Source organism: Rhodococcus sp. GXMU-t2271, assembly GCF_041414735.1.
Classification (GTDB): domain Bacteria; phylum Actinomycetota; class Actinomycetes; order Mycobacteriales; family Mycobacteriaceae; genus Rhodococcus; species Rhodococcus indonesiensis.
The window spans coordinates 1-56782 of record NZ_JAUIZP010000055.1 but is presented as its reverse complement, the minus strand read 5'-3'; the positions used below and the strand labels follow the sequence as shown (position 1 = coordinate 56782).

Sequence of the window (56782 nt, the reverse complement as noted above, 5' to 3'; positions counted from 1 at the left end):
GCGAGAAGTACCGGGCCGCCGGGTAGGTGCCGTGCAGTTCGATGCTGTCGCCCGGGGCCAGCGCGTACGGCAGCACCCAGTAGGTCGCATTGCCGTCGGGGAACGCGACGTCCAGCACGGTCGAATCGGACCGGAACTGCCACGCGCACGACCCGACGGGTTGCTGCGCCGTGGCCGTCGCGGGCGTCGCCAGGGCGTGCGCTGCCGCGAGCAGGCCGACGAGCACGGTGGTCACGCGACGGCCGCGTCCGGCCGTCGAAGGAGCGCGTACGGCCATGGGAACTCCTCAGTCGAGGGAGAATCCTGTCGCATCATCTGTACCCGACACGGGCCGGCTGCACCGGCGGTTCGGGCGGATTCGCGGTGGACGGTGCGGCTCGTCGACGGAGCCGGCGACGTGGTGCCGGGTCTGGTCGTCGAGTCGTCTGTGCGGCGCCGCGGGTAGAGGCGATTGGGGTGTCGAGCGGCACAGGGCTTACAGTTGCGTTGTGCAACACAAACGGGAGGTTGCGGCGCAGTCCGCAGCGACCGGTGTATCCGAGGTCTACGACGAGTTCGTGTACCTGGTTCGCCATCTCACAGCGGGGGAGCGCGCCCATGACGACGTGCTGTCCCTCGCGCAGCATTCGATGCTCGGATTCATCGACCGCAACCCGGGCTGCCGAGCCACCGACATCTCGGATGCGTTCAGCGTGAATCGGTCGACCGTCTCCCGTCAGCTGCGCAGCTGCATCGACGCCGGCTGGGTCCAGGCCGAGGCCGGACCCACCCGGCTCGGCCATCCCCTCCGGCTCACCGACCGGGGCCGCGAGATCCTCGCCCGCACCGTCGCCGGACGCCACGACGAGATCCGCGCGGCGCTGACCGGCTGGGACCCGGACGACATCGATCGGTTCGTCGACATGCTGCGCCGATTCCGCCAGGGAGTGGAACACCGGTCCACTGCCCGCCCCGACCACAACGAGGGAGACGCTCGTGCGTGAGTACACCACCCCCGCCCAGTTCACCGTCGGCGACCACGAATCGGTCGTCCGCACGGTCTTCACGCACGCGGAGAAGACGCCGCACCGCGTGATGTACTCCCGCCCCGAGGGCGAGGACTGGGTCGCCGTGACCGCACGGCAGTTCGCCGAGCAGGTCTCAGGGGTCGCCAAGGGTCTCATCGCGGCGGGCGTGCAGCCCGGCGACCGGGTCGCCCTGCTCTCGGCCACCCGCTACGAGTGGGCGTTGTTCGACTACGCCATCTGGGCCGCCGGTGCCGCCACCGTGCCGATCTACGACTCCTCGTCCACCGAGCAGATCCGCTGGATCCTGCAGGATTCCGAGGCCGGCATCGCCGTCGTCGAGACCGCGCGCCACGAAGCGCTGTTCGTCGACATGCCGGACACGCTGCGTCGCACCCTGCGGATCGACGGGGGTGCGGTGGACACGCTGATCGCCGAGGGCGCCGCCGTCGACGACGCGACCCTGCAGGCCCGCCTCGACGGCATCCGCGCCGACGACCTCGCCTCGCTCGTGTACACCTCGGGTACCACCGGCCGGCCCAAGGGCTGCATGCTCACCCATCGCAACTTCTACAGCGAGGTCCGCGGCATCCTCACCGCCTCGATCGGTGAGGTCGCCAAGCCGGGCAGCCGGGTCCTGACCTTCCTGCCGCTCGCGCATGTGCTGGCCCGGGCCGTGTCGCTGGCCGTCTTCGAAGGCGGTGCCGCGCAGGCACACTGGTCGGACTTCGGCACCATCTCCGCCCAGTTCGAGCGGTACGCCCCCAACACGATCCTCGGCGTGCCGCGCGTCTTCGAGAAGGTGCGCGACGCCGCGGCCCGCAAGGCCGCAGCCGGCGGCCGATTCAACGCGGCGATCTTTGCGTTCGCGGAGGAGACCGCCATCGCCTACAGCGAGTCGCTCGACCACGGCGGTCCGTCGTTCGCCCTCAAGGCCAAGCGCAACATGGCCGACAAGCTCGTCTACGCCAAGCTGCGGCAGGCGATGGGCGGCGAGTGCTGGTTCGCGATCTCCGGTGGCGGTGCCCTGAGCCCCCGCCTCGGCCACTTCTTCCGCGGCGTCGGCGTCCCGATCTACGAGGGCTACGGCCTGACCGAGAGCACCGCCGCGCACAGCGTGAACGTTCCCGGTGCCCAGAAGATCGGCACCGTCGGACAACCGATGGGCGGCAACAGCACCCGCATCGCCGACGACGGCGAGATCGAGCTGCGCGGCGGGGTCGTGTTCCGGGGCTACTGGCGCAACGAGAAGGCCACCGCCGAGGCCTTCCACGACGGCTGGTTCCGCACCGGCGATCTCGGCGAGATCGACGACGACGGCTATGTGCGTATCACCGGCCGCAAGAAGGACCTCATCATCACCGCCGGCGGCAAGAACGTCTCCCCGGGTCCGCTCGAGGACCGGATGCGCTCGCACACCCTCGTCTCGCAGGCCGTGGTCGTCGGCGACGGACGCAGCTACATCACCGCGTTGCTCACCGTCGACCCCGAGGTGCTCGACAACTGGAAGGCCGAGAACGGCAAGCCCCCCACGGCCACCATCGCCGACCTGCGCCGCGACCCGGCCCTGCACGACGCGCTGCAGTCCATCGTCGACGACGCCAACTCGATGGTCTCGCACGCCGAGGCCATCAAGAAGTTCGTCGTCCTCGACCGGGACCTCACCGAGGAGACCGGTGAGCTGACGCCGACGCTGAAGATCAAGCGCAACGTCGTGACCGAGCGTTTCGCCGCCGACATCGAGAGCATGTACGCGAAGTGACGCGCGGCCGGCTGCCGGGTCCCCGGCAGCCGGCCCGAGGCGTTCAGGCCTTGTCGGCGGACGGCTCCGGGGCCGCCGCGTCGAGCAGGGCCGCGAACCGCTCGTTGCCGGGCAGGTCCTCGAGCAGCACGGTCCGGCCGTTCTCGTCGGCCAGCGGGATCCGCCAGTTCGGGTACTCGTCGGACGTGCCCGGCTGATTCTGGCTGCGTCGCTCCCCGACGGCGTCGGCCAGCGACACGCCGATCAGCGCCGACGGGCTCGCGGCGACGAACCGGTGCAGTGCCTCGACGGTGCGCTGCTCGTCGGCATCCGCGTCGAGCAGCCCGCGCTCGCGCAGCACCGCCAGCACGGCGTCGCGCTCGGCGGCCGCGTCGGCGGCCTCGGTCTCCAGGTCCCGCTCCAGCAGACCCAGCTCGGAGCGCAGCGTGATGTGTTCTCCGGCAAGGAAACCCGCCGTCGGCGGCAGGTCGTGCGTGGTGACCGACGTCAGGCACAGCCGGCGGTAGCTCTCCGGTGGCCGCGGATCGTCGCCGTCGCGCTCGAACCACAGGATCGACGTCCCGGCGATGCCGCGGCGCGACAGGTACTCCTGCACCCAGCTCTCGAACACGCCGAGGTCCTCACCGATCAGCACGGCGCCCGCCCGGTGCGCCTCGAGCGCCAGGATCCCGATGAAGGCGTCGTGGTCGTACTTGACGTACGTGCCCTGATCGGGCGTGCAGCCCTCGGGAATCCACCAGGTGCGGAACAGGCCCAGGATGTGGTCCACGCGCAGACCCCCCGCGTGGCGCAGCGCGGTGCGCACCACGTCGCGGTAGGGGCGGTAGCCGAGCTCGGCGAGCCGGACCGGATGCCAGGGCGGCTGGGTCCAGTCCTGGCCCTGCCGGTTGAAGTCGTCCGGCGGCGCCCCGACGGTCATGTCGCGGATCAGCGCGTCGCCGAGCGTCCAGGCATCCGCACCGTCGGGCCGGACACCCACCGCCAGGTCGTGCACGATCCCGATGTCCATGCCGGCCGCGCGCGCCGTCGCCTGCGCCTCGGCGAGCTGCTCGTCGCACAGCCACTGCAACCAGCAGTGGAACTCGATGCGCTCGGCCAGCTTGGTCCGCTGCCGCGTGACGTACGGCTCGTCCGGGGTGGCCGCCGACGTCTGCCAGCGGCTGCTGCGCGCACCGAACTTCTCGCTGAGGGCGCACCACAACGCGAAGTCGGCCAGCGCGTCGCCACCGGCGGCACGGAACGCGTCGAACTGCGCCTGCCGCGCCGGGCTGCGCGGCACCCGGAACACCTGCCCGAGCACCTCCAGCTTGGCCCGGTACGCGGTGTCGCGGTCGATGCGCTTGTCCTTGCGGTTCGACTTGGCGAACTTCCCGGTGTACGCCTCGAGCGTCTTGCGGTGCTTGCGCGGCAGGAACGCCGCCTCCCGGATGTTCTCGACGCGCAGGTAGATCGGATGCACGAACCGCCGTGAACTCGGCAGGTACGGCGACGGCTCGAGCGGCGGCTCCGGTTCGCCCGCGTGGACGGGATTGACGAGCACGAAGTCGCCCCCGTGCACGGAGGCGGTGATCGCCGCCAGGTCCGCGAGGTCCGCGAAGTCGCCGACGCCCCACGACCGCTTCGACCGCACCGAGTACAACTGCGTGGCCAGGCCCCGGCGGCGTCGCTCGAGGAGCCGGTCGGCGGTGGCGAGCCGGGCGGGCGTCACCACCAGGGTGGCTTCGGCCTCGGTGTCGTTGCTGCGGGCGTGCAGGGTGTGCCACCCGAGCGGAAGGTCCGGGACGGCGAACGTCGCGCGGCCGACGAGCCGGCCGTCGACCTCCCGGGGATCGACCCACACGTCCCGCTGCGCGACCTCGACGACGTCGCCGTCCTCGGTGCGCACCTGCACCTGCACGGGATCACCGTGGGCCACGTGCACGGGGAAGGTGTGCTCCTCGCCCCGCACGACCACCAGCACGGGCGGCAGCATCCGCCGCCACGGCCGATTCGGCACATCCAGGAGGGCGGCGTCGATCTCCGCCTCGGTGCCGGCGGGCACCCCCAGGGAGACCAGGACCCGGCGCAGCGTGTCGTCGCTCGCGTAGTGGTCCTGCTGATCCCACCCCACGTACGTGGTGGCGATCCCGAATTGCTCGGCCAGTTCCCGCAGCTTCACCGTCGATGTCACGACACCCGATCATGCCAGGTCGCGGACGGTCCGGCAGACCTGCCGGGATCAGCTGCGGACTGTGGGGCCGAGGTAGGCGAGCACGGCCCGGACACGCTGGTGGTCGTCGGGTTCGGGTGGCAGGCCGAGCTTGTCGAAGACGGCGCGCACGAGCACGTCGACGGAGCGTTCCCCGAGGGACAGGGCGGCTCCGATCATCCGGTTCGAACAGCCTTCGACCATGAGGGTCAGGACCTCCCGCTCCCGGGAGGACAGGTCGTCGAGGGCCACCCGGTCGCGGTGCGGCCGCGAGATCAACCGGCCGGCCACGTCGGGATCGAGTGCCGTTCCGCCCGCCGCGACGCGGTGCAGCGAGCCGAGGAACCCGTCGATGTCGGTGAGGCGGTCCTTGAGCAGATATCCCAGACCGGCGGTCCCGCCGGCGAAGACGTTCATGACGTTCTCGGTTTCCACGTACTGGGACAGCAGCAGCACGGCGGTACCCGGGAAACACCGCCGAACGGTGAGGGCGGCGTCGATCCCTTCCGTGGTGTGGGTGGGCGGCATCCGGATGTCGACGACGGCGAGGTCCGGGTGGTGCTCTCCGACCAGTTGCAGCAGACCCTGCCCGTCCGCGGCCTGGCCGACCACCTCGATCCCCTCGTCGCGCAGCAGGCCGGCGATGCCCTCGCGGAGCACCGCGGAGTCGTCGGCGAGCACCACCCGCAGGTTCATGACGGCTCCCCGGGTTCCCCGGCGGTGAGGGGAAGGGACAGCGTCAGGGTTGTGCCGCCCCCCGTGGGACTGTGCACATCGAGCACCCCACCGAGAGCCGCGGCCCGGTCGCTCAGCCCGCTCAAGCCGCCGCCGGCGGTCAACGTCGCACCGCCGCACCCGTCGTCGGTGACGACCATCCGCAGCATGTCGCCGTCCCGGCGGAGGTCGATCCCGATGTGGGTGGCGCCGGAGTGCTTGGTGGCGTTGGCAACCGCTTCCGCGGCGATGAAGTAGGCGGCGAGTTCGACCGAGGCGGGAGCCCGCCCGGTCAGGGTGTCGACGATCTCCACCGGCAGCGGAGCGCGCTCGGCCAGAGCGGTCAGCGCGGCGGCGAGACCGTGTTCCTGCAGCACCGGCGGATAGACGCCCCGGGCCAGTTCCCGCAGCTCCACCAGCGCCGAGTCCAGTTCGGCCGTGCCCTCGGTGAGCAACTCCTGCTTGCGCTCCGGCTGGGACGTCCGCTGCGCACGCCGCAACAGGATCGTCGCAGCGACCAGGCGTTGCTGCGCACCGTCGTGCAGGTTGCGTTCGAGCCGCCGCCGCTGCGCGTCCCCGGCGGCGACGATCCGCTCCCGGGACCTGCGGACCTCGGCGAGCTGAGCCTGCAACTCGGACTGGAGCCGCTGGTTGTCCAGCGCGAGGGTCGCCGCGCTGCGCACCGCCGCGAGCAGTTGCGGCTGATGCCGCAGCGACCGGTCGTACACGAGCGCCCCGACCGGGACGCCGTCGCGTTCCAGGACGGTCGCCGCCCGGGGGGCGTCGCCGTCCGGCAGGCGCTGCGGGTCCCCGTGCGCGTCGAGGTACCGGTTCGACTGCGGCGACCACGACCACAGGACCAGACCGGGGTCGCGCAGTGCCTTGCGCAGCGCGTGGACGAACTCCTCCCCGAGCGGGGCCGCACCGACCTCGATCATCACGTCGCTGACCGCCCCGCGGGCGACCCGGTAGCGCCACAACCCCACCAGCACCGCGATCGGAAACAGCGCCGTCGCCAGGTAGCCCACGTAGGCCGTCCCCACGTTCCCCATACCCGACGACTGCGCGGTGATCAGTCCTGTTCCGATGACCGTGGCGAACCCGAGAATCCCGGCGACCCACAAGGGCGCGAACGCAGCCCGATAGGCCGGAGATCCCGCCCGCCACCGGGCCAGCAGCACACCGATCACGACCACACTGACGCCGGCGGCCACCGCACCGAACACCAGCTGCAGGACCCGGAAGATCGCCGGGTCGTCCCGGACCAGCAGGAGGTTGGGCGCGGTGAACCATTCGGTGCCGATCATCACGGACGGGTTGTAGAACATCAGGTCGAGCAGCACCGAGACCAGGAAGAACACATAGCAGCCACCCACGAACCACCGTTCCCACCGCCGGGTCAGTCGCCCCGTCGGAAAGCCCAGCAGTATGTGGATCAACACCGGCAGGTACATCACCGTCAGCGCCGCCCCGAGGGTGAAGACCACCGGATTGCGGGCCGCGGCGCCGCCCTTCACCAGCCACAACACCCCGGCCAGCACCATCAGCCGTCCCGTGTTGTCGTCCGGTCGGCTCTGCCACGCGACGATGCCCGCCGCGACGAAGGCGACACCGACCGCGAGGAATGCCACCAGCTCCACCGGTCCCGCGGGCGGACCTCCCGGCCAATCGACCGACACCAGCACCACCCCGACAACCAGCAGGGTGGTCACGGCGACGACCGCCGGCAATGTTCGACGACTCACGACGAGGCCTCCGATCCTCGCTCTCAGCATCCCGCTCCGGGCCCCGGCCGACCACCGTGCTGGCACTGTTCGACCATCCGTGATTCGGCCTCGGTTCCGCCGACGATCCCCGAGGGGTTGAATAGAGGAGACGGACCGCTTCGGGAGGTGGTGGCGGTGAGCGGAAACGGGGCTCCCGGGCCGGGTTCGGTGTTCGCCGGGTACACCATCGAGCGGCTGCTCGGCGCGGGCGGCATGGGGTCGATCTACCTGGCGCAGCACCCGCACCTGCCGCGCAAGGTGGCCCTCAAACTGCTCCATCCGGTCCTGACCGCCGACGACAGTGTCAGGGCCCGCTTCGAACTCGAGGCCGACCACGCCGCGCGGCTCGAGCACGCCAACATCGTCCAGGTCTACGACCGCGGCTGCGAGGACGGCCGGCTCTGGATCGCGATGCAGTACGTCCCCGGCACCAACGCCGCCGCGCTGCTCCGGCAGGGCCCCGTCCCGCCCGAGCGGGCAGTGCACATCGTCTGCGAGATCGGCAAGGCCCTCGACTACGCCCACCAGGCCGGGGTGCTGCACCGGGATGTGAAGCCGACGAACATTCTGCTGGCCGAGCCTGCCGGTCCGGGCGAGCCCGAACGGGTCCTGCTCACCGACTTCGGCATCGCCAAAGCCCTCGACGAGGCGAGCGGGCTCACCCGCACGGGGACGTTCGTCGGCAGTCTGCAGAACGCCGCACCCGAGCAGTTCGACACCACCGTCGCGCTCGACCGCCGCACCGACATCTACTCGCTCGGCTGCACGCTCTACCACCTGCTCACCGGCCGGCCCCCGTACTCCGGCGACACCCTGCCCAAGCTGTGGCACGGACACGTCCGCAGCCCGATACCCCGGCCGAGCGAGGCCCGGCCCGACCTGCCGAAAGCGTTCGACGCCGTCGTCGCGCGCGCCCTCGCCAAGGACCGCAACGACCGCTACGGGACCTGCCGGGAACTCACCGCCGCCGCCCGCGCTGCCCTCACCGGAGAGACCACGACCACCGCCCCCGCCCCGGTTCCCGCCGCGGCGGGTGACGACACCCTGGCCCGCACGGTGGCGGTGGACGCCGCCGCGGAACCGACCCGGGTCGCCGCACCGCGGCGCGCCGCACGGCGCGGCGACAGTGCGGCACCGCTGCGGGTGGTGCTCGCCGACGACTCCGTGCTCCTGCGCGAGGGCATCTCCCGGCTACTGAGCGACGAGGGAATCGACGTCGTAGGCGAGGCCGGTGACGCTGCCGCCCTGCTCGCTCTCGTCGCCGACGAACGTCCCGACATCGCCGTCGTCGACATCCGGATGCCCCCGACCCATACGACCGAGGGAATTGTCGCCGCCGCGACCATCCGTGCCGACCACCCCGACACCGCGGTGGTCCTGCTGTCGCAGTACGTGGAAACCGACCACGTCATGAACCTGATCGCCGACGGGGCCGCCGGCCTGGGCTATTTGCTCAAGGATCGGGTCGCCGACATCGACGAGTTCGTCGACACCCTGCACCGGGTCGCCGAGGGCGGTTCGGCCATCGACCCCAGCGTGGTGAGCCGACTGGTGACCCGGCCGCACCGCGACAGCCGTCCCATCGACACGCTGTCCACCCGCGAACGCGAGGTCCTCGCTCTCATGGCCGAGGGCCGCTCGAACCGGGCGATCGGGGCGGCCCTGTTCCTCGGGGAACGCACCGTCGAGGCGCACGTCAGGGCGATCTTCCTCAAGCTGGGGCTGCACCCCGAACCCGAGGACCACCGGCGTGTCCTGGCCGTGCTGAAGCACCTCGAGGCGACCACGCCCTGAGCCGTCGGCGGAGACGGCCCGGCGGCGCAGGTGCTCAGTCGGAGAGTTCGTCGAACAGCGTGGGCTCGTCCGGGTTCTCGAACAGCTCGGTCTGCTCGGGAGGGGACGACCGGCGCCGGCGCCGGCGCTTCCCGGTGCTGCCGGCCGGGGGCACGAGCAGTCGCATCGCTGCGGTGAGCGAGCGGCAGGTCGATTCCCATTCCCGCGCTTTCGCCTCGGCCCGCGCGGTACCGGCGTCGTCCCCGGCCGCGGCGCGGCCCATCGCCTCGGCCTGCCAGCACACCTGCGCGTCCACGCTCAGCCGCAGGAAACGCAGCAACTGGTCCGGTTCGTCGTCGGCCATGCGGGCCACCGTGCGGGGCTCGACCGACACCTCTCCGTCGAGATGGAGGTCGCGCAGTGCCAGCAGCGTCAACGGAAGATCCGCCTCGGACTCGGTCGTCCACGGCGGCAGCTCGTCCGCGGGCGGCGGCACACAGTCGTGGTCGGTCTCGTGCAGCAGCTCGCCTCCGAGGCTGGTGCCGAACCCCTCGTCCAGCCCCTCGAGGAACTGCGCGACCAGGTCGAGTGTGGCCAGCAGGTGGGCCGGCACGAACGGCGACGCGGGCAGGTGTGCCGCCACCGCGACCCGGTCCTCGACCAGCACGAATTTCAGGTGCGGCCACCGGCGGTTGAGGTCGGCGACGACCTCGGCGGCGCGGGTACGTCCGGCGATGTGGTGGACGATCGGGGCGAACACGTCGACGGTGCGCTCGTGCGGCCCGACGCCGACGAACACGAGCATGCCCGCGACCCGCACCGCCAGGTCGCCGTCCTCGTCCCACAGCGGGACGTCGCCGATCCGCTCGCGCAGCGTCGACTCGATCAGCTCGCGGACGTGGTCCTCGCCCGCCGTCTCGACGGCGAGGGGGAGCGCAGCCTGCGGCGGGATCTCCTCGGCCGGCGGGGGCAGTTCGAAGTCGGCCCGTCCGGTGCCGAACGTCTCGGTGCGCAGGAACAGCGGATGCGGCACCCCCCACACCCGGCGCAGCGCCGTCACCGCGACGGCTGCGAGCTGGTCGGCCCACGCCGCGGGCCGGTCCATCCAGTAGGCGGGCGACCCGCCGTCCTCCGGGTCTTCGGGTCCCCGGGACGGTTCGCGCCAGCCCAGCTCGGCGAGCAGCGCCTCGTCGCCCGGCCGGAGACGGCGATCGGGGTCGAGGTGGGCATTGGACGGCACCTCGCACCGGACCTGGCCCTCACCCCACGCGTAGAACTGCACGCACGGTCCGGCAGGGCCGGTGTCCTCCTCGACGAGCGGCTCGAGGACCAGCCCGTCGCCGTCGCGCATCGATGCCACATGGTCGGCGAGACGTGCCCGGAATTCGCTCCAGGACCGGTCGACGTCGCGGTCGAATCGACTCTCGGTGTCGGTCACGGTCCACCCCCTTTCCGCGGTCGCGGGACCGTGTGAAGACACTAGCCGGGGGGACCGACAGGCGCCGGGCGGGCAGTATCGCGCGGGGCCCGCGGCACCCGGCCACTCGGGTCGTAGTCGGCGCCGCGCTCCGGCCGACCCGTCAGCCCAGGCTGCGGACGAACACCCCGATCGAAGCGACGGCCCGTCCCGCCTCGGGCACGATGCCCGCCGCGGCCTGGAACACGTGCACCTGCCGCTCCCACACCTGCAGTTCGCAGTGCACGCCCGCGCTCGCGAGCCGCTCGGCCATCAGCTCGGCGTCGACGTACGTCATCTCCTCCGAACCGGTCTGGATGAGGGTGGGCGGCATCGCGGTCAGGTCGGCGTCGACCGGCGACACCGCACGCGGGCCGGACCCACCGGCGGCGGCGTCGATGCGGGCGATCACGTCGGCCAGGGCCGGAACGGCGCGGCGCGGGAACAGGGCGCACCGATACGAATTGGGATGCGCGAGCTTGCCCCGGGTGTCGAGGTCGGTCAGTGGCGAGAGTGCCACGTTGCCGGCCGGACGGCCGAGACCGAGCCGCAGCGCCGCGAGCGTCACCTGGAAGGTGAGGAATCCGCCCGCCGAGTCGCCGGCCACCACGATGCGCTCCGCCGGGTAGCCGTGCGCCATCAACCACCGCAGCCCCTCGATGCCGTCCTCGACCGCGCTCTCGATCGGGTGCCCCGGCAGCATGCGGTAGGCGACGCTGAGCACGGGAGCCCCGGCCGCCGACGAGATGCGGGAGACCATCTGCCGGTGGGTGGCCAGCCCGCACACCAGGAACGCCCCGCCGTGCAGGTACAGGATCGCGGTGGCGCCGTCGGCACCCGGGGCGGCGAGGAACTCGGCGCGGCAGGACGGCAGCCGCACCGGATGCCGGTGCGTGCCGGGGACCGGCTTGAGGGGGAACGCGAGCCGGTCGACCACGCCCGTCGGCCAGGGCAGGTGCGGGGCACGCGCCCACGCGTCGATGACCGGCTTGACGGTGCTGCGCACCGAGAACGTCAGGGCCTGCGACGGCATGCTCACCCCGGCGATCTCACGCCGCAGCACCGGCCGCGGCACGGGCGGATACGACAACGAAGGATGGTTCGACGCGGTGCTCGTCACCGGGACCTCCTCGTCCTCGTCCGCTCGGGCGGAGCTGCTCTCGTCGTCGGCTCCGGCTCGTCCTCCGCGGCCCTTCCGCCGTGGCTTTCGCAACGTTCGTCCGGGTCGGTTGATCGACAGTACGACGACGATCCGCCGGGGCGAAGCACCGTGACTCGATGGAGACCGGGCATCGAGGTTTTCGCAGGTCGCGGGCCTTTCTGTTACCGATTCGGTACGGCATGCGCGGGGCCGACGTACGATCCATCCCAGCATGCGACGGCGGACGAAAGGGGGCAGTCCCCGTGGGGTACATGCCGGTGACGGACTCGATGTTCTTGCTCGCCGAGTCGCGGGAGCGCCCGATGCACTTCGGTTCGCTGGAACTGTTCACCCCGCCGCCCGACGCCGGTCCGGGGTACGTCACCGACCTCTACAACCGGCTCGTCGCCGACGCGCACGTCGACGAGCTGTTCCGCAAGCGACCGGCCGATCCGGTGTCGAGTCTCGGCTACACCTGGTGGACCGTCGACGAGGAGATCGATCTCGAGTACCACGTCCGGCACTCGGCGTTGCCGGCACCGGGGCGGATCCGCGAGCTGTTCACCCTCGTCTCCCGCCTGCACAGTGGGCTGCTCGACCGGCACCGGCCCCTGTGGGAGGCGCACCTGATCGAAGGGCTCGCCGACGGCCGGTTCGCCGTCTACACGAAGATGCACCACGCGCTGCTCGACGGGGTCTCGGGGCTGCGGCTGCTGCAGCGCACCTACACCGTCGACCCGAGTGTGCGCGACTTCCCGGCGCCGTGGCACCTGCCGCCCCGCCCCCGATCCGGGAACGGATCCGGGACGCCAGAGCGGACGTCGACCGTCGGTACGGTGCGCTCCGTGGCCGGTGACGTGATCAGTGCGGCACCCGTCGCGCTGCGGATCGCGCGGACCGTGCTCGGCGGGCGCCGCGTCGCACTGCCGTACGAGGCCCCGCGGTCGATGTTCAACGTCCCGATCGACGGCACGCGACGTTTCGCGGCGCAGTCCTGGAGCCGCGCACGCATCACCCGGGTGCGGCGCGCGGCCGGTGTGTCGAGCAACGACGTCGTCGTCGCCATGTGCGCCGGGGCCATCCGCGCGTACCTCCTCGAACGGCAGGCGCTGCCCGAGACCCCGCTGATCGCGATGGTCCCGGTGTCGCTACGCGCGAAGGACACCCCCGAATCGGCCTCGGGCGGCAACAGCGTCGGGGTCACGCTGTGCAACCTCGGCACCCATCTCGAGGATCCACTCGCCCGGCTGTCGACGGTCAGCGACTCGATGGCGGAGGGCAAAACCCTGTTCGGTGGCATGACACCGCTGCAGGCGACGGTGTGGTCGGCGCTCAACATCGCCGGACTCGCGCTGGCACCGATCTCGGGCGCGGTCGCCCTGGCGCCGCCACCGTTCAACCTCATCATCTCCAACGTGCCGGGACCTCGGGAACCGGTGTACCGCGGCGGATCCCGGCTCGACGGGATCTACCCGGTATCGGTCGTGCTCAGCGGCCAGGCACTCAACATCACGCTGACCAACACCGCGGACACCGTCGACTTCGGCGTCGTCGGGTGCCGCCGCACCGTCCCCGCGCTGCAGCGACTGCTCGGGCATCTCGAGGACGCCCTCACGGAACTCGAACTCGCACTCGATATTTCGTGAGAGGGTCAGTCCCGCAGCGACGAGCTGCGCGGATCCTGCGGTGTCGAGCCGCACGAGTCCTGCGGTGTCGAGCCGCGCGAGTCCTGCGGTGTCGAGCCGCGCGCCCCCGTGCTGTGCAGGACGTCGACGAGTTCCCTCTCGAGCGCCACGAACTCCGGTGACGTCAGCGTGTCCAGGCCCCGGGGGCGCGGCAGCGGCACCGCCACCTCGTGGCACACCCGCGCCGGGCGGGGCGTGAGCACCAGCACCCGATCCGACAGCAGCAGCGCCTCCCGCACGTCGTGGGTGATCATCAGCACCGTCCAGCGGTCCCGCTGCCACACCTGCTGCAACCACAACTGCATCTCGGTGCGGGTCAGCGAATCCAGCGCGCCGAACGGTTCGTCCAGCAGCAGCACATCGCGGCCCTGCAGCACCGTCCTTGCCAGCGCCGCGCGCTGCCGCATCCCACCCGAGAGCTGCCGCGGGGCGGCATCCTCGAAACCGGCGAGACCGAAGGCGGGGAACAACTTCCGTGCCCGCTCCCGCGCCTCGCCGCGGGGCGTGCCCTGGACCTCGAGGCCGAGCGCGCAGTTGTCGAGCACACTGCGCCACGGAAACAGCAGATCCTTCTGCGGCATCAGCGCGGCCCGTCCCGGTGCGGCCGGCCGCCCGGCGACCGTGACGGCGCCGGTGTCGGGCACGTCGAGGCCGGCGATCAACCCGAACAGGGTGGACTTGCCGCAGCCGCTCGGACCGATGAGCGAGACGAACTCGCCCTCGGCCACCGCGAACTCGGCGCCGTCGAGCACGGTTCGCCCACCGAACGCCTTGTGCACGCCGGTGACGGCGACGGCGTTCACCGGGGGCTCCTCGTCGCCAGCGCCCACGGCGCCACCACCCGCTCCGCGGCGTAGGTGAGCAGATACAGCGCGAGCGAGAGCACCGCGGTGACAAGCACCGCCGCCAGCACCAGATCGGTCCGGAACGAGTTCTTCTGGGTGCTCATGTAGATCCCGAGTCCCGACGTGGCGCCGACGTACTCGGCGAAGACCGCACCGACCACGGCGTAGGTGATCCCGATGCGCAGCGCCGTGAAGAACCGGGGCAGTGCCGACGGGAGCCGCACGTACCAGAACTCCTGCCGGCGCGAGGCACCCATGCTGCGCAGCAACGCCCCCGCCTCCCGGTCCGCGGCCGCGAAGCCCTCGATCAGGCCGATCGCCATGGGGAAGAACGTGGCGAGCGCGATCACCAGGATCTTCGGCAGCAGCCCGAATCCGAACCAGATGATCATCAGCGGCGCGATCGCGATGATCGGCAGGGTCTGCGACACCACGAACAACGGCACCAGGGCGCGGCGCAGCCACGGCGAGAAGTCCACGACGATCGCCAGAGCCCACGCGACCGCCAGGGATACCGCGAAGCCGACGAGCGTGACCTGCAGGGTCGACCAGGCGTGACCGGCGATGTCGGCGCGGTGCGCCCACCCCTGCTCGAGGACCCGGGCGGGGGAGGGCAGCACCTGCGGGCGGATGCCGCTGACCGCCACGTACAGCTGCCAGCAGAGGGCCAGCGCGACGACGGTCACCGCGGCCGGTGCGACGCGCCGCAGCCAGGGGTTCCGGGTCGGGTCAGGGCGTGAGGTAGTCATCGGTGAAGTAGGTCGACCAGTCCGGCTCGGTGGTCAACGGTGCGCCGTCGGGACCGGCGAGCAGGCCCTTCTCGAACAGGAACCGGGAGTACCCGGTCCATCGCTCGAGGGTGAGGGTGCCGACACGGCCGTTCTCGTCGCGCATGTACTCGGCCGACAGCATCCGCTGACTCTCGTAGACGAGTTCCTCGTCGGAGAACGCCCCCGGGTTGGCCTCGATCAGGGCGCGCGCGCCGCGGTCGGGATCCTGCGCGGCGATCTCGTAGCCGCGCTGGACGGCCTGCACGAACGCCCGGGCCTGGTCCGGGTGTTCGGCCAGCCAGTCCTCGTTGCCGTCGATCACGATTGCGTAGGCGTCGGGGAACCCGTAGTCGGTGTAGCGGAAGTACCGCATCGGCAGCCCGCGGTGCTCGGCCTCGATGCCCTCCCACGCCAGGTAGGAGACAGTGAAGTCGGCGGTGCCGGAGTACACGGCCTCGTAGGCGGAGGTGCCGAGGGTGACGGAGGTGAAGTCGCCGCGCCCGCCGTCGTTGCGGATCACCTGGGCGAGCGTCTCCTCGTCGCCCGGGTCGCCGAAGCCGGCGTAGGTGCGGGAATCGAGGTCCGCGGGCCGGGACAGGTCGGCGCGGTCGGCCTTGACGGCGATGCCGGTCGCCCAGTGCTGCAGCGGCGCGAGCACCGAGACGGTGCGCGAGCCGGCCGCCCGGGAGAACGTCGCCTGCGCCTGCGTGGAGATGCCGAACTCGGCGTTGCCGGCGTCGACGAGGGTGTCCGGGGTGGTGTTGTTGTAGGGCAGGAACTCGACGTCGAGACCGGCGTCGGCGAACAGACCCTCCTGCTGGGCGACGTACAGGCCGGTGTGGTTGGTGTTCGGCGTCCAGTCCAGGGCGAATCGGATGGTCTCACCGGAATCGTCGCTGTTCCCGGCGCAGGATGCGGTGAGCAGCAGCGCGGCGGTGACGGCGGCCAGGACGGTGAACCGGCGGCGCAGCCGGGGGAGCGTGGTCATGAGGCCGGCCACTCCTGGGTGTTGAGCGCGGTGTCCCAGAACAGCAGCTCGTAGCGCGTGGCGATGGTGAACGCCTCGGTCATGGCGTCGCGCTCGGCGTCGGTGGCAGCCGCCGCCGCGGCGTCGACGAGGTCGCGGGCGCCGGCGACCGCGGCGTGGAACTCGGGCGCGTCGTAGGTGGTGACCCACTGGGCGTAGGGGTGGGCGGGATCCGTGGCGAGCACTTCGGCGGCACGGACGGCGAGATCGCGGCCGACCTCGGCGTAGATCCAGAAACAGGGGAGTACCGCGGCGGCACCGACCGGATACGGGTCGGTGGCGACGGTGGCGGTGAGATAGGAGACGTAACCGAGGCAGGCGGGCGAGTGCGCGGGGGTGTCCTCGGCCGGCGGCAGGACCCCGCCAGTGAGCAGCCCCCGGTGCAGGGCGGATTCCTCGGTGGCGGCCGTGGCGGCGCTGTTCGCCCAGAACGCGGCGGTGCCCGGGTCCGGGGCCTTCGCCGCGAGGAGGGCGAGTGCCTTGGCGTACCCGGCGAGGTACAGGGCGTCCTGCTCGATGTAGAAGCGGAACGCGTCGAGCGGCAGCGTCCCGTCGCCGAGGCGGCGCAGGAACTCGAGGTCGTCGATGGCCTCGCGCAGGACCTTGGTCCGGTCCCACAGCAGATCGGTGAAGCGGTCGGTCCCTGCCGGGACCGACGCGCGGGCAGGCATAGTCATGCCAGGACATCCCTTCGTCAGCATTACCTGATCAGGTTCGACGGGTGTGATCTCAGCCCCGCGCACATGCGGAGCACCCCGTGTCTACGGAGCCGACGATAGCACTCGGCGTAGACCGCCCCCGTCGCCCGGGTCGGCGGGGTCCGCATGCAACCTGTCTGTTGTTGGTACCTTGGCCCCAGACCGTTCGTTCGGGAGGGACCGTGGACGCCGAGACGCTCATCGTCGGCTGCAAGTACGGCGACGTACGCGGCTACCGCGACGGCTCCGTCTACACGTGGAAGGGCGTCCCGTACGCCGCGCCGACGTCCGGTGACCTCCGGTTCCGCGCCCCCGAACCGCCGGAGCCGTGGACCGACGTGCTCGACGCGCGGCGCTTCGGGCCCATCGCGCCGCAGGGACGCAACAACCCGATCCCCATCGATCCGGGGCTGACGATCGGTGAGGACTGCCTCTCGCTGAACATCTGGGCGCCGGAGCCGGACGGGGAGCCGCGGCCGGTGATGGTGTGGATCCACGGCGGTGCCTACGTCCTCGGCTACTCGGGGCAGCGGATCTACGACGGACGGTTGCTCGCCGAGCGCGGCGACGTCGTCGTGGTGACGGTCAACTACCGGCTCGGTGCGCTCGGCTTCCTCGACTTCTCGTCGTTCTCCACCGCCGGGACCACCTTCGAATCCAATGTGGGACTGCGGGATCAGATCGCCGCCCTCGAGTGGGTACGCGACTGCATCTCCGCGTTCGGGGGCGACCCCGACCGGGTCACCGTGTTCGGCGAGTCGTCGGGCGGTGGGTCGCTGACCACCCTGATGACCGTGCCCCGCGCGGAGGGGTTGTTCCACCGGGCCATCGCGCAGAGTCCGCCGGCGACGTCGGCGTACGGGTCCGAGCGGGCCGCCCGGGTCGCCGAGCGGTTCCTCGAGATCCTCGACCTCACCCCGGCGCGGGTGTGGGCGCTGCGGGACATGCCGCACGAGACGCTGACCGACGCGGGTGACGTGCTCGTCGGGGAGATTCCCACGAAGTTCCCCGGCACGCTCGCGATGGCGCCCGTGGTCGACCGCGACCTGGTGCCGAAGTACCCGGTGGCGGCGTTCCAGAAGGGGCTCGCGCACCGGATCCCCCTGATCATCGGCTCCAACAAGGACGAGCCGTCGATCTTCCGCTTCATGAAGTCCCCGTTGATGCCGGTGAGCGACGCCTCCGTGCAGGCGATGCTCGACGCGCTCGCCGAGGATCACCCGGAACTGCCGCCGGACCGCATCGCGGAGATCATCTCCGCGTATCCGGACGTCACGAAAACGTCGGGGGCGATGGCTCTTTCGCGCGACGCCGGGTTCCGGATGCCGGTGGTGTGGATCGCCGACGCGCACAGCGCCCACTCGCCGACGTGGGTGTACCGGTTCGACCATGCGACCCCGATGCTCAAGGCGGCACGGATCGGTGCCGGTCACGCCACCGAACTGCCGTACGTCTTCGGCAATTTCGGGACGCTCGATCGTGACCCCACGTTCTGGCTCGGTGGCCGCAAGGCTGCGACGACGATCTCGGGCCGGATCCAGCGTCGCTGGCTCGCCTTCGCGCACCACGGGGTGCCGGCCGCCCTGGACGGATCCCGGCACTGGGCGCCGTACGACACCGACAAGCGCATGACCCTGCTGATCGACAACACCGACACCCTCGTCCCGGACCCCGACAAGGTGCTGCGTGAGGTGTGGGGCGACCAGGTGATGGGCTTCAGTTGACCGCTCCGGGTGGCCGAATGTGACATCGCGTCGGTCCGGCCGACGGAATGTGACATTCGGCCGCAAAGGGAACTGGTCTTACCACTTGACCTCTGTCCGTACGGTGGCCTACGGTCGGGTCGTGATGTTCGAGCCGATCACCCGCAAGTCCGCCTCCGGTGAGGTGTACGACCAGATCGCCGCCCGCGTGCTCGGCGGCGATCTCGCCGCCGGGGCGTCGCTGCCGAGTGAACGCCACCTCGCCGAGGTCTTCGGAGTGTCGAGACCCGCTGTCCGCGAAGCTATTTCCCGACTCGCGCACGCCGGTCTGGTGGAGGTGCGTCAAGGGGAGGCGACCTCGGTGCGCGACTTCCGCACCCAGGCCGGGCCGGAACTGCTCCCGCGACTGCTCGTGCGCGACGGGCGACCCGACTGGGACGTCGTCCGCAGCGTCCTCGAAGCCCGGCAGCTCATCGGCCGTCAGGTCGCCCGGCTCGCGGCCACCCGCGCGACGGACGAGACGGAACTCCGGTTACGCGAGTCCGTGGCACGCCTCGCCGCGGGGGACGACCCCGTCGCATTGCAGGTCGCCGCCCTCGGATTCTGGGAACACGTCGTCGACGCCGCCGACTCCCTCGCGTTCCGGCTGATCTTCAACAGCCTGCGCAGCGCGTACGAGCCGGCCATGACCGCGATGGCCGGGGTGCTGATCGCCGAGGTCGGACGTGCCGACCTCTACGAACGGCTCGCCGGCGCCATCGTCGCGCGCGACGAGGACGGCGCCGAACGCACTGCCGGCGAACTGCTCGATCTGGGCACGTCGGCCCTGACCACCGCCATCGACCACGCCGAACACGGAGATGCGAGGAACCGGACATGAGCACGAATCGGACCGAAGGACGAGGCCGTCGCGCCTCGATCGGCCTGCGGGACGCCGCCGCCGAGTTCGTGCGCCACCCGTCGCCGTGGATGATCGGCGCGATGCTCGCCGCCGCGGTCGTCGCACGAATACTCGTCGGCGACTGGCAGGTCACCGACGCGTTGGTCCCACTGGTCGCCCTGCTGGTGTTCCCGCTGGTGGAGTGGGTCATCCACGTCGGCATCCTGCACTGGCGGCCGCGCCGGATCGGTGGGCTGACGCTCGATTCGCTGCTGGCCCGCAAGCACCGCGAACACCACAGTGACCCGCGTGACGTGCCGCTGGTCTTCATCCCCTGGCAGACCCTGGCGTGGCTGTTGCCGGTACTCGTCCTCGTCGCGTGGCTCGTCTTCCCCAGGCCCGGGCTGGGACTGACGTTCCTCGTGATCCTCGGCGTCCTGGGCTCGATCTACGAGTGGATGCACTACCTCATTCACACGGACTACCGCCCCAGCTCACGGCCCTACCGCGCAGTGTGGCGTCATCACCGGCACCACCATTTCAAGAACGAGCACTACTGGTTCACCGTCACCACCGCCGGCACCGCCGACCGGATTCTCGGCACCGAACCGGACCCGGCGACGGTCGAGACCTCGCCGACCGCCCGGAACCTGCACGCGACCCGGTGATCCGGTGCGCGCACCGCGCTCGCGGGGGGAGGTTGCCGGCGAGAAACGGTGACCTTGCGATGCCGTCGCCGAAACCGTGCACCGGGTAGCATCCCCAGAACCAGCATCCAGACCAGGGAGGGGCTGTGGCGGCTGACTTCTCCGTCGGTGACCATGTCCGGTGGAACTCCGAAGCCGGATACGTCGAGGGCGTGATCATCGAGAAGCACACCGAGGACGTGGAGTTCAAGGGACGTACTCGGCGTTGCTCCGAAAGCCACCCTCAGTACGAGATCAAGAGCGACAAGACCGACCACATCGCGATGCACAAGGGCGATGCGCTGACCAAGCTGTAGGGTGCCGCAATCCGGTCGCTCGGCTCGAGATGAAACGACATCATCGACGCCGTCCGAGAGGCGCGCGGGCCAGCCGTCGCCCTCGGGTGTCCGACCGACGTTCTCGGCCTCGGGTGCACCATGTGGCCGGGCCGGCGCGAGGATCCGCCTCGGGTCGCGACTGCTCTGTCGGGTCGGGTCGAAGGACCTGCGTCGGTTCAGGCCCGGGTAGGCGAGGTGCCGACCGACGGTGCGCGCCGAGATCGGGAACCCGTCGGTGTCCAGGTCGAGGGCGATGCGCCGCGCCGGCCACTTCCTCTTGCTGCGAGTGCACCATCGGCACCGATTCCGCGCGAGGGCATCGCGGGTCTCAGTGGGCGAGGTAGCGCAGCATCACCACGGTCTCGAAGTGCCTGGTTTCCACCAGCCGGAGCGGCAGGCGTTGGTCCAGTGGCGGGAAGAGTGGGGTGCCGCCGCCGAGCACTACCGGGGAGAGGAACAGTTGGTACTCGTCGATGAGCCCGTGAGGGATCAGTGAGGCCGCCAGGCCCGCGCCGCCGACCTCCATGACGCCGTCGCCTGCGGCCTTGAGTCTGCGCACCACGGCGACTGCGTTCTCTCGGATCAGCGTGCTGTTCCAGTGGACCTCGGGGAGTGTCCGGGAGAAGACGACCTTGGGTTTGTGGGTCCAGAGCTGAGCGAATTCGCGTTCGACGCGCGGCGCGTCAGCGGGCACGTGCGGCCAGTACTCGGCCATCAGCTCGTAGAGTCGGCGGCCGTGCAGCGAGATCTCGATCCGGCGGTATCGGTCGTTGTGGAACTGGTGTAGTTCCTCGTCGGGGTCGGTCCAGTCGATGTTGCCGTCGCGGTAGTTGATGTAGCCGTCCAGGGACACCCCGAACCCGTAGATCAGTTTCCTCATGACGGGGTAGACCTCCGGTGCGCTGTGAATTCATCGGTTCGCCGGTGTTGTTCGGCGTGCCGTGTGCGATACCTGGCCAGGGGCGGCCCTACAGGGCCGACGGTATGCGGGTGCTGGGGTGTTGGTCACCGACGCCGGCGCCGCCCTGCCCGGTGGCGAGCAGATGACGGCCGAACTCGAACGCCGGGACTCACACCTTCGGCGGCCCACCTGGAGACGGTCTCGGCGGAGCCGATGGTGGGTGCGAGCCGCCACAGTCCGGCGGCGGCGAGCAGGTGCCACAGTGCGTGGCCCTGGAGCACACTGCTCGGACGGCAGAGCGATGTCCGGTCGCCGAGAGCGCCGAGCAGGGCACCGGACGCGAGGAGCAGTGCCGCGACGATCGTCGCGCGCCGCAGGTGCGGGCGGATGCGGGCGCGGTCGAGGGTCAGTCCGACGGCGGCGACGGCCAGCAGTGCCTGCACGACGGTGGAGACCGACGGCCCGGCGGCCACGACGGGGACCATCAGGAACGGAACGACGCGCCACCACCACGGCGACAGCCGAGTGCCGAACCGGTCCGAGGCGGCGTCTACGGCGACGTAGGCGAGCAGTGTCGCAAGAGGTAGGTCGTGTGCGTACGCCTGCCACGGCGGGTTCGGTCCGTGCGCTACCAGCGACCCGGCGCCGACCGCGACGACGAGCAGACCGTAGGTGACGCTCGCCGTGCCCCGGCGCGCGAGGACCGCGACGCCGGCGACTACGAAGGCCAGGCTGCTGACGGTGGCCGCGGGCTGGCCGACGAGGCCTGTGCCCCGATACAGCTCGCAGGCGTTCGCCAGCATCATGGCTCGAGGTTAGCCGCTGCCGGCCGGTCGCAGCTGTGCGCAGCGGAACGGGGGGATGGGATGCCGCCACCGGTCCGGGAAGCGACGCGGTGCCCGTTTCGAGAGGGCTGCGCGGATCGGGTTATGCCCGCCCGACGGACGGTCGCTCGGACATACAGCCCGCATGCAGCCGGGGGGCGAGAGGGACCGGGTCTCGGATGGGTAAACGGCATGTCCGCCAGCGCGAGTCGGAGTTGAATGGATACCCCAGGGGTAGTGGAACTCGACAACAACCAATCCCAAGTCATGGTTCACCGTCGCCCGTCCCGGTTGCGACCTGTGCGGGCGGCGCAGCGGTTCGGGGTGCACGATGAGCGAAGCAGTGACAGAGCTCCACGGGAGAAGGCGCGAGCCTGTCGAGCCCCCATGGGAACCCTCCCTACTCGACGACGAGACTCGTGGCGACGGGGTAGCACTCCGGCGTCTGCTCGCGGTGGCCACGCTGACCCGAGCGCAAGCCGCACTGCTCGTCGACGATCTGATCTTCCGGCTCGAACGCCGTCAGCACCGCTGTCCGAGCCGGCTGCGGGACGACACCGTGACGGTGTCCGAGACCGGACGGCTCACGATCGCATGGAACGGGAGCGCGACGGACGGGCACGCAGCGGACGAATCGGTGGCAAGCCTGCTCCGCAGCATCGTGACGGCCTGCCGCTGTCCGGAATGGGCCGAGCAGGTGAACGAATCGATCGGCGAAGCAACAGATCTCGCGAACCTGGTGCACCGGGTCCGGCACACGATCGCAGCGGACCGGGACCCGGCCGAGGAGTCCCGGGTGCGGAGCCAGTTGGCCGCACTCGTCGCGGTGGTGACGGGACGTCCCTTTCCGGACGGCCCGGCGGTGGCGCGGGCGGACGCGCCGCGGGGGCCGGACAGCGGGGCCGGGACGTCTCTCGCACCGGCCGGCTGGTATCCGCCGGTGCGCAGTGGGTGGCATCGCCGGCGGAGACGACCGTCGCGACGGCAGGGGGTTCTCGGCCTCGTCGCGATCCTGATTCTCGTCGGGACGCTGTGGGTGGCGCCGCGGGTGTGGGCGGAGTTGCGCCGCGGCTGGGACGCCGTCCTGAACCCGGTGGATACGGCGGAGCCCAACCGGATCGAGCCGGTCTCGCCTCCGCCGCCCGAACCCGCGGGCGGTCAGGACGGGCCGGCAGTGGGCGCGGACACGCCGCCGCCCGGGCCGGTCCAGGTCGGTGCCCCGGCAAGCGCGGGACCGATCAGGCTGGTCACCGCCACTCTCGCCAACGGTGAATGCGCGCCCGGACGCATGTGCGCCGTCCGGGTGGACGTACACCTCGACCCCACGGCAAGTGTCGGCGCAGTGACCTGGGCGCTGAATGTCTACGACAGATGTTCCGGCGCGGTCGGCACGAGCGCCGAGGTCTCGCTGGCCGCCCAGCCGGGCGAGGAGGAGGTGTACGGAATCAGCTGGGCGGATCTGCCACCCGGTAGGGCGCTGGCTGTCGCCGCGGTGACCAGCGCCCCGGCGGCAGCCGCCTCGGAGCCACTGTCGGTGCCCGCCGAGAACGCGACCTGCTGAGACGGCGAGGAGGGGACATGGCCGAGCGCCGGCGGGAATCCGATCCCTGGATCGTCACCGCGGCCGTGGTACTCGTGGTGCTCGGTCTGCTGAATCTCACCGCGATCGGGATGACGTCGAATGCCGTTCGGCACGCATTGTTCGCGGCAGTCGGTCTCGTCCTGATGCGCGTCGTTTCCCGCCTGCGGGCGACTGATCTGCGGGCATTCGGATGGGCGGTGCTCGCTGCGGCGACCGTGCTGCTGGCCGCCGTGCCGCTCGCCGGCGTCGCGACCAAAGGCGCTCAACGCTGGCTGGACTTCGGCGTGTTCACCGTCCAGCCCGCCGAACTCGCCAAACTCGCTGTCGTGCTGGTCCCGGCCGGCATTTTGGCCGGTGGCTTCACCCTCGGCCGGTTCGCGGCAGCCCTGACGGCCACCGGGGTACCGATTGCGCTCGTCGCGCTGCAACCGGACCTGTCGACTGCCCTGGTGCTCGTCGCGACGGTCATGGTCATGCTCATCCTGGCCAGGGTGCCGCTGCTGCCCCTGCTTCCGTTGTTCGCGGTGGGAGTCGCGTCGCTGCCGCTCGCCGTTCTCGTCCTCCGCCCCTATCAACTCGAACGCGTGCACGTGTTCCTGTCGAGCAACGTCGACCCGAGTGGGGCGGGTTGGGCCGCGTTGCAGGCGGATATCGCCATCGGCAGCGGCGGATGGTGGGGTCTGGCGCGAGACCCCCTCTACGAGGTGAGAGCCGACTATCTCCCCGAATCGGAACACGATCTCGCCTTCGCGAGCGTCGTGTACGGATGGGGACTGTTCGCCGGCCTGGCAGTCGTGGTCGCCACCACGGTGATCGTGTGGCGGGCGGTGCTCGCCGCCCGCACCGCCCGGACCCGCGAGGCGGCGCTGGTCGCGGCGGGAATCGGCGCGACGTTCGGGATCCACGCCCTGGTATCGATCGGTGCGAGTCTGTCCCTGATCCCGCACACCGGCATGCCGATTCCGCTGTTCAGCTACGGGGGAACGGCCGCCCTCGTCGCATTCGTTGCTGTCGGACTGGTACTCGCGGTGCGCAGAGACGGCGTCGCGCGGCCGCTCTGGCGTCCGGAACCGAGACGGCGCCGCCGCCTACGAGGGGTGTCGGCAGGGGCGGTCGGGCTGACAGCCGCGCTCGTCGCGATGTCGATGGTCACCTGGCAGCTGCAACACGTCCGCGGTGCGGAGCTCCGCACCGCGGGTGAGGCGCAGATGATGCGCTGTATCCGGCTGCCCGCCGAGCGCGGTCTCATCGTCGACCGCAACGGCGTGCCGCTCGCGCTGAACGCCGCCGAGTACGCCGTTGCCGTCCTGCCCCAGGTGTTCGGCGAGAACGATCCGGGCTCGCGCAGCCGACTCGCGGCGCTGATCGGCCTCTCCTCGGACGAACTGGCCGAGGTGATGAGTGGACGTTCCGAAGGGGAACCGCAGGTCCTCGTCGGCAGGGTCGCACCCGAACAGGCTCGGCAGGTCGTGAACGAACGTTTTCCCGGGGTCCTCGTCGCTCCGTCCGGCCGCAGGACCTACCCGTACGGGGCGATGCTCGCGTCGGTACTCGGCCATGTCGGGGTCGCCGATCAGCAGGACATGGAGCGCTGGCCGCATCTGGCGCTCGGATCACGGGTCGGCAAGGCCGGAATCGAGAAGCAGTACGACGCGTTGCTGCGCGGCACCGACGGCAGGCAGTGCATGTACGTCGATCCGACCGGACGTCCGGTCGCCCCCGGCACGCGGGTGGATCCGATACGGGGACACGACCTGCGGTTGCACCTCGACATCGGCCTGCAGGACCTGGCGACCACTGCGTTGACCGAAGCCGTCCGCACCAGCGGCGGCGACCTGGGGGCCGCGATCGTGATGGACGCCCGCACCGGAGCGGTACGGGCCATGGCCAGCGTGCCCGGATTCGACAACAACGCCTACGGCCCGCCGGCCGACCTCGTCGCCCTCGCGGCGCAGGCCCAGTCGTCCGGGCCGGGGGCGATGGTCAACCACGTCGCCCAGACCGCCGCACCGCCCGGGTCGACGTTCAAGATCGTCACCGCCGCCGCGAACGCCGAGAACCCGGTTCTGGCACCGGAGACCGTGATCGCCACGGGCGCGGCCTACACCTACGGTGGGCACACCTTCCGGAACTGGCAGCCCATGGGGCCGCACGACCTGCTGCAGGCCATCCAGTGGTCCGACAACGTCTACTTCTACCGCCTGGCCGAACTCCTCGGGCCCGAGCGGATCGCCGCGGTCGCCGAGCAACTCGGCGTGGGGCAGCGATCGGGAATCGACCTGCCGGGCGAGGCCGAAGGGTTCCTCGGCACGCCGGAGTCGGTGGCACGTATCGGCGCCACCTGGTATCCGGGCTCGACGCTGCTGATGGGCATCGGCCAGGGCACCGTCAGCGCGACCCCGCTGCAGGTGGCGTGCTGGACGACGGGCATCGCCACCGGTGCGATGGTCACCCCTCGGCTCGCAGCGGCGTACGGGTCGGAGGACGACATTCCGATTCCCACGGCGGAGCCGCGCCGGCTGCCCTTCGCCGACCACCTCGACCCTGTACGGGCGGGGATGCGGGCGTCGGCGTCGGCCGGTACGGCCGGGCAGCTGGCCGATCTGCCGGTGCAGGCGGGCGCCAAGACCGGCACGGCGGAGGACCCGTCCGCGCCCGGGAACGGTCTGAACGCCTGGTTCTCCGCGGTCGCACCCATGGACGCACCCGAGATCGTGGTGTCGGTGCTGGTCCGCGGCGGCGGGTTCGGGTCGGCGACCGCCGGGCCCGTGGTCGAGAAACTCCTCCGGTGGTACTTTCCGTCACCGCCGGCCCCGGAGCCGAACCGGTGATCAACTGCTGTACGCCGCCACCACCTCGGGGTGCTCCAAGCAGGCCTTGGCGCCTTCCGCGACACAGGTGAGGGGACGCTCCGCGGTCTTCACCGGGAATCCGAAGGACTCCTCGAGCAGCTGCGACAGACCGTGCAGCATCGCCCCGCCACCGATGGCGAGCAGCCCCTCCGACATCACGTCGCCGATCGCCTGGGCCGGGAGGTCCTCGAGGCAATCGGTCAGGGTCTGCACGATCCCCGTCGTCGTCGGCCGCAACGCCTCCACGATCTCCTCGATCCCGAGCGTGACCAGCCGGGCGCGGCCGGTGACGGCATCGCGTCCCTCCACGACGAGGGCCTGCCCGTCGGGCGTTCCGGGCGTGCCCACCTTCGCCCGCTCGGCGGTGAGCTCGCCGACGACGATCTTGTGCTCAGCGCGGAGGTACTGGTACAGCGCGGTGGTCAGTTCGTCCCCGGCGAGTCGGCAACTGCGATGGGAGAGAATGCCGCCGAAACAGATCGCGGTGACTTCCGAAGTGCCGCCGCCGATGTCCACGACGAGGTGGGCACGTGCTTCGAGCGGGTTGATCCCGCAGCCCAGGGCGCCGGCGACCGGCTCCGGTACCAGGCCGACCTTGCGAAGACCGGCCTCGTGCCCGACCTCGAGCACCGCGCGCCGCTCGAGGGGCGTGGCCCCTGCGGGAACCGAGATCACGCCGTTCGGTCGTAGACCGTAGGACCTGTGCGGGGCGACCCGCTTGATGACGGCCGTGACGAAGGTGCGGGCCGACTCCAGATCCACGATCACGCCGTCGCGTATCGGGCGAACCGGGGTGATGCCGACCGGGGTGCGGCCGACCAGCTCACGCGCATCCTGACCGATCGCAAGCGCGCGATGCGGGTCCTTCTCGCGCACCAGCAGGAACGACGGCTCGTTGAAGACGACGCCGTCTTCGGGGGTGGCGACGACTGTGTTGGCAGTTCCGAGATCGATTCCGAGTCCACCCATGTCGGCCTCCGAAAGGGTTCGAACCGAGACCGTTTCGATGTTACGCAGCACCGGCTCCGCAGGGGCGGATATGACGAGTCGCCGACGAGGCCGTTCGTTCGCCGCCGACCGTGTCCGAGCCCGACACCGCCGACGTCCGGAACACGCGTCCCGGGATCTGCTGCGGATCAGTTGCGGTATTCGGGGTTCGCGTCGAGGAACTTCGCGACGTACCAGCACGAGGCCGCGATCTTGCGGCCCTCCGAGCGCGTCTCGTCGAGGGCGTGGCGGACCACCTCGGCGGCGAATCCGTGGCCGCGGAACTGAGGCTGGGTGACGGTGTGGTCGAAGTCGCGCACCCCGTCCGAGTCGGTGTAGTCGGCGAACGCGGCGAGCGTGTCGCCGGTGTACAACGCGAACCTGGACTGGTCGGGGTGATGTTCGATGCGGTGCTCGTCGTTGGTCACACCATCGACCCTACCGGCCTGCGCGGGGGCCGTGGGATCTGCCCGAGTCGGTAATGGGGCCGGCGTGGGATGCGATGTCCTCGTTGTGGACCTGTGTCGAGGGCGGGCCGGTGTGAGCGGTGACGTGGTGGTGACGCGATGCAGGCGACGGTGGAGACGGGGTCAGGCGGTGACCTGGCCGGCCGGGGGGTGCGCCGCGCGGACGGCGTCGACGAACGCGGTCTTGCGCGCCAGGTAGCGGTCGCGGAACTCGTCGAGATCGTCGGTCCCGTCGCTCGAGACGGCGGTGAGGTACCCGAAGAGGGCGACTGCGGCGGTGAGCACCGGCTCGGGGGCGGACAGCCGCATCTCGTTGACGATCGCGTCGAGGTCGACGATGCCGCGGGCGACGGAACGCAGATGCAGATCGTCGGACTGCAGGGCTTCGGCGAGGTCGGCCTCGGCGAGAGCCGAGTGGTCCGCCTCGAACAGGTGGTTGTAGACGGTGTCGGCGGCATGCAGGAAGCGGACCTGCAACGCGCGATCGGCCGCCCGCAGGGGAGCGGCTGCTGCGACGGCCCGCCGCGACGGTCGCGCGCCGATCCGGGTGGCGAAGACGCCGAGCAGGACGCCGGCCGCGAGTCCCACCGGTACGGCCCACCAGGGCGCCGCACCGCTCGTGAGCAGGTCGGTCAGGGTCTCCACCGTAGGAATGCTAACAGCGGAAGTCACATCAGTCGCACCAGTCACTCTGTTACCGAATCGTTCCGCCGGTGCGATCGGGTGGTTGTGGCAGGTCACTAACGTCAACGGTCGTTCGAAGGAGGTGCCGTATGACCGCATCCGTGCTGTCTGACGCACGACTCGTGCGCGCCCTGTCCGACGAATTCCTTTCGCGGCGGGTCGATTACAAGGCTCTGGAGAGCCTTCACCGCGGGAACGTGGCGGACTGGGCCGCGGCGGCGAGCCGGTTCGCGGCGCTGTCGGACGAGGAGGAACGGCAACTCGCCCTGCGCTGGGAGGGCAATCCCCGCGAACTGCTCGACATCCTGCTCGCACGCGCCGACGAGGTCACCGCCCGCCGATGCCGCACGGCCTGGGTCTCCCTCGACCGGTTCGCGCCGTTCGTCCGCGCGAGCAGCGGCCCGTGAGCGGCGGCGCGCAGTCTCACGCCTCGTCCACGACGATCACCTGGTCGTCGTCGAGTGCCCGGAACGGCAGCCGCTGCTGCGTGAGATATTCCAGCGTGCGCGCGACGCCCGCGTCGGCCAGGGCCGAGTCCCCGGCATGCGGGACGATCGCGTAGTCCACCCACCCCAGACCGTCCCAGCGGGCCGGAACCCCGCAGACGACGTCCACCTCGCCGGGATCGTCGGAGAATTCGAGGCCGCGCAGGGACGGCGTCACCAGGCAGGCCCCCGCGCTGTACCCCGCGTAGGCCAGCCGACCGGACCGGACCAGGTCCGTGAGGATCTCGTCGCCACCGCACAGCGCGAGCCGCATCCGCAGCACGAACGTGTTGCCGCCGCGCACCCACAGTGCCCCGAACCGCGACAGCACCGCCCGCAGCGACTCGGGCGAGCCGGCGTGGTCCCGCAGGTCCACCTCGACGGGTTCGTATCCCAGTGCGCGCAGCGGCGCGAGCTCGCTCGCCACCGCCGAGTCCCGGGCCCGGGACGGCCACGCGTCGGCCGCGTTGGCGATCACCGCGATCGGGCACGGGCCTCGGGTGACCCCGAGCAGCAACCCGGGATCCGCGCCGAACCGGTAGGACGACAGGAACAGCCGCACGGAGTCGCCGATCAGATGACGAAGGCGAGGTTGTCCACGATCCGCCGGCCGACCGTCGTGTCGCCGCCGAGGGTGATCTCGTCGAGGCGGTCGAACGCGTGCACGCGGCCGCCGGCGAGCCGCACGAACAGCCGCGAATCCATCGCCACGGTGCTCGTCGCCGGACCGGACAGGGCCGGCACGACCGAGGCCCGGCCGTCCACCTCGACGTGAACGGTGCGGGCGAGGGGTCCGCTCAGCTCGAGCGTGATCCGTGCCCCGGCGGGAGCCTTACCGAGCTTGCCGACAACGAACGCGAGGGCCCCGAAGATCTCCGCGGACGCGAGTTCGGCTCGCGCGCCGCCCTCGTCGCCCGGGACGCCGAGCGCGTCGCGGAGGTCGAGCTCGTGCATCCAGCAGTCGAAGATGCGGATCCGCATGAACCGGCCGTAGGTCGCCTGGCCCGCCGGCGTCATCGCCGGTGCCTCGAAGTCCTCCTGGGTCATGGCCGCAAGCTGCTCCCGGCGACGGGCGACGATCTCCCGGTAGCGGGCCAGCACCTCGTCACCCGGTGTGCCACGCAGGAACTCGATCCAGCGTTCGTTGAATGCGCCGATCTCGTTGCGGACATGGCCGAGGGCGTGCACGTCGATCGCGACGTGCGGCGTCTCGATACCGGCGAGCATCGACTCGGTCCCGATCAGGTGCGCCGTGATGTCCTTGACCGTCCATCCGGGCAGGGTCGTGGGCGTGTACCAGGTGTCCCCGTGGACGTCGGCGAGCAGCCCGTCGATGGCGGCGAACTGCTCGAGGAGCAGCGTGCGGATCGGTTCGACCGGAAACTCCGGCGCTCCGTCGGGGTCCGGCGTGGTGCTGCCGGGTGCCGAGCTGTTTCCGTGGGTCACAGTGCGTCCTCCGCTTCGAGACGGGCCAGGCCGGCGCGGATCGCCGCGCCGGTGGCCTCCTGGTCGTGGGGTCGGCGCCGCAGCAGTCCTGCCGCAAGGCGCAGCTTGTCGCCGCGCCGTCGCGGCAGCACGTGCAGATGCGCGTGGAAGACGGTCTGGAACGCGGACCGACCGTCGTTGAACACCAGGTTGGCACCGTCGGCGGCGAGATCCGAGCGTTGCACGCCCCGGGCGATGCGCTGCCCGGCGCGGAACAACGCGGCGCCGTGCCCGGGATCGAGATCGTCGAGCCGGGGTGCGTGAACCCGCGGCACCACCAGGGTGTGGCCCCGGGCGATGGGCCGGATGTCGAGAAAGGCCAGCACGTCGTCGTCCTCGTACACCCGCACGGCCGGGGCGTCGCCCCGGACTATGGCGCAGAACACGCAGGAGTTCACCCGCTCACTGTAGGCGGGGCGTCCGTTCCGCGGCGACCGCTGCGACGAGTTGCGGCAGGCCCACCGCCGCGGTGGTGCGCCACACCTCGTCCACCTGATCGGACAGGCCGGTCTGGTCGGGGTTGACCTCTACGACGGGGATGCCGTGCTGCCGAGCCAGCGAGGGCAGGCCGGCCGCGGGGTACACGATCCCCGACGTGCCCACCACGAACACCAGGTCGGCGGTGAGCACGGCTGCGATGGCGGCCTCCCACGGCCCGGTCGGCAGGGGCTCGCCGAACCACACCACGCCGGGCCGCACGTCGCCGCCGCACGCGCCGCAGTCCGGCGGATCGAGGCGGGCGACCGGCTCGGCGGGGGCCTCCGGAAGGTCGGCGGGGGTGCCGCAGTCGGCGCACCGCGGCGAGAACAGGCTGCCGTGCAGGTGTGAGAGCACGGGACTGCCGGCGCGCTCGTGCAGGTCGTCGACGTTCTGGGTGACTATCGACAGTTCCACGGTCCGTCCCCAGTCGGCCAGCGCACGATGGCCGGCGTTCGGCCGCACTCGCCGGACCAGGGCCACGCGCCACTGGTACCAGGCCCACACGGACGCACGGTCGCGGTCCCAGGCCTCCGGGGTCGCCAGGTCGGCCGGGTCGAAGTGTTCCCACAGGCCGGTCTGTGCGTCACGGAACGTGGGCACGCCGCTCTCGGCGGACATCCCGGCGCCCGTGAGCACGGCGATCCGTCGTGCGCGCCGAGCCAGACGGAGGATCCGAGGAGGGGGAGTGGTCATCGGGTCAGGGTAGGGGGCCGGGTCCGGACTCGTCCGTGCCCTCGGCATCGTGGCGGAACACGGCGCCACAGCGCGGGCACGGCGCCTCCGGTTCCTCGAGGAAGAAGCCGCAGTCGGGACAGACCCGGTGCATCCAGCACACCGGGTCGCCGCCGAGGTCGGGCACGTCGTTCACCGCGCACCCCGCATCCGTTCCGCGAGGACGGCGGCGCCGCTGTGCTCGACGTCGCGGGTCGCGGTGAGCAGGACGATCGACCGGCCGTCGGCCAGAGTGTCGACGCGCGCGAGCGCGGCCCGCGCGTCCGGGCCGTCCAGTTCGGCGAGGTACCGGTCCCGGAACTCGGTGAACTGCGACGCGTCGTGCGAGTACCACTTGCGCAGCCCGGTCGACGGCGCCAGGTCCTTGGCCCAGTCGTCGTGATGGAACGCGTCCTTGCGCAGGCCCCGCGGCCACAGCCGGTCGACGAACACCCGGAACGCCTGCTCGTCGCCCGGATGGTCGTACACGCGCTCGACGACGACGCTGCGACGTGCCATGGACTCGTGCCTCCTTCCTCACGGCCGATACGGCAGAATTGTGAAGTGAACTACCTCACATTCTGGCATCGACTCACTGTTCGGACTCGATTCAGACGAAACCGAACGGTTGCGCCCCTGATCGGGGCGCGGTACGTCTGACTGGGCTCATCGCCCATAGTGCACGGCCCGAGTCGGCCGCTCGTCGCACATGACCCGCCGCTCATCGCGGTGAGGTGCCGATTCAACGCAGGAGTCGAAAACTTTGGAAACCGGGGATAGGGATACGGGACGTGCGGTGACAGCGCGCCCCACCGTCGGCGTCGTTCGGGAAACGGGCGACGGCGAGCGGCGGGTCGCGCTGGTGCCGATGATCGTGCCGTCGTTGATCAAGAAGGGCCTCGACGTGGTCGTCGAGGCCGGGGCCGGGCTCGGTGCCCTGATCCCGGACGAGGCCTATGTCGAGGCCGGGGCGCGGATCGGGGACGGGTGGTCGGCGGACGTGGTGCTCAAGGTGGCGCCGCCGTCGGACGCGGAGGTCGCGCGGATGCGGTCGGGGCAGACCCTGATCGGGTTCCTCGCCCCCCGCAATGCGGAGAACCAGATCGGTGCGCTCGCCGCGGCCGGGGTGCAGGCGTTCGCCGTCGAGTCGATCCCGCGGATCTCCCGCGCGCAGGTGATGGACGCGCTGTCGTCGCAGGCGAACGTCGCCGGGTACAAGGCGGTGCTGGTCGCCGCGTCGGAGTCCACCCGGTTCTTCCCGATGCTCACCACCGCCGCGGGCACGGTCAAGCCCGCCACGGTGCTGGTGCTCGGGGTGGGGGTGGCCGGGCTGCAGGCGCTGGCCACGGCCAAGCGCCTCGGTGGGCGCACCACCGGGTACGACGTGCGGCCGGAGGTCGCCGATCAGGTCCGTTCGGTCGGGGCGCAGTGGCTCGATCTCGGGATCGACGCGGCCGGGGAGGGCGGGTACGCCCGCGAACTCACCGAGGACGAACGCGCGCAGCAGCAGGCGGCGCTCGAGGAGGCCATCAAGGGCTTCGACGTGGTGATCACCACCGCGCTGGTGCCGGGCCGGCCCGCGCCGCGGCTGGTGACCGCCGCCGCCGTGGAGGGCATGAAGCCGGGCTCGGTGGTGGTGGATCTGGCCGGGGAGACCGGCGGCAACTGCGAGCTGACCGAGCCGGGACAGACGGTGGTCAAGCACGCGGTGACGATCGCCAGCCCGCTGAACCTGCCGGCGACCATGCCCGAGCACGCCTCGCAGCTGTATTCGAAGAACGTCGTGGCCCTGCTCGAGCTGATGCTCGACGAGGACGGCGCGCTCGCGCCGGACTTCTCGGACGAGATCCTCGCCGGCGCGTGCGTCACCCGCTCGAAGGAGAACGTCTAGATGTATACGGAACTGTTGGCGAACATCGCGATCCTGGTGCTGGCCGGGTTCGTGGGCTTCGCCGTGATCTCCAAGGTGCCCAACACGCTGCACACCCCGTTGATGTCGGGCACCAACGCCATCCACGGCATCGTGGTGCTCGGTGCGCTGGTGGTGTTCGGGCATCTGCCCGCCGACGCCCCGTGGAGCATCAAGGTCATCCTGTTCGTGGCGCTGGTGTTCGGCACGCTCAACGTCGTCGGCGGATTCGTCGTCACCGACCGCATGCTGGGCATGTTCAAACCGAAGAAGACGGTGACGCCGCAGGCCGCGCCGGTGGTGGAGAAGGGAGCCGACGCGAAATGAGCTACCTCGTCTCCGTCCTGTACATCGTCGCGTTCGCGATGTTCATCTACGGTCTGATGGGCCTGACCGGCCCGAAGACCGCGGTGCGCGGCAACTACATCGCCGCCGCCGGCATGGCCGTCGCGGTGATCGCGGTGCTGATCGACATCCGCGACACCGACAACTGGATCTGGATCGTCGCCGGCCTGGCCGTCGGTGTGGTGCTCGGGGTGCCGCCGGCGCTGCGCACGAAGATGACCGCGATGCCGCAGCTGGTGGCGTTGTTCAACGGTGTCGGCGGCGGCACCGTCGCGCTGATCGCCTGGGCCGAGTTCCTCGACTCGGACGGGTTCACCACCCTCGACGAGCAACCGACGGTGCACGTCGTGGTCGGCTCGCTGTTCGCCGCGATCGTCGGCTCGGTCTCGTTCTGGGGCTCGCTGGTGGCGTTCGCCAAGCTGCAGGAACTGCTGAACAAGAACCTCGAACGCCGCCTGGTCGGCGCGGCCAAGGCCTTCCAGGTCGCGAACATCGTGCTCGCGCTGGCCTCGATCGCGATCGCCGTGTACATCGGCCTGGGCGCCGACCCCGGAGGCGAGCCCACCTCGGCGATCTGGATCGTGGCGCTGCTGCTCGTGGCCGGGCTGATGGGTCTGTTCGTGGTGCTGCCGATCGGCGGCGCGGACATGCCCGTGGTGATCTCGCTGCTCAACGCCCTGACCGGTCTGTCGGCGGCGGCCGCGGGTCTGGCGCTGAACAACCAGGCGATGATCGTCGCCGGCATGATCGTCGGCGCCTCGGGTTCGATCCTGACCAACCTGATGGCCAAGGCGATGAACCGGTCCATCCCGGCGATCGTGTTCGGCTCGTTCGGCGGCGACGGCGGCGCCGGCGCGGGTCCGGCCGGGGCGGGCGGCACCGTCAAGGCCACCTCCGCCTCGGATGCGGCGATCCAGATGGCCTACGCCAACCAGGTCATCGTGGTGCCCGGGTACGGGCTGGCCGTGGCGCAGGCGCAGCACGCGGTCAAGGAGATGGCGGCGCTGCTCGAGGACAAGGGGGTCGAGGTCAAGTACGCCATCCACCCGGTCGCCGGCCGGATGCCCGGGCACATGAACGTCCTGCTCGCCGAGGCCGAGGTGCCCTACGAGGCCCTCAAGGAGATGGACGACATCAACGGGGAGTTCTCCCGCACCGACGTCACCATCGTCATCGGCGCCAACGACGTCACCAACCCCGCCGCCCGGCAGGATTCGTCCTCCCCGATCTACGGCATGCCCATCCTCAACGTCGACCAGTCCAAGTCGGTCATCGTGCTCAAGCGCTCGATGTCCTCCGGCTACGCCGGCATCGACAACCCGCTGTTCACCGCCGACCAGACCTCCATGCTGTTCGGCGACGCGAAGAAGATGGTCTCCGAGGTCACCGAGGAACTCAAGGCGCTGTAAAACTCGAGGCGCTGTAAAAACTCGAGGCGCTGTAAGCAGATCGGCGCGCCCGGGGCGTCCGCACGGAAACACCGTGCGGACGCCCCGCTCGTGTGCGACCGTCGCAAGTGGCAGGCGGGCCGTGCCCGGCCCGTCGCACCGACGGAAAGGACGCGTCCTGTGACCGAGCACCCCGTGACCGAGCCTTCGGGGACCGAACCCCCCCGGACCGGCACCGACAGGACCTACAAGGTCGGCTACTTCGTCGGGAGCCTGTCGTCCACCTCGATCAACCGGATCCTGGCGAAGGCACTGATCCGGCTCGCGCCGTCCGACCTGGACTTCGTCGAGATCCCTATCCGGGACCTGCCGCTCTACAGCCCCGACTACGACGCGAACTACCCGCCGGAGGGGGCGGCGCTCAAGGACGCGATCGGCGCCGTGGATGCCGTGCTGTTCGTCTCACCCGAGTACAACCGGTCGATTCCCGGGGCGTTGAAGAACGCCATCGACTGGGCATCGCGGCCGTGGGGGCAGAACTCGTTCGATCACATCCCGGCGGCCGTGATCGGCGCGTCCATCGGCGCGATCGGCACCGCCGTCGGGCAGCAGAGCCTGCGCGCCGTGCTGAGCTTCTGCAACGCGCGGCAGATGACGTCGCCCGAGGCGTACATCCACTACACGCCCGAGGTCTTCGGCGACGACGGAACCGTGCACAACGCCGGCACCGAGGACTTCCTCCGCAATTACATGCGGGAGTTCCGCGACCACGTCGTGAGGGTGCTGACCGTGCTGCCGCGTTAGCCGACCGATTCGTCCACCCGCTCGAGCGTGCGCCGGCTCCGCTCACCGACGGAGCCGGCGAGGGCGGCGGCAGCGAGCACGCACGCCAGCGGCACCGTCATCGCGACGGTCAGCGACGTCGCCTCCGACAGCCACCCGATGGTGGCGGGTCCGGCCAGGAAACCGATGTACCCCATGCCGACGACGCGGGACATGTTGCGGCCCGGGGCGCCGGCGTCGATGTTCCCGGCGGCGCTGAAGATCTGCGGCACGGCGCCGGACAGGCCCAGCCCGAACAGCGCCCACCCGGCGAGCGTCACCGGCAGCCACGGGGAGGCGATGACGGTGCCCATCCCGAGCGCCGCCAGCAGCGTGCCGTACCGGACGACGGCGACGGCGCCGATGCGGGCGCTGACCCGGTCCGCGACGAAGCGCCCGAGCGTCATCGTCGCGGAGAACGCGCCGAAGGCCAGCGCCGCGACCGCGTCCGGACTGCCCAGGTGGTCCTTGACCTGCAGGGCGCTCCAGTCGTTGGCGACGCCTTCGCTGAGCATGAGCACGAACGCGAGCCCGCCGAGCAGCAGCACCCGGCGGGAGTATCCCCCGCGCGGGCCGGACCCGCGCGGGTGCTCGACCCGGGGTACGCGCACGAGGTGCGGCGCCGCGACCGCGACGACGAGCATGCCGACGAGGCCGGCGCCGCCGAGGGCCACGGCCGGGGCGAGCCCGGCGGCCAGCGTGCCCGCCCCCACCAGGGACCCGACCACCCCGCCCACCGAGAACAATCCGTGGAACGCGGCCATGATCGGCCGCCGGTAGCGTTGCTCGACCGCCACGGCCTGCGAGTTCATCGACACGTCCAGGGCGCCGTTGGCGAATCCGAACACCGCGAGCGCGGCGCCCAGCTGCCAGGCCGCGCCGGCCAGGCCGGGGCCGACGGTCGCCGCCGCCAGCAGGACGGCCGCGGCGACGGTGGTGCGGTCGCTGCCGAACCGATCCGCGAGCGGGCCGGTGGCCTGCATCCCTGCGATCGCGCCCGCCGCGAGAACCAGCAGCAGGGAACCCAGCGTGGCATGGTCGATGCCGACGCGCTGCTCGATCGCGGGGATGTGCACCACCCACATCGCGAGCAGGAACCCGTTGACACCGAAGGTCGCGAACACGGCCGCACGGGCACGGCGAAGATCCGGAGCGTTCACGTGTCCCGACGCTACCGCCGGTCAGATGCCGGCGAGCAGTTCCGGCACCGGGTCGGTGAGGATCGCCCCGATCCCGGCAAGCGCCCGCGCCGCCTGCTCACCGTCGACGAGACGGTGGTCGAAGGACAGCGACAGCGTCGTGACCTGCCGGACGGCGAGCTCGCCGTCCACCACCCACGGACGCGGGCCGATCGCACCGAGCGCGAGGATGGCGGTCTCACCGGGGTTGAGGATGGGGGTGCCGGTGTCGACCCCGAACACGCCCACGTTGGTGATCGACACCGTGCCGCCGGTGAGCTTCGCCGGGGTGGCGCGGCCGGAGCGGGCGGTCTCCGCCGCCCGGGCGATGGCGTCGGCGAGCTCCGGCAGCGACAGGCGGTCGGCGTCGCGGATCACCGGCACCATCAGTCCCGCATCGGTGGCGGTGGCGATGCCCAGGTTGACGTAGCGACGGGTGACGATCTCCTGGTGCTCCTCGTCCCACGCCGCGTTGAGGATCGGTTGGTGTGCGAGCACCCGGAGCAGCGCCTTGGCCACCACGGTGAGCGGCGTCGGGTGCCGCCCTTCGAAGGCGGGCGCGCCGCGGAGCCGGGCGACGAGCTCGACCGTCGCGGTGACGTCGCAGGTGAGGAACACGGTGACGTGCGGGGCGGTGAAGGCGCTGCGTGCCACCGCGGCGGCGGTGCGCTTGCGGATCCCGTGGATCGGGGTGCGGGTCTCGCGCGCCGGCTCGGCCGACGTCGGCTGTGCGTCGCGAACGTCTGCAGCCCGGCGCACATCGGGCACGGTGACGACGCCGCCCGCACCGGTGCCGGTCACCTCGGTGAGATCTACGCCGAGCGCCCGCGCCTCGCGGCGGGCCGACGGCTTGGCGTCCGGCCGGTGCCGCTCCCAGGTCGGCGGCTGCGGGGGCTGCGCCGCCGCGGCGCGTGCCGCGCGCCTGCTCGCCGGGGCGGCGCCCGGACCGTAGCCGACGAGCACCTGCACAGGCTCGCCGCCGTCGCTCGCGCCGGGGACGGTGAACCGGATCAGGGGGTTTCCGACGGGCACGCTGTCGCCGGGCTCGGCGAGCAGTTCGGCGACCGTCCCGGCGTACGGGGACGGCAGTTCCACGGTCGCCTTGGCGGTCTCGACCTCGGCGATCACCTGGTTGAGCGCGACCCGGTCACCGACGGCCACCGTCCACGACACCAGTTCCGCCTCGGTCAGGCCCTCCCCGAGGTCCGGCAGCCGGAACACCTCGCTGCGTCCGGTCGCCACGTCGCCGCGTTCACTCACGCTCTGTTCCATGTCCCGGTCCTCACGCCGCGAGACTGCGGTCGACGGCGTCGAGGATGCGGTCCGGGTCGGGCAGGTGGTGCGCCTCGAGTTTCGCCGGGGGATAAGGGATGTCGAATCCACCGACCCGCAGCACCGGTGCCTCGAGCTGGTAGAAGCAGCGTTCCGAGAGCCGGGCGGCGATCTCGGCGCCGATGCCGCAGAACTCCGGTGCCTCCTGCACGACGACCAGGCGTCCGGTGCGCCGCACCGACGCCTCGACGGTGTCGAAGTCGACGGGCGCGACGGATCGCAGGTCGATCACCTCCACCGAATGTCCCTCGGTCTCGGCGATCTGCGCGGCCTGCAGGGCGGTCGCGACCATCGACCCGAAGGTCACGACGGTGACGTCCGTGCCCGCGCGGGTGACGCGGGCCCGGTCCAGCGGCAGGTCCGGCTCGGCGTCGAGATCGACCTCGGCGCGGTCCCAGTACCGACGCTTGGGCTCGAGGAAGATCACCGGATCGTCGAGGGCGACGGCCTGCTGGATCATCGTGTAGGCGTCGGCCGGGTTGCTCGGGCTGACGACCCGCAGTCCGGCGGTGTGCGCGAAATACGCCTCGGGTGACTCGGAATGGTGTTCGACCGCCCCGATCCCGCCGCCGTAGGGGATGCGGATGGTCAGGGGAGCGGTGACCTTCCCGGCGGTGCGGTAGTGGATCTTGGCGACCTGCGAGACGATCTGGTCGAACGCGGGGTAGACGAAGCCGTCGAACTGGATCTCGCACACCGGCCGGTAGCCGCGCAGCGCCATACCGAAAGCCGTTCCCACGATTCCGGATTCGGCGAGGGGGGTGTCGATGACGCGATTGTCGCCGAAGTCCTTCTGCAGGGTGTCGGTGACCCGGAAGACCCCGCCGAGCCGGCCGACGTCCTCGCCCATGATCACCACCTTGCGGTCGTGTTCGAGGGCCCGGCGCAGGCCGGCCCCGAGGGCGGCGCCGAAGGCCAGGGTGGTGGTGGTCATGACAGCGCCTCCTCGTGGGTCGCGTTCTCGAAACCGGCGAGGTAGTCGCGGTAGCGGCTGCGTTCCTCGGCGATCGTCGGGTGGTCGGTGGCGTAGACGTGGTCGAACATGCTCAGCGGCTTCGGATCCGGGGCGCCGAGGGTGCCGGCGCGCAGCCGGGCCGCGGCCTCGTCCGCGGTTGCGCCGACCTCGTCGAAGAATCCGTCGTCGGCGTGGCCCTCGCGCTCGAGCAGCCGGTGGAACCGGTCGACCGGATCCCGCATCCGCCACAGTTCCGCCTCGGCAGGGGTGCGGTAACGGGTGGGGTCGTCGGAGGTGGTGTGCGGGCCCATCCGGTAGGTGACGGCCTCGACGAACGACGGGCCGCTGCCCTCCCGTGCGTGCCGGGTGGCCTGACGGGTGACGGCGAGCACCGCCAGCGCGTCGTTGCCGTCGACCTGCACCGCCGGCATCCCGTAGCCGGCGGCTCGCTGCGCGATCGGGACGGGACTGTGCGAGTGGACGGGGTTGCTGATCGCCCAGTGGTTGTTCTGGCAGAAGAAGACCACGCCCACCCCCCATGCGACGGCGAAGCCGAGCGCCTCGGCGATGTCGCCCTGACTCGTCGCCCCGTCGCCGAAGTAGACGACGGTGGCGATCTCGGCGCCGTCGAAGTGGGCGCCCATCGCGTAACCGGTGGCGTGCAGCCCCTGGGAGCCGACGACGATCGCGGGGTTGGTCATGTTCACAGTGGCCGGGTCCCAGCCGGAGTGGGCGCACCCCCGCCACAACCGGGTCATGTCGGCGGGGTCGACGCCACGGCACCAGGCCACGCCGTGCTCGCGGTAGCTGGTGAACACGTAGTCGTCGCGGTGCAGGGCGTGCGCGGAGCCGACCTGAGCGGCCTCCTGGCCGAGCAGTGGTGCCCACAGTCCGAGTTCGCCCTGCCGTTGCAGCGCGGTGGCCTCGGCATCGAGGCGCCGGACGACGACCATGTCGCGGTAGAGGGCTCGAAGTTCGTCGGGCCCGACGTCGGCGACGAGCGCGGAGTACTCGGGATTGTGGACCCGTCGGCCGTCGGGCTGGATCAGCTGGACCGGGTAGGCAATCTTGTCGACCACCGTGCACCACCTCGCTATGGCGGGACCGGTCGCCCTCATGAGGCGATCCGGACAAACCTGTGTTGTACATCACATGATCCACGCGGGGTGTAGGTGCGCAATCGATCGCAGCGTGATTGTGCAACAAGCACGGTTTCGGGGGGCCGCGCGCTGTCATACTGCGAAATATGACCAGTCTCGATGCCACCGACGCCCGGATGCTGCTCGAGCTCGCGCGGACTCCGCGGGCGACCGGAGTGGAGTTGTCCCAGCGTCTGGGGCTGTCCCGCAACACGGTGCAGGCGCGGCTCGCGCGGTGGGATGCGGAGGGGGTTCTCGGCTCGTTCGAGCGCCGGGTGGATCCGCGGGCGCTCGGATACCCGCTGGCCGCGTTCGTCGCGACCCGGGTCGATCAGCACCGGCTCGACTCCGTCGTCGCGGCGCTCGGGCAGATCCCGGAGGTCACGGAGGTGTACGGCATGACAGGGCAGACGGACCTGTCGGTGAAGGTGGTCGCGCGGGACGCCGACGATCTCTACCGGCTGGCCGGGCAGATCCTCGAGATCCCCGGTGTCGAGCGCACCAACATGGCGCTGGTGATGCGCGAACTGGTGGGTCCGCGCACGGCGCCGCTGCTCGAGCGGCTCGCACAGCGCTGAAGCGCCCTCTGCACAGCGCTGAAGCGTCTCGCGCACAGCGCTGAGGCGCCTTCCGGGACCGGACCCGGAAGGCGCCTCGTCGTGGGGGCTAGAGGATCTCGTAGATCGTGGCGTTGGCGGTGCCCCCGCCCTCGCACATGGTCTGCAGACCGTAGCGGCCGCCGGTGTGGCGCAGGTGATGGATGAGCGTCGCGGCGAGACGGCCGCCCGAGGCGCCGAGGGGGTGGCCGAGGGCGATTGCGCCGCCCAGGGGGTTCAGCTTCTCGCTCGGTGCGCCGGTCTCGCGCTGCCACGCGAGCGGCACGGAGGCGAAGGCCTCGTTGACCTCGAACGCGTCGATGTCGTCGAGCGAGAGTCCCGACCGCTTCAGCGCCAGGGCGGTGGCCGGGATGGGGCCGGTGAGCATCTTGACCGGATCGTCGCCGGTGACGACGGCGGTGTGCACGCGCGCGAGCGGCGTCAGCCCCAGTGCCTTCGCCTTCTCCGACGTGGTGATCAGCAGCCCGGAGGCGCCGTCGGAGATCTGCGACGCGTTGCCGGCGGTGACCACGCCGTTCTCCCGGAAGGGTGCCTTCAGGCCGGCGAGCTTGTCGACGGTGGAGCCGCGCCGGATGCCCTCGTCGGAGTCGATCACGGTGCCGTCCGCCAGGGTGTAGGGCGCGATCTCGTCCGCGAACCGCCCCTCGTCCTGGGCCCGGGCGGCACGCTCGTGCGAGCGGACGGAGTATTCGTCGAGTTCGGTGCGCGAGATGCCCCACTGCTCGGCGATCATCTCGGCCCCGACACCCTGGTTGAAGCGGCCGTTGAAGCCGGGCGCGGTGAGCTCGTCGGCGTACCGTTCGCGCGCCGGGCCGCCCATCTGCCCGGTGCCTTCGGGCGCGGAGGAGCCGAGCGGGACCGCCGACATGATCTCCACGCCGCCGGCGACGACGAGGTCGGCCTGGCCGGAGATCACCGCCGCGGCCGCCGTCGAGACGGCCTGCTGGGACGATCCGCACTGCCGGTCGATGGTGAAGCCGGGCACCGACTCCGGCCAGCCCGCGCCGAGCACCGCCATGCGGCCGACGTTCCCGGACTGCATGCCCACGGACTGCACGGTGCCCCAGTGCACGTCGTCGACGAGGCTGGGGTCGATACCGGTGCGCTCGGCGAGGGCGCGCAGGACGTGGGCGGACAGCTCGACGGCATGAACGCCGGACAGGCCACCGCCCCGCTTGCCGATGGGGGTGCGGACGGCTTCGACGATGACTGCATCGCGCATCTTCGGATCACTCTCTGTCGGGGACGTGCGGATGCCCCGGAGTCTAATCCGGTAGATGAATATGATGCCAAGCGGATGCTTGGTGGGTGGGAGCTACTCCGCCGGCGGCGTCACCAGCTGCGCGACCGCCTTCTTGATCTCCTTGGGGATCGCCACGGGACGTCGCGTGCGGGCGTCGACGTACACGTGCACGAACCTGCCGGTCGCAGCCGCCTGCAGACCGCCCTCGCCGTCCTCCCGGAAGATCGCCAGCGAATAGGTCACGCTGCTGGTTCCCAGCCGCTCCACCGCCAGGCCCACGCGCAGCCGGTCCGGGAACGACAGCTCCGCCAGGTACCGGCACGACGTCTCCGCGACCACACCGATCGCGTCGAGCTCCCGGATGTCGACCCCGGTCGTGGCCATCAGCCACCCGTTGACGGCGGAGTCGAAGTACGAGTAATAGGTGACGTTGTTGACGTGGCCGTAGTGGTCGTTGTCCGCCCACCGGGTCTGCATCGGCCACAGGACCGGAAACCGGGCGGGAACGGGTGGGTCGGCGGCGGGCGTCGTCGGCTGGCGGTTCGTCACCGTCCTGACGATAGTCCCACGCGGACGGCAAGTCCGACCATCAACGCCCAGAATGCCGATCCGATACCGAACAGGCTCCAACCGGACGCCGCGACCAGGAACGTCACGACCGCCGCTTCGCGTTCCGGCGCGTCGCGCAGAGCCGAGGCGAGCGCCCCGCCGAGCGTCGCGAGCAGGGCCAACCCGGCCACCGCCTCGACCACACCGTCCGGCGCCGTCGCCACGACCGTCGCGAGCCCGGTCGAGCACAGCGCCAGTGCGAGGTAGGACCAGCCCGCGCACCACGCGACCCGCCATCGGCGCGCCGGGTCGGGCTCGGCCTCGGGTGCCGCCGCCAGCGCGGCGCTGATCGCGGCGAGATTGACGGCGTGCCCACCGGCCGGCGCGCCCACGACGGTGCCGAGCCCCGTGACCGTCATCGCCGCCCGCCACGGCGTGGCGTAACCGAACGAGTCGAGCACGGCCGTGCCCGGAATGTTCTGCGACGCCATCGTCACGATGTAGAGGGGAAGAGCGATGCCGAGCAACGCCTGCCAGGTCCACGTCGGGGCCGTGAGCTCGATCGCCGGCAGCAGCTCCCGCGCCGCCGGCGCGGATCCCGAGCGCAGCAGATGGATCGCGATCACCACGGCCGCGGTCCCGAATGCTCCCGGCACCGCCCAGCGTGGCCGCAGCCGCTGCAGCACCAGCCACGTCGCCACCACCGGCAGGATCGCGGCCGGGGAGTCGATCACGCCTTCGACCGGGGCGAGGCAGAGAGGCACGAGTATCCCGGCGAGCATGGCCTGCGCCAGCGATGCCGGGATCGCCGCGATCAGAGCGCCGAGGCGCGGCCACAGCCCCGTCAGGACGATCGCGGCCCCCACGACGACGAACGCGCCCACCGCCGCAGGCCATCCGCCCGCCACCACGCCGGTGCCCGCGAGCAGCGCGGCGCCCGGCGTGGACCACGCGAGCGTGATCGGCGTGCGGAACCGTCGTGCGAGCCACAGGATGCCCAGGCCCTGCGTCAGGCAGAGCGCCAGCAGCCCCGACGCCGCCTGCGACGGCGACGCCCCCACCGCGTGCAACCCCGTCAGCACCACCGCGAACGAACTGGTGAACCCGACGAGAGCGGTGACGACGCCCGCCCCGAGCGGCCGGATGAGCGAGTCGGGACGGCTGGGTGCGGGAGCATCGGACACGGGCGGCAATTCTGCCGCAGCGGGACGGCCCCGCCCGCCCCACCCGGCACCGCCCGCGCCGGCATGCCAGGATCGGGGCATGGTTGCCGATCCCGTGCTGATGACCGTGGACGAGCTGGCCGACCTCGTCGAGGCGGGCACGCCTCCGGTGCTGCTCGACGTCCGATGGTCGCTCGACGACCCGGACGGCGAGGACCGCTACCGGGAAGGCCACATTCCCGGGGCGGTGTACGTCGACCTCGCCACCGAACTCGCCGATCCGGGATCGCCCGACCGCGGCCGGCACCCGTTGCCCGACGTCGCCCGGCTGCAGGACCATGCCCGCCGGTGGGGGATCGACAACGGCGACACCGTCGTCGTCTACGACGACACCGGGGGCCTCGCCGCCGCCCGCGCCTGGTGGCTGCTGCGCTGGGCGGGTCTGAAGGACGTGCGCCTGCTCGACGGCGGCCTGCCGCTGTGGACGGCGACTGGCCGTGGTCTGGCGGCGGGCCCCGGCGAATTCGTCGAGGCCGGCTCGGTGACCCTGCGCGGCGGCTACCTGCCCACCGTCGACATCGACGAGGCCGGGCAATTCCCGTCGCGGGGAACACTGCTCGACGCCCGTGCCGCCACGCGCTACCGCGGTGACGAGGAGCCGGTCGATCCGCGCGCCGGGCACATCCCCGGCGCGGTCAGCGCCCCCGCCACGGACAACCTCCGGGCGGACGGCACGTTCCGATCCGCCGAGGAACTCGCCGCACGATTCACCGCACTGTGCGGGGACCGTCCCGTCGCCGTGTACTGCGGCTCCGGGGTCACCGCGACCCACGACATCGCGGCCCTGGCCGTGGCGGGTATCGAGGCCGCCCTGTTCCCGGGGTCGTGGTCGCAGTGGTGTCAGGACCCGGCCCGGGAGGTCGCCACCGGGGCGTGACGACCGAGGGTCACCCCTCCGCGCGGGAGAACTCCGAGGCGCGGCGCACCTGCTCGGGCGTCGGAGTCACCCCGGTGTACAGCGCGAACTGCTGGGCCGCCTGCAGAGCGATGACCTCGGCGCCGGTGATCACCGGCAGTCCGTGCGCGCGGGCCGTACGGATCAGTGGTGTCTCCGGGGGCATCGCCACGACGTCGAACACCGTCGACGCGGCGGCCACCGCGGCCTCGGGAAACGGCAGTTGCTCCGATTCGCGACCACCGGTCATGCCGACCGGGGTGGCATTGACGAGCAACCCCGGCGTGCGTCCGTCGAGTTCGGCGCGCCAGTCGAACCCGTACTGCCGCGCCAGGGCGGCTCCCGTCTCCTCGTTGCGGGCGATCACCGACACGTCGCGGGACCCGCTGTCGCGCAGAGCCGCCACGACGGCCTTGGCCATCCCGCCGCTGCCCGCCACGGCCGCCGGCATCGCCGGGTCGACCTCGTGCTCGCGCAGCAGGTCCACCACCGCCTGGTAGTCGGTGTTGTAGGCGTGCAGCACGCCGTCCTCGTTCACGATCGTGTTCACCGACTCGATGGCGCGCGCCGAGTCGTGGAGCTCGTCGATCAGCGGAATCACGGCCTCCTTGAACGGCATCGACACCCCGCACCCCCGGATGCCGAGACCGCGGATCCCCGCCACGGCCGACGGCAGGTCGGTGGTGGTGAACGCCTTGTACACGTAGTCGAGACCGAGCTCGTCGTAGAGGTAGTTGTGGAAGCGGGTGCCGATGTTGCTCGGCCGTCCCGACAGCGAGATGCACAGGCGGGTGTCCTTGGTGATGCGCGAGACCATGCGTGCCACGCTAGTTCCCGTCGCGAGAAGGCGGGGCACGGCGCCCTCAGCACGTGGCGATCGTCGACGCCAGCGCCTCCCGGTCGGCCGCCGTGATCGGCAGCCCGTACCGCACCGCCACCGACAGGTACTTGCCCGCGAACCAGCACCGGTACGCCGCCGCCGGCGGCAGCCACTCGGACGGGGTGTGATCGCGCTTGTCCTGATTCGCCGGCCCGTCCACGGCGATCAGGTTGAAGGCGACGTCGTTGGCGAACTGCCGGCGCAACTCGGCCGGCCACGCCGCCGCGCCGAGGTCCCACGCCGCCGCCAGGGGATAGATGTGGTCGATCTGGACGGCCCGGCCATCGGAGCGACTGAACTCGAGCCGCGCACCGGTGTACGGGTCGGACAGCGTGCCCGACAGCACGATGCAGTCGCCGGTGCCGGGCCGGAACGCCACGTCGCGCAGGTCCCGGGCGAGCACGTTGTTGCGGGTGTCGCACCCGTCGCGCCCGCCCGGGCCCGGATGATCGTCGGACCACGCCTGCCCGAACACGCAGCCCTCGCCCGGACCGCACCCCCGCTCGTACCCGGGCACCTGCGGCCGGTGCGGCACCACCGCCGCGCGCGCCAGCAGCTGCTCGAGCGCGCCGCGTCCGGGGCTGCCCGGCGCCGGCGGCGCGTGCGATTCGATCCGGTCCCACCCCCACGACACGGCGATCGCGACCGCCACCACCAGCCCCCAGAAGACCGCGCCCCCTCGCACGCGGACATTCTCACCGATCGCCCCGACAGTAGAGGCGCCGGTGCCCGCTCAGCCGTCGGTCGTCAACGGAAACCGGGTCGCGCGGATGGACTCGATGGTGCGGCCATCGTGCCCGACGATCCACGACCCGCCGTGCTGCTTGCACTCGGCGACCCGGTCGAACACGGTCAGCAGGAAGAACACCGCCTGCTCCGCGGTCGTGGTGGCGGCGAGCCGATGGGACTCACCGTGTTTCGTTCCGTCGAGCCACACGCCGCACTGTCCGTCGAGCCGCATCGCGGTGACGTGCTGGGAATCGACGAACGCGTACTTGACCTGCTCCCAAGGGGTGTGGGCGCTGTAGGTCTGCTCGAGGACCTGGATCATGATCGACATCGCAGTCTCCTGGTGGGTGCACCTGCAGCCCAGTCTCCTCCGGGGGCCCGGTCCGATCCAGAGCCGATCGTCCCCGCGCACGCCCGCTACCCGGCCTGCGCCGGCCGTGTCGGGCGCGACTGGCACCATGGTGGGCATGCTGCACGGGTTGTGGTCACCGGGGGCGGGCCTGATGGTGTGGCGCGACGACGACGACCCGGCCGACGACGCACCGGCTGTCCTGCGCCGATGGATCGACCGGCCGTTCCGGCACCGGGTCGAACTGCGACTGCCCGGCGACGACGCACCGCGTCCGCTCCCTGCGGTGGCGATCGCGCCGGCCGACGCCGCCGAGCTGCTGCTGGCGCTGCCCCGGCACGCCGAGACGGTGGCCGGAGACCTGCGGTATCTCGCGCACGTCGCCCGCGGGATCGAGCGCTGGGCGCAGGCCGGCCGGGTGGCCCCGGAACTGCACCGCGCCGACGGGCAGTGGTGGGCGCGGTGGCGCCTGCTCGGCGGCGACCGGATCCGAGCCTGGACGGCCGAGCTGTCCGCCGCGATGCCGCCCGTGCAGCGGCAGGCCGGGCGGCCCGCGGCGCTGCTCGACGACCTCGTCACCGAACTCACCGATCCGATCACCCGGTCGCTGATCGGCAACGTCGGTACCTCCCTGCACCCGTTGATCGCCGCTCTGGCCGAGGGGCAACCGCACCACAGCGGCACCCAGCGCATGGCCGACGCGCTGGACGAATGGCGGGCCTCGCTCGCCGGAAACGAACCCGACCTGGTGCTGCGGCTCGTCGAACCGGACGACGACGAGGACGAGGCCATCGGCGCCGACACTCTGTGGCGGCTCGAGGTGTGCCTGCGGTCGGAGGGGCAGGCGCCGGTTCCGGTGCCGGTGGACGGCTCCGACGCGCAGCTGCTGCAGATCGGGATCCGCAAGCTCGGCGCCGCCCTGAAGGCGTATCCGCGGTTGCAGGACGTGCCGCGCGACCCGGACAGCCTCGACCTGCTGCTGCCGACCGGGGTGGTGACCGACCTCGTCGAGCACGGCGGCCGCGCGCTGGCGGACGCCGGCATCGCGCTGTTGCTGCCGCGCGCGTGGGCGCGGCTCGAGCCGTCGCTGCGGCTGCAGGTGACCTCGCCGGTGGCGCCCGTCGCGGCCGAGGACGACACCGTCGGCATGAACGCGCTCGTCTCGTTCGAGTGGCAGCTCGCCGTGGGCGACATGCTGCTCACCCCCGCCGAGATGGAACGGCTGATCGCGGCCAACAGCGACCTGGTCAAACTGCGCGGCAAGTGGGTGCAGGCCGATCCGGCCGCCCTCGCCCGGGCCGCCCGCTACGTCGCCGGCCAGGGCGCCGCCGATGCGACGCTGGCGACGCTGTTCGGCCGGTTCACCGGCGACGAGCCGCCGCCGGTGGAGGTCACCGACGTCGCCGCGACCGGTTGGGTCGCGACGCTGCTCGACGGGCAGGCCCGCCCTGTCCCGGTGCCGCCCCCGCCCGGCCTGCACGCGACCCTGCGCCCGTACCAGCAGCGCGGCCTCGAGTGGCTGGCCTTCATGAGCGGTGTCGGGCTCGGCGCGGTGCTGGCCGACGACATGGGTCTCGGCAAGACCGTGCAGGTACTCGCGCTGCTCGCCCACGAACGGGCGGGTGACGTCGCCACCGATCCGACGCTGCTGGTGTGCCCGATGTCGGTGGTGGGCAACTGGCAGCGCGAGGCCCAGCGATTCGTGCCGGACCTGCGCGTGCACGTCCACCACGGCCCGGCGCGGCTGCGCGACGCCGCCCTGGCCGCGACGGTCGCCGACAGCGACCTGGTGATCACGACGTACGCGCTCGTCGCGCGGGACGTGGCGCAACTGCGGTCGCTGCGCTGGGGCCGGGTGGTGCTCGACGAGGCCCAGCATGTGAAGAACGCCGCGACCGCGCAGTCCCGCGCGACGCGCGCGGTCCCCGCGCGGCACCGCATCGCGCTCACCGGCACCCCCGTGGAGAACCGGCTCGAGGAGCTGCGTGCGATCCTCGACTTCGCCAATCCCCGCCTGCTCGGTTCGCCGGCGACGTTCCGCGCCCGGTTCGCCGTCCCGATCGAACGCGAACGCGACGCGGCGGCCGCCGCGCGGTTGCGGGCGCTCACGTCGCCGTTCGTGCTGCGCCGCGTCAAGACCGACCCGTCCGTGATCTCGGACCTGCCGGAGAAGTTCGAGCAGACGGTGCGGGCCAATCTCACCGCCGAGCAGGCGGCCCTGTACCGGGCGGTGGTCGACGAGATGATGCGGCAGATCCGGGACAAGGAGGGAATGGCCCGCAAGGGCGCGGTGCTCGCCGCGCTGACCCGTCTGAAACAGGTGTGCAACCATCCGGCGCACTACCTGGGCGACGGCTCCGGGGTGCTGCGCCGGGGCCGGCACCGGTCGGGCAAGCTCGGGCTGGTGGAGGACATCGTCGAGTCGATCCTCGCCGACGGCGAGAAGGCCCTGCTGTTCACTCAGTTCCGGGAGTTCGGCGACCTGATCGCCCCGTATCTGGCCGAGCGGTTCGACACCACGGTGCCGTTCCTGCACGGCGGTGTGTCCAAGGGACGGCGCGACGCGATGGTCGCCGCGTTCCAGGGCGACGACGGTCCGCCGATGATGCTGCTCTCGCTCAAGGCCGGCGGCACCGGCCTGAATCTGACGGCCGCGAATCACGTGGTGCACCTGGATCGTTGGTGGAACCCGGCGGTGGAGAACCAGGCCACCGACCGGGCGTTCCGCATCGGCCAGCGCCGCGACGTGCAGGTCCGCAAGCTCGTGTGCGTCGGCACCCTGGAGGAACGGATCGACGAAATGATCTCGGGGAAGCAGGAATTGGCGGAACTCGCTGTGGGAGCCGGCGAGAACTGGATCACCGAGCTGTCCACCGAGCAACTGCATTCGCTGCTGTCCCTGGGCGACGAGGCGGTGGGCGAATGAGCCCGGCGGGCGGGTTCGACCGCTACGGCAAGCGCAGGCGGGTCGTCGGCGGCATCGAGGCGCGGACCAAGCGCGGCTCGATCGGCCGCACCTGGTGGTCGAAGGAGCTGGTTGCGGCGATGGAGCAGGTCGCCGACAAGGGCCGGCTCGCGCGGGGCCGGACCTATGCCCGGTCGGGGCAGGTGGTCTCGATGCGGCTCGAGCCCGGCGCGGCGGTGGGGGAGGTGCAGGGCAGCCAGCTGCGCCCGTTCACCTCGACGGTCACCATCCGCACCCTCGACGAGGAGGCGGTCGCGGATCTGATCGACCGGGTGCGTTCCGCTCCGGGCATGCTGGTCCGGCTCGCAGGGGGTGCGCTGCCGGAGGAGCTGGGGCCGCTGCTGCTCCCGCGGCGTGCCGGTGAGCTGGACTTCGACTGCACCTGCCCGGACGACGGGTGGCCGTGCAAGCACGCGGCGGCGGTGGCCTACCTGCTGGCCGAGCACGTCGACGAGCAGCCGCTGGCGGTGCTCACCCTGCGCGGGGTCGACCTGAGCACGGTGATCGGTGGGGTGGACGAGGCCGAGGCCGACGGCGAGGACTTCTACGGGAACGAGATCCGGTTGCCGGATCTGCCGGCCGAGCCGTACCGGCCCGCGCCCGAGGATCTCGATCCGATGCTGCTGCGCCGGGCGCTGCGGGCGGGCGGCACGGACGAGTCGGTCGTCCTCCGCGGCACGTCGGACCTCGAGAAGATGTACCGGCGCCTCCGGTAGGCCGCTCCGCGGCCGGTGCGTCCTTTGGGCGGCGGGGACAGCCCAAAGGACGCACCGGCGGCGGAGCCGCCTATGGACATACATGGACTTCCAACTATAGGATGAGCACACATTGCTGGGGGTGCCGCCCGCTGCCCCCGATCATCCCACCGAAACACGAGAATTCGACCAGTTAGGACGGATCCGGACATGAGCGTTCGAGAACTCACCCACTTCGTCGGAGGCAAGCACATCCCCGGTGCCTCCGACCGGTTCGCCGACGTCTTCGACCCCAACACCGGTGCGGTGCAGGCTCGGGTTCCGCTCGCCGACGTCGCCGAGACCGAGGCCGTGATCGCGAACGCCGTCGAGGCGCAGAAGGAATGGGCGGCGTTCAACCCGCAGAAGCGCGCCCGCGTGCTGATGAAGTTCCTGCAGCTCGTGCAGGACGACATGGAGAACCTGGCCCGGCTGCTGTCCTCCGAGCACGGCAAGACCGTCGCCGACGCCAAGGGCGACATCCAGCGCGGCCTCGAGGTGATCGAGTTCGCCACCGGCATCCCGCACCTGCTCAAGGGCGAGTTCACCGACTCGGCCGGCACCGGCATCGACGTGTACTCGATGCGCCAGCCGCTCGGCGTCGTCGCCGGCATCACCCCGTTCAACTTCCCCGCGATGATCCCGCTGTGGAAGGCCGGCCCGGCCATCGCGTGCGGAAATGCGTTCGTGCTCAAGCCTTCCGAGCGCGACCCGTCGGTGCCGCTGCGCCTGGCCGAGCTGTTCATCGAGGCCGGGCTGCCCGCCGGCGTGTTCAACGTCGTCAACGGCGACAAGACCGTCGTCGACGTGCTGCTCACCGACGAGCGCATCAAGGCCGTCGGCTTCGTCGGCTCCACCCCGATCGCCCAGTACATCTACGAGACCGCCGCCGCCCACGGCAAGCGCGCCCAGTGCTTCGGCGGCGCCAAGAACCACGCGATCGTCATGCCCGACGCCGACATGGACCAGGTGGCCGACGCCCTCGTCGGCGCCGGCTACGGCTCCGCCGGTGAGCGCTGCATGGCGATCTCCGTCGCCGTGCCGGTCGGTGAGGAGGCCGCCGAGGCGCTCGTCGCCAAGCTGAAGGAGCGGGTCGCCGGCCTGAAGGTCGGCCGCAGCGACGACCCGAACGCCGACTTCGGTCCGCTGGTCACCGCCGAGGCCCGTCAGCGGGTGCACGACTACATCCAGAAGGGCATCGACGAGGGCGCCGAGCTCGCCGTCGACGGGCGCGACTTCGTGCTCGAGGGCCACGAGAACGGCTTCTTCTCCGGCCCCACCCTGTTCGACCGGGTCACCCCGGAGATGACGATCTACCGCGAGGAGATCTTCGGCCCCGTGGTGGTCGTCGTCCGCGCCCACGACTACGAGGAAGCGCTGCGGCTGCCGTCGGAGCACGAATACGGCAACGGCGTGGCGATCTTCACCCGCGACGGCGACACCGCCCGCGACTTCACCAACCGCGTCAACGTCGGCATGGTCGGCGTGAACGTGCCCATCCCGGTGCCGATCGCGTACCACACCTTCGGCGGCTGGAAGCGGTCCGGCTTCGGCGACCTCAACCAGCACGGCCCGGACTCGGTGCGCTTCTACACCAAGACCAAGACGGTCACCCAGCGCTGGTTCTCCGGCGTCAAGGAGCACGCGGAGGCAAACCACTTCGTCATCCCGACGATGGACTAGGGCGAGGTAGCAGATGTTCACCCTCACCGACGACGACCGGGCGATCCGCGACACCGCCCGCGACTTCGCCGCCGAGTTCCTCGCCCCGAACGCGGTCGAATGGGACCAGACCAAGCACTTCCCGGTCGACGTCCTGCGCAAGGCCGCGGCGCTCGGCATGGGCGGCATCTACGTCCGCGAGGACGTCGGCGGGTCAGGCCTGCGCCGCCTCGACTCCGTCCGGATCTTCGAGGAACTCGCCAAGGGCTGCCCGTCGATCGCCGCCTACATCTCCATCCACAACATGGTCACGTGGATGATCGACCGGTTCGGCAACGACGAGCAGCGCCGACGCTGGGTCCCCGGACTCTGCACGATGGACCAGCTCGCCAGCTACTGCCTGACCGAGCCCGGTGCCGGCTCCGACGCGGCGGCCCTGAGCACCAGGGCCGTCCGCGACGGCGACGAGTACGTCCTGACCGGCGGCAAGCAGTTCATCTCCGGCGCCGGCACGTCGGACGTGTACGTGGTGATGGCCCGCACCGGTGAACCCGGCCCGCGGGGCATCTCGGCGATCATCGTCCCGAAGGACACCCCCGGGCTGTCCTTCGGCGCCAACGAGAAGAAGATGGGCTGGAACGCCCAGCCCACCCGTCAGGTGATCTTCGACGGCGCCCGCGTGCCCGCCGAGAACCTCCTCGGCGAGGAGGGCAGCGGCTTCCGGATCGCCATGCACGGGCTCAACGGCGGCCGGCTCAACATCGCCGCGTGCTCGGTCGGCGGCGCCCAGGCCGCGCTCGACAAGACCGTCGGGTATCTCGCCGAGCGCAAGGCGTTCGGCGAGCGGCTGCTCGACTCGCAGGCCCTGCAGTTCCGGCTCGCCGACATGCGCACCGGCATCGAGGCCTCGCGCACCCTGCTCTGGCGCGCCGCCGACGCCCTCGACCGCGGTGCCGACGACGTTGTCGAGCTGTGCGCCATGGCGAAGCGGTTCGCCACCGACGCCTGCTTCGACGCCGCCAACGACGCGCTGCAACTGCACGGCGGTTACGGCTATCTTGCCGAGTACGGACTCGAGAAGATCGTGCGGGATCTGCGGGTACACCAGATCCTCGAAGGAACCAACGAGATCATGCGGGTGGTCGTCGCGCGCAGCGTGGTGGCCGCGGCGCAGAACGGAGCGAAATGACCGAGACGGAAGACGTCCTCGTCCGGGTCTCCGGCGGTATCGGCCGGATCACCCTCAACCGGCCGAAGGCCATCAACGCCCTGAACTACGACATGGTGAAGGCGATGGCCGCCGCGCTCGACGAGTGGGCGGAGGACGACTCGGTCCGCGCGGTCGTCGTGGACGGGGCGGGGGAGCGCGGCCTGTGCGCCGGCGGCGACATCGTCTCGATCTACCACGACGCCCGCGACGGCGGCACCGGCTCGCAGGACTTCTGGCGCGACGAGTACGTCCTCAACGCCGTCATCGGCCGCTACCCGAAGCCGTACGTGGCGATCATGGACGGCATCGTCATGGGCGGCGGCGTCGGAATTTCCGCCCACGGCAACGTCCGGATCGTGACCGAACGCTCCACGATCGCGATGCCCGAGGTCGGTATCGGCTTCGTTCCCGACGTGGGCGGCACCTGGCTGCTCTCGCGCGCACCGGGCGAGCTCGGCACCCACCTCGCGCTGACGACCGGCCGGATGAAGGCCGGTGACGCGATCGCGCTCGGATTCGCCGACCACTTCGTCCCATCCGAGGCGCTCGACAAGTTCGTCGCCGCCCTCGAATCCGGCACGGTCGACGAGGCCCTGGCCGAATTCGCCCGGCCGGCACCGGAAGCGCCGCTGCTCGCGCAGCGCGCGTGGATCGACGCCGCCTACTCGGCGCCGACCGTCGAAGAGATCGTCGCCCGCCTGCAGGCCGCCGAGGAGCCCGAGGCCCACGCGGCCGCCGAGCAGATCCTCGGCAAGTCGCCCGTCGCGCTGAAGGTGACCCTGCGCTCGGTGCGGCACGCCCGCGAACTCGGCAACCTCGAAGAGGTGCTGAACGAGGAGTACCGGGTCTCGCTGGCGTCGCTGCGCTCGCACGATCTCGTCGAGGGCATCCGCGCCCAGGTGGTCGACAAGGACCGCAACCCGGCGTGGTCGCCGGCGACCCTCGCCGACGTCACCGACGCCGACGTCGACGTGTACTTCCAGCCCCTCGGCGAGCTCGAACTCGGGCTCGCCGCACCCGAGAAGGAATCCGCCTGACATGAGCACACTGCCGATCGTCGCCTTCCTCGGTCTCGGCCACATGGGCGGACCGATGGCCGCGAATCTGGTCAAGGCCGGTTACCCGGTCACCGGCTTCGATCCGGTGCCCGCGGCCCAGGAACAGGGCCGCGCCGACGGCCTGACGATTGCCGAGTCCGCGACCGACGCCGTCCGCGACGCCGACGTCGTGATCACCATGCTGCCCAACGGTGGCCTCGTGCTGAAGCTCTACGACGAGGTCCTGGCGGCCGCCCGGCCGAACACCCTGTTCGTCGACAGTTCCACCATCGACGTCGCCGACGCCCGCGCCGCCCACGAGAAGGCCGTGCAGGCCGGGCACCGCGCGATCGACGCGCCCGTCTCCGGCGGCGTCGCGGGCGCCGCTGCCGGCACGCTGGCCTTCATGGTCGGCGGGTCGGAAGAGGACTTCGAGGCCGCGAAACCGCTGCTCGAGGTCATGGGCCGCAAGGTCGTGCACTGCGGCGGGTCCGGCGTCGGCCAGGCCGCCAAGATCTGCAACAACATGATCCTCGGTGTGTCGATGATCGCGATCAGCGAGGCCTTCGTCCTCGGTGAGAAGCTCGGCCTGACCAACCAGGCCCTGTTCGACGTCGCGTCCAACGCCTCCGGCCAGTGCTGGGCGCTGACCAGCAACTGCCCGGTGCCCGGCCCGGTGCCCACCACTCCCGCCAACAACGACTACCAGCCCGGATTCGCCGCCGCGCTCATGGACAAGGACCTCGGGCTGGCCGCGAACGCGTTGCGCGCCAACGGCGTCGACGCCGAGCTGGGGCTGCGGGCCGCGGAGATCTACCACCGGTTCAACACCTCGGGTGGCGGCGGACTGGACTTCTCGGCCATCATCACCGAGATCCGCAACCGCTCGACAGAACAGGAAAACCAGTGACGGACTTCGAGACGATCCTGCTCGACCGCAAGGACCGCGTCGGCATCATCACGCTCAACCGGCCCAAGGCGCTCAACGCCCTCAACAGCCAGCTGATGCGCGAGGTGGTGGCGGCCGTCGAGGAACTCGAGGCCGACACCGGCATCGGTGCCATCCTGCTCACCGGCTCCGAGAAGGCGTTCGCCGCGGGCGCCGACATCAAGGAGATGGCGCCCAAGACGTTCTCCGAGGTGTACGCGGAAGACCTGTTCTCCCAGTGGGATCGGCTCTCCGCGGCCCGCAAGCCGATCGTCGCCGCCGTCTCCGGGTACGCGCTCGGCGGCGGCTGCGAGCTGGCGATGCTGTGCGACTTCATCATCGCCTCGGACACCGCCAAGTTCGGCCAGCCCGAGATCAAGCTGGGTGTCATCCCCGGCATCGGCGGCTCGCAGCGGCTCACCCGCGCCGTGGGCAAGGCCAAGGCGATGGACATGTGCCTGACCGGGCGGAACATGGACGCCGAGGAGGCCGAGCGTGCGGGCCTGGTCTCGCGCGTCGTGCCGGCCGCGGACCTGTTCGACGTGGCGCTCGAGGCGGCGACCACGATCGCGTCGATGTCGCTGCCCGTCGCGATGATGGCCAAGGAAGCGGTGAACCGGTCCTTCGAGACCACCCTCGCCGAGGGCGTGAAGTTCGAGCGGCGGGTGTTCCACTCGACGTTCGCCACCGCCGACCAGAAGGAAGGCATGGCCGCGTTCGTCGAGAAGCGCGCGCCGAAGTTCGAGCACGCCTGATCGTGGTGAAACACACCGGGGCCGTTCCGCACTCGTGCGGAACG

55 protein-coding genes and 1 riboswitch (1 of these 56 cut by a window edge) are annotated in these 56782 nt (G+C 71.2%); of the genes, 24 read left to right on the top strand and 31 right to left on the bottom strand.

From position 1 onward, the window contains the following. On the bottom strand, positions 1-277 hold the beginning of the coding sequence (locus QYS60_RS19935) for a hypothetical protein (protein WP_371384025.1). It extends 998 nt beyond the left edge of the window; only the first 277 of its 1275 coding nucleotides appear in the window; it begins with the start codon at positions 275-277; its stop codon lies beyond the left edge, outside the window. 211 nt (positions 278-488) lie between these two features. Between QYS60_RS19935 and QYS60_RS19930 the strand changes: the two genes are divergently transcribed. Beyond that, positions 489-983, top strand: coding sequence for a MarR family winged helix-turn-helix transcriptional regulator (locus tag QYS60_RS19930; protein ID WP_371384024.1), 495 nt, complete (start codon positions 489-491; stop codon positions 981-983). Next, positions 976-2766 carry a long-chain fatty acid--CoA ligase gene (locus QYS60_RS19925; protein WP_371384023.1) on the top strand — a complete coding sequence of 597 codons (1791 nt, stop codon included), beginning with the start codon at positions 976-978 and terminating at the stop codon, positions 2764-2766. The genes QYS60_RS19930 and QYS60_RS19925 overlap by 8 nt, the downstream gene beginning before the upstream one ends. Positions 2767-2809: 43 nt before the next feature. Here QYS60_RS19925 and malQ read toward each other — a convergent pair whose 3' ends face one another. The 3 genes from malQ to QYS60_RS19910 are packed head-to-tail and all read right to left on the bottom strand — an operon-like array spanning position 2810 to position 7413. Then, positions 2810-4936, bottom strand: a complete 2127-nt coding sequence (gene malQ / locus QYS60_RS19920; protein ID WP_371384022.1) for a 4-alpha-glucanotransferase — start codon at positions 4934-4936, stop codon at positions 2810-2812. A 48-nt stretch (positions 4937-4984) separates the two neighbouring features. Further along, positions 4985-5650 (bottom strand): response regulator transcription factor, encoded by a 666-nt coding sequence (locus QYS60_RS19915; protein WP_003935157.1) that lies wholly within the window; start codon positions 5648-5650, stop codon positions 4985-4987. Then, entirely contained in the window at positions 5647-7413 is a 1767-nt protein-coding gene (locus QYS60_RS19910) for a sensor histidine kinase (protein WP_371384021.1), read from the bottom strand. Before QYS60_RS19910 ends, QYS60_RS19915 begins: the two co-directional genes overlap by 4 nt. A 147-nt stretch (positions 7414-7560) precedes the next feature. On the opposite strand from QYS60_RS19910, the gene QYS60_RS19905 reads away from it, so the two are divergent. Next, on the top strand, positions 7561-9228 hold the full coding sequence (locus QYS60_RS19905) for a protein kinase (protein ID WP_003935159.1): 1668 nt from the start codon (positions 7561-7563) through the stop codon (positions 9226-9228). Between the two features lie 34 nt (positions 9229-9262). Here QYS60_RS19905 and QYS60_RS19900 read toward each other — a convergent pair whose 3' ends face one another. Beyond that, positions 9263-10645, bottom strand: a complete 1383-nt coding sequence (locus QYS60_RS19900) for a hypothetical protein (RefSeq protein WP_371384020.1) — start codon at positions 10643-10645, stop codon at positions 9263-9265. 142 nt (positions 10646-10787) lie between these two features. Then, positions 10788-11783 carry an alpha/beta hydrolase gene (locus QYS60_RS19895; protein ID WP_371384019.1) on the bottom strand — a complete coding sequence of 332 codons (996 nt, stop codon included), beginning with the start codon at positions 11781-11783 and terminating at the stop codon, positions 10788-10790. Positions 11784-12076: 293 nt separating this feature from the next. Here QYS60_RS19895 and QYS60_RS19890 point away from each other — a divergent pair, with 293 nt between their 5' ends. Continuing rightward, a complete protein-coding gene (locus tag QYS60_RS19890) occupies positions 12077-13450 on the top strand; it encodes a wax ester/triacylglycerol synthase family O-acyltransferase (RefSeq protein WP_371384074.1) in 1374 nt (457 codons plus the stop codon). Positions 13451-13455: 5 nt separating this feature from the next. Here the strand turns inward: QYS60_RS19890 and QYS60_RS19885 are convergent, their stop codons facing one another. From QYS60_RS19885 to QYS60_RS19870, 4 genes are all read right to left on the bottom strand, one after another. After that, a complete protein-coding gene (locus QYS60_RS19885; protein WP_371384018.1) occupies positions 13456-14292 on the bottom strand; it encodes an ABC transporter ATP-binding protein in 837 nt (278 codons plus the stop codon). Further along, positions 14289-15083: an ABC transporter permease gene (locus QYS60_RS19880; RefSeq protein ID WP_371384017.1), complete on the bottom strand. Its 795-nt coding sequence runs from the start codon at positions 15081-15083 to the stop codon at positions 14289-14291. The genes QYS60_RS19885 and QYS60_RS19880 overlap by 4 nt, the downstream gene beginning before the upstream one ends. After that, positions 15064-16092, bottom strand: coding sequence for an ABC transporter substrate-binding protein (locus QYS60_RS19875; protein WP_371384016.1), 1029 nt, complete (start codon positions 16090-16092; stop codon positions 15064-15066). Before QYS60_RS19875 ends, QYS60_RS19880 begins: the two co-directional genes overlap by 20 nt. Continuing rightward, the gene (locus QYS60_RS19870; RefSeq protein WP_371384015.1) at positions 16089-16808 is read right to left on the bottom strand and encodes a TenA family protein; all 720 of its coding nucleotides are present in this window, start codon (positions 16806-16808) and stop codon (positions 16089-16091) included. Before QYS60_RS19870 ends, QYS60_RS19875 begins: the two co-directional genes overlap by 4 nt. Continuing rightward, positions 16801-16899, bottom strand: a riboswitch (TPP riboswitch). (Overlaps the previous gene by 8 nt.) A gap of 112 nt (positions 16900-17011) precedes the next feature. Here QYS60_RS19870 and QYS60_RS19865 point away from each other — a divergent pair. The 4 genes from QYS60_RS19865 to QYS60_RS19850 all read left to right on the top strand — a co-directional run bounded on the left by QYS60_RS19865 (position 17012) and on the right by QYS60_RS19850 (position 20415). Next, the gene (locus QYS60_RS19865; protein ID WP_371384014.1) at positions 17012-18553 is read left to right on the top strand and encodes a carboxylesterase/lipase family protein; all 1542 of its coding nucleotides are present in this window, start codon (positions 17012-17014) and stop codon (positions 18551-18553) included. A gap of 124 nt (positions 18554-18677) precedes the next feature. Further along, a complete protein-coding gene (locus QYS60_RS19860) occupies positions 18678-19412 on the top strand; it encodes a FadR/GntR family transcriptional regulator (RefSeq protein ID WP_371384072.1) in 735 nt (244 codons plus the stop codon). Continuing rightward, positions 19409-20080, top strand: a complete 672-nt coding sequence (locus QYS60_RS19855) for a sterol desaturase family protein (RefSeq protein ID WP_371384013.1) — start codon at positions 19409-19411, stop codon at positions 20078-20080. The genes QYS60_RS19860 and QYS60_RS19855 overlap by 4 nt, the downstream gene beginning before the upstream one ends. A 125-nt stretch (positions 20081-20205) precedes the next feature. Further along, complete coding sequence (locus QYS60_RS19850; RefSeq protein ID WP_371384011.1) at positions 20206-20415, top strand: DUF2945 domain-containing protein; 210 nt, start codon at positions 20206-20208, stop codon at positions 20413-20415. 349 nt (positions 20416-20764) lie between these two features. Here QYS60_RS19850 and QYS60_RS19845 read toward each other — a convergent pair whose 3' ends face one another. Then, the gene (locus QYS60_RS19845) at positions 20765-21316 is read right to left on the bottom strand and encodes a dihydrofolate reductase family protein (RefSeq protein WP_371384010.1); all 552 of its coding nucleotides are present in this window, start codon (positions 21314-21316) and stop codon (positions 20765-20767) included. A gap of 125 nt (positions 21317-21441) precedes the next feature. After that, positions 21442-22143 carry a hypothetical protein gene (locus QYS60_RS19840; RefSeq protein ID WP_371384008.1) on the bottom strand — a complete coding sequence of 234 codons (702 nt, stop codon included), beginning with the start codon at positions 22141-22143 and terminating at the stop codon, positions 21442-21444. Between the two features lie 349 nt (positions 22144-22492). Here QYS60_RS19840 and QYS60_RS19835 point away from each other — a divergent pair, with 349 nt between their 5' ends. Continuing rightward, on the top strand, positions 22493-23722 hold the full coding sequence (locus QYS60_RS19835) for a hypothetical protein (RefSeq protein ID WP_371384007.1): 1230 nt from the start codon (positions 22493-22495) through the stop codon (positions 23720-23722). 17 nt (positions 23723-23739) lie between these two features. Then, positions 23740-26574, top strand: a complete 2835-nt coding sequence (locus QYS60_RS19830; RefSeq protein ID WP_371384006.1) for an FtsW/RodA/SpoVE family cell cycle protein — start codon at positions 23740-23742, stop codon at positions 26572-26574. Here the strand turns inward: QYS60_RS19830 and QYS60_RS19825 are convergent, their stop codons facing one another. The 3 genes from QYS60_RS19825 to QYS60_RS19815 form a co-directional block, all read right to left on the bottom strand. Beyond that, a complete protein-coding gene (locus QYS60_RS19825; RefSeq protein WP_371384005.1) occupies positions 26575-27564 on the bottom strand; it encodes a rod shape-determining protein in 990 nt (329 codons plus the stop codon). It abuts the gene before it with no gap. A gap of 167 nt (positions 27565-27731) precedes the next feature. Next, complete coding sequence (locus tag QYS60_RS19820) at positions 27732-28010, bottom strand: GNAT family N-acetyltransferase (RefSeq protein ID WP_003935193.1); 279 nt, start codon at positions 28008-28010, stop codon at positions 27732-27734. Between the two features lie 162 nt (positions 28011-28172). Then, positions 28173-28694, bottom strand: a complete 522-nt coding sequence (locus QYS60_RS19815; RefSeq protein WP_003935194.1) for a hypothetical protein — start codon at positions 28692-28694, stop codon at positions 28173-28175. Between the two features lie 128 nt (positions 28695-28822). On the opposite strand from QYS60_RS19815, the gene QYS60_RS19810 reads away from it, so the two are divergent. Further along, entirely contained in the window at positions 28823-29140 is a 318-nt protein-coding gene (locus QYS60_RS19810) for a hypothetical protein (RefSeq protein ID WP_054374522.1), read from the top strand. A 16-nt stretch (positions 29141-29156) separates the two neighbouring features. Here the strand turns inward: QYS60_RS19810 and QYS60_RS19805 are convergent, their stop codons facing one another. The 6 genes from QYS60_RS19805 to QYS60_RS19780 are packed head-to-tail and all read right to left on the bottom strand — an operon-like array spanning position 29157 to position 32413. Further along, entirely contained in the window at positions 29157-29780 is a 624-nt protein-coding gene (locus tag QYS60_RS19805) for a Type 1 glutamine amidotransferase-like domain-containing protein (protein ID WP_054374525.1), read from the bottom strand. Between the two features lie 11 nt (positions 29781-29791). Next, positions 29792-30664, bottom strand: a complete 873-nt coding sequence (locus tag QYS60_RS19800; RefSeq protein ID WP_003935197.1) for a maleylpyruvate isomerase family mycothiol-dependent enzyme — start codon at positions 30662-30664, stop codon at positions 29792-29794. Continuing rightward, positions 30661-31101, bottom strand: a complete 441-nt coding sequence (locus tag QYS60_RS19795) for an HIT family protein (protein ID WP_371384004.1) — start codon at positions 31099-31101, stop codon at positions 30661-30663. Before QYS60_RS19795 ends, QYS60_RS19800 begins: the two co-directional genes overlap by 4 nt. A 4-nt stretch (positions 31102-31105) precedes the next feature. Beyond that, a complete protein-coding gene (locus QYS60_RS19790; protein WP_289380210.1) occupies positions 31106-31876 on the bottom strand; it encodes an NAD-dependent deacylase in 771 nt (256 codons plus the stop codon). Positions 31877-31880: 4 nt separating this feature from the next. Next, entirely contained in the window at positions 31881-32051 is a 171-nt protein-coding gene (locus tag QYS60_RS19785; protein WP_003935200.1) for a hypothetical protein, read from the bottom strand. Next, positions 32048-32413: a DUF488 domain-containing protein gene (locus QYS60_RS19780; protein WP_003935201.1), complete on the bottom strand. Its 366-nt coding sequence runs from the start codon at positions 32411-32413 to the stop codon at positions 32048-32050. Before QYS60_RS19780 ends, QYS60_RS19785 begins: the two co-directional genes overlap by 4 nt. Positions 32414-32690: 277 nt before the next feature. On the opposite strand from QYS60_RS19780, the gene QYS60_RS19775 reads away from it, so the two are divergent. The 4 genes from QYS60_RS19775 (at position 32691) to QYS60_RS19760 (ending at position 36340) form a co-directional block, all read left to right on the top strand. Continuing rightward, a complete protein-coding gene (locus QYS60_RS19775; protein ID WP_371384003.1) occupies positions 32691-33785 on the top strand; it encodes a Re/Si-specific NAD(P)(+) transhydrogenase subunit alpha in 1095 nt (364 codons plus the stop codon). After that, the gene (locus QYS60_RS19770) at positions 33786-34130 is read left to right on the top strand and encodes an NAD(P) transhydrogenase subunit alpha (RefSeq protein ID WP_289378465.1); all 345 of its coding nucleotides are present in this window, start codon (positions 33786-33788) and stop codon (positions 34128-34130) included. Further along, positions 34127-35557: an NAD(P)(+) transhydrogenase (Re/Si-specific) subunit beta gene (locus tag QYS60_RS19765; RefSeq protein ID WP_371384002.1), complete on the top strand. Its 1431-nt coding sequence runs from the start codon at positions 34127-34129 to the stop codon at positions 35555-35557. Before QYS60_RS19770 ends, QYS60_RS19765 begins: the two co-directional genes overlap by 4 nt. A gap of 159 nt (positions 35558-35716) precedes the next feature. Then, positions 35717-36340, top strand: a complete 624-nt coding sequence (locus tag QYS60_RS19760; RefSeq protein WP_054375109.1) for an NADPH-dependent FMN reductase — start codon at positions 35717-35719, stop codon at positions 36338-36340. On the opposite strand, the gene QYS60_RS19755 is transcribed toward QYS60_RS19760, so the two are convergent. From QYS60_RS19755 to pdhA, 4 genes are all read right to left on the bottom strand, one after another. Then, complete coding sequence (locus tag QYS60_RS19755; RefSeq protein WP_371384070.1) at positions 36337-37443, bottom strand: MFS transporter; 1107 nt, start codon at positions 37441-37443, stop codon at positions 36337-36339. The genes QYS60_RS19760 and QYS60_RS19755 overlap by 4 nt on opposite strands. Before the next feature lie 96 nt (positions 37444-37539). After that, on the bottom strand, positions 37540-38808 hold the full coding sequence (locus tag QYS60_RS19750) for a dihydrolipoamide acetyltransferase family protein (protein WP_371384001.1): 1269 nt from the start codon (positions 38806-38808) through the stop codon (positions 37540-37542). Positions 38809-38818: 10 nt separating this feature from the next. Continuing rightward, positions 38819-39802 (bottom strand): alpha-ketoacid dehydrogenase subunit beta, encoded by a 984-nt coding sequence (locus tag QYS60_RS19745; protein WP_371384000.1) that lies wholly within the window; start codon positions 39800-39802, stop codon positions 38819-38821. Next, a complete protein-coding gene (gene pdhA, locus QYS60_RS19740; protein WP_371383999.1) occupies positions 39799-40902 on the bottom strand; it encodes a pyruvate dehydrogenase (acetyl-transferring) E1 component subunit alpha in 1104 nt (367 codons plus the stop codon). Before pdhA ends, QYS60_RS19745 begins: the two co-directional genes overlap by 4 nt. A 167-nt stretch (positions 40903-41069) precedes the next feature. Between pdhA and QYS60_RS19735 the strand changes: the two genes are divergently transcribed. After that, a complete protein-coding gene (locus QYS60_RS19735; protein WP_003935210.1) occupies positions 41070-41540 on the top strand; it encodes an Lrp/AsnC family transcriptional regulator in 471 nt (156 codons plus the stop codon). Positions 41541-41628: 88 nt separating this feature from the next. Here the strand turns inward: QYS60_RS19735 and QYS60_RS19730 are convergent, their stop codons facing one another. The 3 genes from QYS60_RS19730 to QYS60_RS19720 form a co-directional block, all read right to left on the bottom strand. Next, a complete protein-coding gene (locus QYS60_RS19730; RefSeq protein ID WP_289380770.1) occupies positions 41629-42801 on the bottom strand; it encodes a thiolase family protein in 1173 nt (390 codons plus the stop codon). A 93-nt stretch (positions 42802-42894) separates the two neighbouring features. Further along, positions 42895-43371, bottom strand: a complete 477-nt coding sequence (locus tag QYS60_RS19725) for a thioesterase family protein (protein WP_003935212.1) — start codon at positions 43369-43371, stop codon at positions 42895-42897. After that, positions 43368-44555, bottom strand: a complete 1188-nt coding sequence (locus tag QYS60_RS19720; protein WP_371383998.1) for a benzoate/H(+) symporter BenE family transporter — start codon at positions 44553-44555, stop codon at positions 43368-43370. Before QYS60_RS19720 ends, QYS60_RS19725 begins: the two co-directional genes overlap by 4 nt. A 79-nt stretch (positions 44556-44634) precedes the next feature. Here QYS60_RS19720 and QYS60_RS19715 point away from each other — a divergent pair, with 79 nt between their 5' ends. Further along, positions 44635-45471 carry a sulfurtransferase gene (locus QYS60_RS19715; RefSeq protein WP_003935214.1) on the top strand — a complete coding sequence of 279 codons (837 nt, stop codon included), beginning with the start codon at positions 44635-44637 and terminating at the stop codon, positions 45469-45471. A gap of 10 nt (positions 45472-45481) precedes the next feature. Here the strand turns inward: QYS60_RS19715 and QYS60_RS19710 are convergent, their stop codons facing one another. From QYS60_RS19710 to QYS60_RS19700, 3 genes are read right to left on the bottom strand one after another with little or no spacing between them, the layout of a single operon-like run. Next, positions 45482-46306, bottom strand: coding sequence for a shikimate 5-dehydrogenase (locus tag QYS60_RS19710; RefSeq protein WP_371383997.1), 825 nt, complete (start codon positions 46304-46306; stop codon positions 45482-45484). A gap of 46 nt (positions 46307-46352) precedes the next feature. After that, the gene (locus QYS60_RS19705; protein WP_371383996.1) at positions 46353-47054 is read right to left on the bottom strand and encodes an HNH endonuclease family protein; all 702 of its coding nucleotides are present in this window, start codon (positions 47052-47054) and stop codon (positions 46353-46355) included. Positions 47055-47102: 48 nt separating this feature from the next. After that, positions 47103-47429: a hypothetical protein gene (locus QYS60_RS19700; RefSeq protein ID WP_003935217.1), complete on the bottom strand. Its 327-nt coding sequence runs from the start codon at positions 47427-47429 to the stop codon at positions 47103-47105. A gap of 136 nt (positions 47430-47565) precedes the next feature. On the opposite strand from QYS60_RS19700, the gene QYS60_RS19695 reads away from it, so the two are divergent. From QYS60_RS19695 to QYS60_RS19665, 7 genes are all read left to right on the top strand, one after another. Further along, entirely contained in the window at positions 47566-50373 is a 2808-nt protein-coding gene (locus QYS60_RS19695) for a DEAD/DEAH box helicase (protein ID WP_371384068.1), read from the top strand. Beyond that, entirely contained in the window at positions 50370-51128 is a 759-nt protein-coding gene (locus tag QYS60_RS19690) for an SWIM zinc finger family protein (protein WP_371383995.1), read from the top strand. Before QYS60_RS19695 ends, QYS60_RS19690 begins: the two co-directional genes overlap by 4 nt. A 189-nt stretch (positions 51129-51317) precedes the next feature. Further along, on the top strand, positions 51318-52829 hold the full coding sequence (locus QYS60_RS19685; protein ID WP_003935220.1) for a CoA-acylating methylmalonate-semialdehyde dehydrogenase: 1512 nt from the start codon (positions 51318-51320) through the stop codon (positions 52827-52829). Between the two features lie 13 nt (positions 52830-52842). Next, positions 52843-53997: an isobutyryl-CoA dehydrogenase gene (locus QYS60_RS19680; RefSeq protein ID WP_003935221.1), complete on the top strand. Its 1155-nt coding sequence runs from the start codon at positions 52843-52845 to the stop codon at positions 53995-53997. After that, positions 53994-55055 (top strand): enoyl-CoA hydratase/isomerase family protein, encoded by a 1062-nt coding sequence (locus QYS60_RS19675; protein WP_371383994.1) that lies wholly within the window; start codon positions 53994-53996, stop codon positions 55053-55055. The genes QYS60_RS19680 and QYS60_RS19675 overlap by 4 nt, the downstream gene beginning before the upstream one ends. Position 55056: 1 nt before the next feature. Continuing rightward, the gene (gene mmsB, locus QYS60_RS19670; protein WP_371383993.1) at positions 55057-55965 is read left to right on the top strand and encodes a 3-hydroxyisobutyrate dehydrogenase; all 909 of its coding nucleotides are present in this window, start codon (positions 55057-55059) and stop codon (positions 55963-55965) included. Further along, the gene (locus QYS60_RS19665; protein WP_003935224.1) at positions 55962-56738 is read left to right on the top strand and encodes an enoyl-CoA hydratase; all 777 of its coding nucleotides are present in this window, start codon (positions 55962-55964) and stop codon (positions 56736-56738) included. The genes mmsB and QYS60_RS19665 overlap by 4 nt, the downstream gene beginning before the upstream one ends. The last annotated feature ends 44 nt before the right edge of the window (positions 56739-56782 follow it).

Excerpts from the sequence above, each read along its gene's own strand:
- QYS60_RS19915 (WP_003935157.1), bottom strand. The coding sequence starts at position 5,650 with ATGAACCTGCGGGTGGTGCTCGCCGACGACTCCGCGGTGCTCCGCGAG.
- QYS60_RS19890 (WP_371384074.1), top strand. The coding sequence starts at position 12,077 with ATGCCGGTGACGGACTCGATGTTCTTGCTCGCCGAGTCGCGGGAGCGC.
- QYS60_RS19880 (WP_371384017.1), bottom strand. The coding sequence starts at position 15,083 with ATGACTACCTCACGCCCTGACCCGACCCGGAACCCCTGGCTGCGGCGC.
- QYS60_RS19875 (WP_371384016.1), bottom strand. The coding sequence starts at position 16,092 with ATGACCACGCTCCCCCGGCTGCGCCGCCGGTTCACCGTCCTGGCCGCC.
- QYS60_RS19870 (WP_371384015.1), bottom strand. The coding sequence starts at position 16,808 with ATGACTATGCCTGCCCGCGCGTCGGTCCCGGCAGGGACCGACCGCTTC.
- QYS60_RS19860 (WP_371384072.1), top strand. The coding sequence starts at position 18,678 with ATGTTCGAGCCGATCACCCGCAAGTCCGCCTCCGGTGAGGTGTACGAC.
- QYS60_RS19855 (WP_371384013.1), top strand. The coding sequence starts at position 19,409 with ATGAGCACGAATCGGACCGAAGGACGAGGCCGTCGCGCCTCGATCGGC.
- QYS60_RS19845 (WP_371384010.1), bottom strand. The coding sequence starts at position 21,316 with ATGAGGAAACTGATCTACGGGTTCGGGGTGTCCCTGGACGGCTACATC.
- QYS60_RS19840 (WP_371384008.1), bottom strand. The coding sequence starts at position 22,143 with ATGATGCTGGCGAACGCCTGCGAGCTGTATCGGGGCACAGGCCTCGTC.
- QYS60_RS19835 (WP_371384007.1), top strand. The coding sequence starts at position 22,493 with ATGAGCGAAGCAGTGACAGAGCTCCACGGGAGAAGGCGCGAGCCTGTC.
- QYS60_RS19830 (WP_371384006.1), top strand. The coding sequence starts at position 23,740 with ATGGCCGAGCGCCGGCGGGAATCCGATCCCTGGATCGTCACCGCGGCC.
- QYS60_RS19825 (WP_371384005.1), bottom strand. The coding sequence starts at position 27,564 with ATGGGTGGACTCGGAATCGATCTCGGAACTGCCAACACAGTCGTCGCC.
- QYS60_RS19810 (WP_054374522.1), top strand. The coding sequence starts at position 28,823 with ATGACCGCATCCGTGCTGTCTGACGCACGACTCGTGCGCGCCCTGTCC.
- QYS60_RS19790 (WP_289380210.1), bottom strand. The coding sequence starts at position 31,876 with ATGACCACTCCCCCTCCTCGGATCCTCCGTCTGGCTCGGCGCGCACGA.
- QYS60_RS19780 (WP_003935201.1), bottom strand. The coding sequence starts at position 32,413 with ATGGCACGTCGCAGCGTCGTCGTCGAGCGCGTGTACGACCATCCGGGC.
- QYS60_RS19770 (WP_289378465.1), top strand. The coding sequence starts at position 33,786 with ATGTATACGGAACTGTTGGCGAACATCGCGATCCTGGTGCTGGCCGGG.
- QYS60_RS19765 (WP_371384002.1), top strand. The coding sequence starts at position 34,127 with ATGAGCTACCTCGTCTCCGTCCTGTACATCGTCGCGTTCGCGATGTTC.
- QYS60_RS19755 (WP_371384070.1), bottom strand. The coding sequence starts at position 37,443 with ATGTGGGTGGTGCACATCCCCGCGATCGAGCAGCGCGTCGGCATCGAC.
- QYS60_RS19750 (WP_371384001.1), bottom strand. The coding sequence starts at position 38,808 with ATGGAACAGAGCGTGAGTGAACGCGGCGACGTGGCGACCGGACGCAGC.
- QYS60_RS19745 (WP_371384000.1), bottom strand. The coding sequence starts at position 39,802 with ATGACCACCACCACCCTGGCCTTCGGCGCCGCCCTCGGGGCCGGCCTG.
- QYS60_RS19735 (WP_003935210.1), top strand. The coding sequence starts at position 41,070 with ATGACCAGTCTCGATGCCACCGACGCCCGGATGCTGCTCGAGCTCGCG.
- QYS60_RS19730 (WP_289380770.1), bottom strand. The coding sequence starts at position 42,801 with ATGCGCGATGCAGTCATCGTCGAAGCCGTCCGCACCCCCATCGGCAAG.
- QYS60_RS19715 (WP_003935214.1), top strand. The coding sequence starts at position 44,635 with ATGGTTGCCGATCCCGTGCTGATGACCGTGGACGAGCTGGCCGACCTC.
- QYS60_RS19710 (WP_371383997.1), bottom strand. The coding sequence starts at position 46,306 with ATGGTCTCGCGCATCACCAAGGACACCCGCCTGTGCATCTCGCTGTCG.
- QYS60_RS19700 (WP_003935217.1), bottom strand. The coding sequence starts at position 47,429 with ATGTCGATCATGATCCAGGTCCTCGAGCAGACCTACAGCGCCCACACC.
- QYS60_RS19695 (WP_371384068.1), top strand. The coding sequence starts at position 47,566 with ATGCTGCACGGGTTGTGGTCACCGGGGGCGGGCCTGATGGTGTGGCGC.
- QYS60_RS19690 (WP_371383995.1), top strand. The coding sequence starts at position 50,370 with ATGAGCCCGGCGGGCGGGTTCGACCGCTACGGCAAGCGCAGGCGGGTC.
- QYS60_RS19685 (WP_003935220.1), top strand. The coding sequence starts at position 51,318 with ATGAGCGTTCGAGAACTCACCCACTTCGTCGGAGGCAAGCACATCCCC.
- QYS60_RS19680 (WP_003935221.1), top strand. The coding sequence starts at position 52,843 with ATGTTCACCCTCACCGACGACGACCGGGCGATCCGCGACACCGCCCGC.
- QYS60_RS19675 (WP_371383994.1), top strand. The coding sequence starts at position 53,994 with ATGACCGAGACGGAAGACGTCCTCGTCCGGGTCTCCGGCGGTATCGGC.
- mmsB (WP_371383993.1), top strand. The coding sequence starts at position 55,057 with ATGAGCACACTGCCGATCGTCGCCTTCCTCGGTCTCGGCCACATGGGC.